The sequence below is a fragment of the Colwellia sp. NW0002-52-1 genome (genome assembly GCF_057550865.1).
The window spans coordinates 173015-225994 of the sequence record NZ_BAAJLU010000005.1 but is presented as its reverse complement, the minus strand read 5'-3'; the positions used below and the strand labels follow the sequence as shown (position 1 = coordinate 225994).

Below are 52980 nucleotides of genomic sequence, written 5' to 3'. Positions count from 1 at the left end.
GTATAAATATACACAGATGGTCTTATATGAACTATACTTACTCTCTAGGAGCTTTTCCAACTCCATCAGAACAATTTAATAGGAGGCAACTTGCCTCTTTTACAGAGGAAAAGTTTCCACCTTATTTATTTTATATATTAATAACAAATCTTTGCAGCCAACACCACTACTTACCTACAGATAAAAACAAAAATTTCGCTAATAGACGAAATGAGGCAAGTTGCCTCATTTCCTGACTTGGGTGGAAACAAGTTACAACTGCATTTAAATACTCAGTTATTAAACTAAATTACGAATAGGAAGATGCAGCCTCAATGTCGGCTTTAGGCCCTAAGTTACTATTTAGGTGTAAAATATCAATGTATGCAAAGAGCTTTATCCTGCCACAAAAGTCAGTAGATAATTTTGGCTGATATTGCCCTAAGTATTATCACTCCTTCAAAAAGTCTTAATGGCTCAGGCTTATATTTGCATATTAATACTTAAGTTTTTTAATGCCGCCAATTTACATGTAGTTGGCTAGGTGCTCTAGATGCAATTGCTGTTAATAATAGGTTGCTTTTATTAAATTTATAAGTATGAGTTTTTGAGCAGTTTAGCTTTATAATCAGGCGAAGCATCAGCTAAAAATACAATTGTCATGCCGCGCAAAACTTGTTTTTTATAAGTCGTTAAATCGATATAACCTTGCACCCAGTCATGTCTTGCTAAACGTTGGCATCCAAATAACTCTTGGGCTAAGTATTCGGTAGCAATATTGCCTTCTAGGTATCCTTTTTCTTTGGCGTATAAGCAAACGTCAATAGATACTTGCAGCGCTTGGGTAAATATTCCATTAGGTAAGTGGTGGTCAAACAGTTTTGTTTGTTCGCCGGTAATAAAAGCGGCTTTGTATAAATCTTCATTACTTGAAAAAAGCTCTATTAACTTATTAATAAAGGCTTCTGCTGCTTGTATGGGCTCACTAATTTCAGGGTGTGTAAGTGCCTGTTCAGTTTTGGTGATCAACTCTTTTACTAGTTTTTCAAATATATCGGCTTTCTTGCCTAATAAGTTATGAATAGTTGGAATAGTAACGTCGGCAGCCTGAGCGAGCTTAGGTAAGGTAAGTGCCTCTAATCCTTCATTGGCAATAATGTGTCCAGCACAACTAAGAATGTAGTCGCGTCGTTTATTCATATTAGCTGTACGAGTTACGCTGCCACGTGGAATTGCTTTATTGCTCATTAAATTACCTTAAAAATAACTTGACCACAGTTTTTATTGATCATAAAGTTTTATTGATAATAAAAATTGTGAGGGGTTTATCATGAAAGCTAATGTTAGCAAATCAATTGACGCTTGTGCAGCGCATTATGGCGAACAAGCTGATGCAATGCGTACTTATTTACTTGAAGGTGAGCAACAAGCACTAGCGCTTAATAATCGCGGCCCACTAATGTTTGATGAAAATGGCAAGCTGGCGAAAAATATTTTAGCGGCATATAAAGAATATGGATTTTATATATTTGAAGGCGTATTAAAATCTGATGAGTTAGACGATATTAAAGCCGACTTAGATGCTATGCGTAAAGACTTTCCTGACGGTAGTGGCTCTAAAGTGACTAAAGATGGTCGAAAAGCATTAGGAACTGATTGTAACGCACCTAATTTAATTTGGTCAAAACCTCTTGGCGATCCCTTAGGAGGCACGCCCATTGCCAATGGCCGTCATCAAGTAAAATTGTTTGAGCCTGAAGCCGCGGCAGATGCACCCAAAGAATCTGTGTTTGTTATGTTAGGTTCACTGCAGTTTTCTGATGCATGTTTACGTGTTTATGGTCACCCTGAGCTACTTAAAGTCGCTGCAGAGGTAAATGGTGAAGATTTTGCGCCATTTCATGAATGCTTATTTATTAAAGATGCAGGCTTAGGTGCCGCGGTTTCTTGGCACCAAGATGGTGACACTCATTGGGACAGTTCATCTTTTGATGAAGGGATCCACGGTTTTAATTTTATGGCGCAAGTTTATGGCAGTACAGCGGTAAATGGTGTTTGGGTTGTGCCAGGAACACATAAACAAGGTCGATTAAATATCAAACAATTGGTTGAGGAAGCTGGAAGTGAACGTATTAAGCATGCGGTACCTATTATTACTGAACCAGGCGATGTGGTTATTTGTAATAGACAAATAGTACATGGCTCGTTTGCCAACACAGGTTTTGAACCGCGCGTTACAGTTAACTTTGGCTTTCATCGTCGCTCGTCTGTGCTTGGCGTGCAAGGAGCAGGTATACATTGTGCTGCGTTAACCTTTGATGAAGATCTTATTCGCAAACGTTCACGGATGATTGCCTATGGCATTGATGCTCGTCGTCAACGTTTTCCAAATGAAACTCCTTATGAGTATCAACCACTTGCAGGTTTACAAGATAACTATAAGTGGGATCAAGCAGCAAAAGCTGATGTGAAAGATTATAACTTATTGGATTTAAGTATTTAATTTGGTAACGAGTAAAGTTGCTTGGTATTGAAACTAAATGCTGAGACTCAATGCTCAGTCAATAGAATAAGTAATATGCCTTGTGGTTTTTAGGTATATTACTTAATAACTAAACACAAGAAAGGATATATATGGCTAGCGTAGGTAAATTATTAAATATTGCTATTGTTGGGGCAGGTAGTATTGGTTGTTACTTGGGCGGTTGTTTGCTCAGTGCTGGTTATAACGTCACCTTAATTGGTCGCCCTCGTATTCAAGAGCAAATTAATGCTTATGGCTTAACGTTAACAGATTGGCGCGAAAGAAATGAGCATATAGCCACAGAGAATATTAATTTTTCCTTGTCATTAAGTGATATACAAAATGCTGACTATATTCTAGTGACCGTTAAAAGTGGTAATACTGAAGAAGTCGCACAAGCAATTGCACAATATGCGAAACCTAAGGCGGTAGTGGTTAGTTTTCAAAATGGAATACGCAACGCGAACATATTAAAGCAGTTTTTATCTCAGCATCAGGTGTTAAAAGGTATGGTGCCTTTTAATGTTTTAAGTAAGGGCAAAGCGCATTTCCATTGTGGTACAGAAGGGGATTTAGCTATTGCAGACAAAGATAATGTTGCTGAACCACTTATTCATGCTTTTAGAAACAGCGAGCTACCGGTTGATATATATAATGATTTAAGTCAACTTCAGTGGAGTAAGTTACTCATGAATTTAAATAATTCAATTAACGCACTTTCTGGTTTGCCACTTCGAGAACAATTGCACGATAGACATTACCGAAAAATTCTTGCGCTAACAATTAAAGAAGCTTTGCAGGTTTTAAAGCATGCGGGAATTAAGCCGGTAAAAAATGGCAAAGTTATTCCGAGCTTATTACCGTTTATTTTATCAATGCCCGACTTTTTATATAAAATTGTTGCCGGTTCAATGTTGAAAATTGATCCCGATGCACGCTCATCAATGTATGAAGACTTAGCGCTCGGGCGTCCAACAGAAATAGACTTTATTAACGGTGAAGTGGTTAGTTTAGCCGAACAATGTGGTGTTAAGTCACCCATAAATACCGCTATTACGCTGCGGGTTAAAGAGGCTGAAAGTGCACAAAAGGGCTCGCCCAACATTTCTGCCAACGCGCTATATTCACTGATTATGATCAATGCTTAGTCTAGCTTTAGCCTAACTTTAGCCTAGCTTTAGTCGAGAATTAGTTTGGATTTAGCTCGGCATTCATCAGCGATTAATTCTTCTTAACTCAAGTGGCTTAATAAAGTCGATAATAATAATTATATTAGGTATCATTCAAGAAAAATTAGAATAGAAAATCATGCAAACTAAACAACTTACAAAAGCTATTGGCCCATTATGGGAAAGTGCTATGGTGTTATATTGCGAAATATTTCCTGAGTGGGAAAGAGAAGCAATAGTTAACATTGAAGCGGCGGTAAATAGTGGTAGTTCGCGTTGCATATTGGTACATGAAGGCGATAAAACTATAGGCATGTCTTTAACGGAAGTTTATCGGTCTAAACATTTTGCTATGTTAGGTTACTTGTTTGTTTCTCCTAGTCACCAAGGGCAAGGATTAGGCAAGTTATTGTGCCAAGAGTTATTTGATTTTTTTAACCAAAGTAGTGATTTTAAATGGTTGTTGGTTGAAGCAGAAGCAGGACCAGAACGTTTCTATAAACAATTAGGCTTTTCTACATTAGGTATTAAATACCTGTCTCCGCATTATGATGATATGCAATCAACTGAAATGGCATTAATGCTTTATGCTAAAGCAGAGCAAAGCGCGCCTACCAAAGCGCAATTGTGGCACATTGTTCATCATATATTCTCTGAGAGTTATTACTTATCTTCTGATGATCCAAGGCTAGAGCAACAGCGAAAATATATAATTTAAAAGGCAGTTCTATGAGTTTTGAGCAAAATACCGCGCAGCAATCTATCTTAACATCGTTTTTTGAATTTATTCGTTCAGAAGATTTTGAAGCATGCTTTCATTGGGCAAAAAAACAATTACAAGGCCATAACTCTGCTGCGTTTAACATTATTAACCAGTTAGAAGCTCAGCCGAAAATATCAAAAGCACAGCTTATAAACGTTGAAAATAACGAACTTTTATTAATGTTTTGTACCTGCTATGGCTTTGCTCGCCATGAGGTTGAAGAAACCAACAGATACTGCCATGCAGAAACGCTGATCCGCTCAGGCATTACGGCACTTGAATTGTTACCAAGTTCAGAGATTATTAATGCACTGAAAATGTTTGCTGGCATTCAAATTGAAATCTGTTGTATTGACCGAGGTATATACACTAGCCAAGAATTTTTAATGGCTCAAGCAACAAAAAATATTGCAAACACGTTAAGCGAAATAACAGCGTTAAAGGCCGAGCTTAGCCCTGCTGATTGTCAATTATATGCCGAGCATTTTGCTTTAGAATTTAGTTCATACCAATATTACAGTGAAGGTGTGGCGATAATTGCCCAGTTGTTAGAAATACGTTGGGGTGAGCCCGAAACCTTAGCGTTAAATATGAGAAAATTAAGGCCTAAATTTCTTGCTGCGGTTCAAGCGCTGGGCTCGAACGGCAAATATATTATGTCGACCGATTTAGAAGCTTTATGGCCACCATTAACGTTTTTTAGCGAAAATAGAGCACCAGGCACGGGTAAGTTAATTGTTGAACGCGGCGCAATCACTATTTCATATTTTGCCAGCGTTAATCATATTGTTATTAATGAACTATTACAGTCGTTATCTAATATTATTACCGACGCGCCAAAGTCGCATTTACTGTACCTTGAGCAATGGGGTGCAGAAACGCCCGTGCGTAATATGCTCAACGATACTTGGGCAGGTATTGCCCGCGAATTTGAAAATATATATTCGTGGCAGTTACCCAGTTTAAGTACGCCATTTCGAAATAGAAACGGCAATGATAAAGCGCTATGTTTTGCCGTAGAATTGATTTATTACCCAATGGGCATTTTTGCGTTAACCCTAAAAGCTGATCTCGACGGTGTAAGTGGCAGTGGTGTTCGACATGCTATGTCTCTTGGTACGCCTTTTGCGATGGATCAACAAATGCATTGGCACAATGAAGATATAGGTTTACTGGAAGATTTTGCCGAAAATAGATTTACCGAATTGGCAGCAGTGCTCAATGGCACTTTTAAGCACGGCGAGCAGCCTATTAACGATATTCTGACTTTTAATAAAACGGATAATCGTTTTGTCTCAACGTTGATTGATCGTGTTGTTGAGTGTGTTGATGATAAGTATATTGCGGTTACTGCAAAGTCGCTAAAATCTCATTTTGCTTACCCACTATTTATACTACCGCAACGAGAGCTGCGCAGTGCTGTTGATGACTGGTGTCTTAGAACCCCGCCGTTAGCCAGTAACAATTTAAATCAAGATTGCTTTAACCATGACGAATTTTTTTACATTAATCAGCACGAATGTGTTTTAGGGTTATTGCAACAACCTAATTGGGTATTAGATCAATCAGCTGAAATGATAGATGTGGCCGCTGCTATTAATAATTTATTCCATCTAACCAATAAGTTACTCGATAAACAACTCAGTGTTAGCCAAGTTAATTCTGTGCAGAAACTGAACGATAAAAAGCTGTCTGCTAAAGTACTTAGGGAGCAAGTTAAAAAGCTTACTATTGAAGATAATTGCTTGAAACAGTTTACTCGTGATGCCCATTGGTTATTAGAGTTGATCAGCGCAGGCAGTATGATGACTTTTCCGGATCATACACGTCTTATTCAAAAAGTGTTTGATCGTATGGGCTTTGAGAAGCTACACATTCGTACACAAGAAACATTAGATAAAATTCAATTTAGACAAGATGAAATTATCGCTGAAAACGCTAAACTTTATGAAAAATTGCGCACACGAAACAGCAAACGGTTAACTCGCATAATATCAGGCTCAATGGGGTTAATATCGGTAGGCGCGTTAAAAGATATTTTTGATATTATAAACAGCAGTAACTTGGGGATTAAAATTAGCGGCCCCTTGCAAGTGAGTATTGTTACGCTATTTGCGATGATGTTAATTATATTGCTGCTTAATAAAAGCGGCAGTGATAAGTAAGGACAAACCGCTTGTGGTTATAACTTATTTCCTAGTATAAAAAGGTGAAGCAATAAGTAACCTGAACACTGAAATAAACAGCACATGCTAAATGCTCCCTTTTTAACTCATTATCTGCGTTAAAACGTCGCTAAATAGTTCGCTATTCAAAAACGTTTTGCCTTGGAAATGGCATAAAATGAAGCATTGAGGGGGTAAATTCGTGATGTTCAGCTTGCTATAGCATTTACTTTACCAGCTAAGCTTTGATTCACTTGTGTATCAAACTCAATATCCAGAGTTCAAGTTAAGTATTAAAAAGCGGCTTAATTGCCGCTTAGTTTTAATTAAGTGTTTGTAATACCAATTGATTTAATGAATCGATCAATTTTAAACGAGGATAAATTTTCAGTAGCAAGGCGCTTGATTGAGCAATAGCAGGCTATTGGGATTGAAAGCAACGTAGATACTGGATATTTAAACCGCTTTAGAATTATCGATTGTTTATATCAATTGGTATCACCACCATTTATCAAGTATTGGCGCATCATTTATGGTAAATAGTTGCCCAAACTGCGGTGTACTTAACATGACATTATTAGCGCTACTTGCGGCTGTTACGCGCTCAAGTGGGTCTGTCCAACTATGAAAAGCTAAATCAAAGGTACTGTTGTGAATGGGCACCATGACTTTACCTTGTAAATCTATGTGTGCCTGCACAGACTGCTCAGGTGTCATGTGAATATCGGCCCAATCTTTGTCATAAGCACCGGTTTCTATTAGGGTTAAATCAAAAGGCCCGTATTTATTACCTATTTTTTTAAAGCCAGCAAAGTATCCAGAGTCGCCACTAAAATAAATGCTGTTTTCTTGAGTTTTAATTACCCAAGATCCCCAAAGTGTGTTGTTAGCATCGCTTAAGCCTCGGCCTGAAAAATGCTGAGTAGGAGTAAAAGCAATTAACGCATTTGCGGTTTGCTGTTCTTGCCACCAATTAAATGCTGATATTTTCTCTTCACTAATTCCCCAGTTTTTTAGATCATTTTCAACCCCTAATGGAACATAAAAGTGTTTAGTTTTAGCGGCTAACTGTTTTACCGCTGCTTTATCAAGGTGGTCATAATGATTATGCGAGATAAGTATTTTATCAATAACAGGTAAGTCAGCAATACTAATAGGCATAGGAGAAAAACGTTTTGGCCCTAAAAATGAAAACGGTGATGCACGTTCGCTAAATACAGGGTCGAGTAGCCAATATTCGCCATACACTTTCAACAACATACTAGAGTGGCCAAGTTTAACAATATGAACTGTATTGCTGCTTAGGTTATTCAGTATTTCTTTGGTTAACACTTGCATAGGTAATGGCTTTGCAGGCTCAATGTTAATGCGTTTTTCTTTAAAGTATCGAGCGACTATCCCCAAGGTTTTTTTTAAGTTAGTAGGCTCTACTTTTGCATCATTATAAAATTTGCCTTCTGCGTAATGTGCAACGCCTGTTGTATTTACTATGTTGCTGGCCACTAAACTTTTATCCACGCTATACACTCCAAAAATAATGAGGGCGATGATCACAAGGAACCATTTTAAAAATCTCATTGTAAAACCTATTTAAATACGTAAAGTAAACTGTTGAGTGTAGTTTTTCATTGTTTTATCAAAAAGTAAACTACTTAGTGCATTTTTTTATTATTCCGATAAACTATTAGCGATAACTAACGGAAGATAGATTTATGAAGCTCTCAGAAAAAAAACGTTTAGCTATTTTAGATGCAGCAGAAGCATTGTTTTATAAAAGTGGCGTTGAGCATACCAGCATGGACCAAATTGCAGCACAAGCAGGAGCTTCTAAACGTACTGTTTATAATCATTTTGCGACTAAAGATGAACTATTTCATGCCATTTTAGCCCGTATGTTAGCGAACATTAATAATGACGAGGTTATTTCTTTTGATCAAAATACAGCGATAGAACATCAGTTAACCGCTATTGCACAACAGGAAGTTAGGTTACTTACTTCTGCTAATTTTTTACGCATTGCTAAAATTGCTTTTATGCAAATGTTATTACAACCTGAGCTAGCTCAATCGTTAGCTAATAATTCAATGGGTTGTATGCGTTATTTAGAGCCGTTTTTACAAGATGCAAACAGTGCGGGAGTTTTAGATATTGACGAAGTTGATGTAGCGGCAAAACAATTTGTATATCAATTAAAGTCATTCGTATTTTACCCATTATTATATGGGTTTGAATCAGCAAAGCAGCAACAACCAGAGTTAGTTATTAAGCAAACCGTCGCACTATTTTTAGCACGCTATAAAGCTGCTTGATTGAAAAGGTAGTCTAGGTTTAATGCCAAGCTCATCAATCCCAGAACAGTATTTCTAGTGAGGCTTATCTTTATACCTATCTCTATACCTATCTTTATATTAATACGTTTTATTTCAGTTACTTCAAAGACATACTTTAGATAAAACCACCAATAATGGCCGCGTTATATTAACTACTGCCACTATTGGTGAATTATGTCTGAATCAAGTCCAGTATTCATTGCGCACACAAATTATTGCCTGCTTAATGAATTAACGATTAAAACGAGTATTTCACGCTTGCTTTAATTGAGCGTGGTGCACCAGGCATAGTCCAAGCTTCAAAATAAGAGTTAGCGTAGTATTCTTCGTCGAGTAAGTTGTCGATATTAACGTTTAACGCTAGCTTCTCGGTTAAGGCTACGTTGGCAAATAGGTTAACTAAGGTGTAGTTTGGTAATTCAAAGTCTTGCTCTAAGAAATCTCCAAGTTGAGTGCCAACATATTGCACAACAAAACCTGCACTACCTTCATAACCTGCAAACTCAGTAAACTGGCGTAGCATTAAGCTACCGCTGTGCTCAGGTACATTACCTAAACGTGCTCCATCTTCAATAACATAATAATCCCACAGTTTTATTTCTTTAGCGTTTTTAGCATCGATATACGCGTACGACATTGACAATATAGTATCGTCTGCCAATGTATAAGAAATATCAAATTCAATACCTGAACTTTCTGCTTCACCTAATGCTTCAGTTGTACCGTCACCGTTCGGGCTACTGGCAAGTATGTTCGTTTTTTCTGTGCTAAATATTGCCGCTGTACCTTTAAAACCATGCTCACCAAGATCCCACTTTAAGCCTATTTCATAAGATTTACTTTCTTCTGGATCATGACCGTTGCCACTGGCGTTTGTGCCTGAATTCGGGCGCGCACCTTCTGAGTAACTGGTGTAAATACGAGCTTCATCAGATAGGGCATAAACCAAACCAAAGCGGGGATTAAAGTATGACTTAGAGGTACTGGTTTTACGGTCGTTGTCTAAACGGTACGTAATGTCTTGATCAAAGCTGTCGTAGCGCATACCAAACATAGCTTTTAAGTTATCAGATAAGTCGATTTGATCTTGAAAATATATTCCTTGACCACTTTGCTCTTCTAAATCTGAGGTATTAGGCCCCATTTCAGGTAAATTATTACGATAAACCGGGTTATCGTAATCAATCGCGAAAGCGTCAGCGCCGTCACCTTCAGCACCACTATGGCGATAACGTAAAATAAGACGGTCTAATTCATATTGATAAGCGTCGCCGCCAATAAGTAGGTTATGTTGTAAACCAAATAACTTGGTTGAACCACTGAACTCGAAACGTGCTGATAAATCTTCAGCATCGAATTCACGGTAACGACGTTGGCGCACAACGCTATCGTTTTGAGCATCGTACCAACGCGGCTCTGACACACTACCTTCAAAAGAAGATGTGCGATAGCTTAGGCCTGCGGTTAACAACCAGTCGTTTGAAAGCTCGTGCTGAAGTTGTAGCTGATGCCCAATAGCTTCTATTTCAACAGGGCCATCTGCTGGTTCGCCATAAAAATTTGAATCAGAGAACTTTTTACCTTCAACAAAAACCACACCACGATCCATATCAGCTTCTTGATCTAAGTATTCAAGCTCATAACTGATAAGCGTGTCATCATTAAGTTTGTATAAAAATGATGGGGTAAGAATGGTTTTCTTCTTCTCAACCGTGTCACGATAGCTTTCTGCGTCTTCATAGGCACCATTAATACGAAATGCTAAGTCGTCTGATAAGGCATTGGTATAATCAGCTTCTGCACGATAGGTATTAAAACTGCCACCGGTGAGTTTAAAATAACCTTCTTCAGTAAATTGTGGTTTTTTAGTGGTAATGTTAACGGTACCACCGGGTTCGCCACGGCCATACAATGCTGAACTTGGACCTTTAAGCACCTCCATACGCTCAACGTTTGACATATCACGGTTGCCACTGAAGCCACGCCCTGCGCTAAAGCCATTAATTAAATAAGCAGAAGGTAGGTTTTCATCACCTGCAAAGCCGCGAATAGCAAACATATCCCAAAGGCCGCCAAAATCGTTTTGTCGGGTAACACCACTGACTAACTCTAACGAGTCTTGTAGGTCGGTAATACCGGTTAACTCTAATGTTTCAAACGATATCGTTGCGATAGCCTGAGGAAGATCTTTTTCTTGAACATTACCGCGATATGCTTGGCGTAATGACTTTACTTCGATTACTTCAACGTCATCTTTAGCTGTTGGCGCTGTGTCAGCAGCGTGAGTTACAGCTGGTAATGCTAGAGCGGTCGATATAATAAGACTTAATGGCTTTAGTCGGTTTTTGTAAGCAGAACGTTTCATGCTAAATATTTTCCTTAGAACTATCTATAGTATTTTTAAAAGTTGTAAATTTCGGTAATTTCGACAGGGCTTTAAGATCAAACGCTGCTTTATTACCTTTTGTTTTATTGTTGATTGTTTTATTACTTTGCGTTTCCGTTCGTTTAGCGTCACCAAACAACAGCGGATAATAAAATTGGCGTAAGGCCTGATGATAATCTCGCACTTCTTGCTCGTATTTCATCGCAGCAAGCGTGTCTGTTTCTGCGATTGACGATAAAAGTTTTTGGGCTAACATCGGCGGAGAAAGAAAGGCAAAGCGGCCCGCTAAAGTATTTTTCTCTAAAGTTGCCTCGCGATATGCGGTTGAAATCGCTGCCGCTTTTTGATCACCAACCTGTTGAAAAGCGTAATACCACTTCCATTCAAATTGTGAATTCATTTCAGTGTAGTTTTTCCATTGTGGATGTGTCGCTATAAAGGGTTCCCAAGTTTCAGCAAATGGCAGGTCCCAAGCATCGTTAACCGCCTCACGTTGAGTTAATACAATTTCACCACCATTAGGGCTTTGTACCATTTCGTCAATAGCAATATCGCTTGCAACCGGCACCAATACGGTTACGCCAAGCCAAACAGCCAGTAAAACCGAGGCAATTTGTGCTGAGCTTTGTTTGGCGGTTACTTTGCTTGATGTAAACCAAAGCGTTAGCAGCATCCAAAATAAAATATGGCCGAGTACAACCGCAATAACCTGTAGGGTAGACACAAGCGGGGCTTGCATAATTAATGCGCCGATAACAAAGGGCAAGAGCAAGGCAATGGCTAAGGCGGTGCATAACACGCTGGCTCGTGAAAGCCAAAGGCGCTGTTGTTTGCTGGCGGTGGCAATGAGTAAGTCATAACGACCAGCTTCACGCTCTGCAGAGCGAAGATCATGTAGCAGCAAAATAACAAACAATGGCAATAACACACTGCTCAGAAAGGCAAAGTCAAAGCGTCCTAAAAACGACAATTCTGGATTGTCGGAATCGGTTTCATATATTTGTCCTTCCAAAGCCAACATGCGAATACGATGTTTCCATGGATAAATATCGCGTTGCCCCATAGCAGCGAAAGCCATTGCTGAAGGAGCTGAATGTGTTAAATGAAAAGTGTAATAAGCTGCGCTACCGTAATCTGATTGTTTCGCCAGTACATTTGCTCTGTCGACGTCATCTTTTTCTTGCAGTCTTTCAATGGTGCTTAATTGTGTCTTGGTTTCACTAATACCTGACCACACTGAAAATACGGATAATAACAATACGATACTTAATAGCGCCAAAAAGTAGCGCTGTTTAACGAGAAAACGAGCTTCTCTGCTAATATTTGCAAATGCTGACATTAGCTTATTCTCCTAACGGCAAACCTTAATAAAAGCACAATCAAACCGAACCAAAAAAATAATTGAACCGCGTAAATAGCGCTTCGAAACAGTCTTGTTTGTGCAGTATCAGGCTTAAATGAAAACTCAGACAATACTTGCCAATTAGCCGCATCAACGCGCGCTGCCTTGGTTGCATCAGCATTTTTGTTGCGATTAGCGTCTGCTTCATAACTGAGGTTGTCTTGATGTACTTTGTTAAGTGATTGCACAAAGTCGAAGCGTAGTTTCTCAGCTTCACGCAAAAATCTATGGTGAGTTTCAAGGCTTGTACCGGCAACTAGCATTGAGAAAGAACGAATAGCCGTTGTTGGTGTTACCCAACCAAATTGTCGAGCAATATGGGCTTGTTCAAGCTCTTCTTGCATGCGTTTTTCTGCAAATTGGTTCAGTATTTCAGTGAGTTTCCTCTCTGAGTATTGAGCGACAGTACCACGAAAGTTAATCGGCAAGTCTTCAACTTTATCGACATTATATTTTGTTAATAGGTTTTTCTTCAGCTGTTCAAATGCAGGATCAGCAGCATCGTGTCCGTCGCCAAGCTTACGCAGTTCTTCTTTTACGGCAAAATCTGCTTCTAGTTTACTGGGTGAAGGGGCAATAGCTGCAGCGCTAGAGCTGCCAATACGAGGAAGTAAAATACATAATACAATCCATAAACTGACTAATATGGCAAAGCTAGCACTGTTCTTTTTGTTTATTGCTGAAACCGCTAATACAATGCCGCTCCATACTAAAATATACAGAATATATCCAGCCACAAAACTGCTAGTGATCAATGCAGATTCACCCTTTATGCTCGCCCAAATAGCTGCAACAATAAGCGGTAGAAGCATTAATAAGCCGCTACTGACTAAAGCAAAGTATTTACCTAACAATAAGTGCCAAACATTAATCCCTTGGGTGATCATGATATTAAGAGTGCCGGCCTCTTTTTCTCGCGTTACGCTCGCGTAGCCAATTAAAATAATAAATAGCGGCACAAGGACTTGTAGTAAAAAGCTAGGCGTTAAGCTACTAAACCGGGTCATGCCTGACGCTTGGCGCTGATCAGAAAACATCGCAGTATTTTGCTTATGGCCTTCAAGAAAGATTGACGTGCCGGTAAATGCATCTACGCCAGGTTCAATAATACTGAGCGCTGAAGGTGTACGAAAAACATAATGACCATAATGCACCATACGATGTGGATGACGGTCTGGTTGCTCTAAAAACTGCGCTTGTGCACTTTGCTGTAAATGTTCACGCTCGTGACTTGCATGCTGCATTTCAAGGGTATTAACAACAGCAGAAACAAGCGTTAATAACGTACCAATAATAATAATGGTGGCGGCAAGCTTAGTGCGATGCCAAAAGCGCCACTCGTATCGAGTTACTTGTTTAATAACGCTCATTGTTGGCTTCTCGCAGAGAAAGCCGCGTGTACTTCTTCGGTGTCAATATGGGCTTGGTCTTTACGCTCAAACATACCAACAATTTTGCCATTATCGAGTAAGCCAATTCGGTGTGCTACTTGGCAGGCACCGTATACGTCATGCGTAACCATAAACACGGTTGCTCCGTCAGCGGCTAACGTTTTAATGAGGCGGTTAAACTCGTCTATGGCGTTTGGATCTAAACCTGAGGTTGGCTCATCAAGAAATAAAACCGGTGCTTCACGTAGTAATGCCAAGGCAATTGCGGTTTTTTGACGCATGCCTTTTGAATAGTTCGACATAGGTCTATGCCACGCACTTTTTTGTAGCGCCACACGCATTAAGGCTTGTTCGATATCAGGCGCTGACTTTTCGATATCAGCAAGTGATAAAAAGTATTTTATGTTTTCAACGCCAGTTAAATGCCCGTACAACATCACTGACTCAGGTAAATAAGCTACTTTTTGGCGAATGGAGTCAATGTCTTTTGTTACCGACATACCCATAACCGTTGCCGTGCCGGATTGTGGCGCTATGGTACCTAGAAATGTTTTTAAGGTTGTTGATTTTCCTGCACCATTGCCGCCTAAAAGTGCAAAAACTTCACCTTGTCCGACCTTAAAATTTACTTCATCTAGTACAGTTTGTTTAGCAAAGCGCACACACAGTGATGACGCTACAATCATTTCTTTTTGCATTAACTTCTCTATTATTTTGTTGAAGGTGTTACTGCTTTTGAGCGAGTATCTAAAAATTATCAGTAAACTTTTCGCTAACTATGAGCAAGCTGCCAGTAAATTTAAGTTTATTGATTTAGGTGAATGTTATAACATAACATAAATCAAGTAAAACTTAATCTAAACAAAAGTGAGAATGAGAATTGTTTTGTAAAAAAGTAAATGGTAATTCGGGTTTTGTTAAACCGTTATTGCTGATCATAAGTGTATTATTTACCAATGTAAGTTTCGCCTATACTAATGTGAATGGCTCTGTGAATGAGTCTGTAAATGGCTCTGCCAATACAAGTCAGGCATTTAATTTTTTCAATACTGCTGTTTTACCAGGCACGAAAGAAAATTTTCGTATTGATATACCCAAAGGCGCTCAAGATCCAGCAACATTTATTCCGGTTACTGTTGTGCATGGCGCTAAAAAAGGACCTGTGCTAGCGATTGTTGCCGGTGTACATGGTTACGAATACACTTCTATTATTGCGGTAAATAAATGGATTGCTGCGCTTGAACCCGCCCAAATGAACGGTAGTATTATCATCGTTAGGGTGGCGCATGTTTCTGCTTTTGAAGAGCGATCTGTTTATGTTAATCCTTACGATCGTAAAAACCTTAACCGTAGCTTTCCAGGCAAAGAGCAGGGTACCCAAACCGAGCGAATTGCTTGGGCCATTTCTGAAAATGTAGTCGCAAAAGCAGACTTTCTAATTGATTTACATAGCGGTGATGGTGGTGAGTGGTTAGCACCATTTGTTGGCGTTTATGGTGGCCCATTAGCGAGTAATTTTCCTTTGGCTTTGTCAGTGGCAGAAGCTTTTAATTTCTCGAATATTGTTAGATATAAAATGAATACACAGCAACAAATCGACACTAGACGTTCACTGAATAGACAAGGAGTTGCAGAAAAAATACCAACAATTTTAGTGGAAATTGGCGAAAATGGTTCGAAAGACAAACGCCAGGTTAACGCTATGGTTAATGGGCTTGATAATAGCCTTGTTGTTTTAGGTATAACTAACTTGGATGAAGGTAAACTAGCTAAAACATCTAAGCGCCAAAAAACACAGTATTTTGACGGTACGCGCTCTGTGCCTGTTGAGCATTCAGGCTTATGGTTTCCTAAAGATATGAGCGGAAAACACTTTAAAAAAGGCGACTTGCTAGGAGAGTTAAAAGATTATTTTGGTAATACGCTTGAATTAATTTTAGCCCCTTCCGATGGTTTTGCATTATATGGCCTTGATGGTCCAGCGATAAAAAAAGGCCAAAGTATTATGACCATAGCAACACCAGTGGCAAAATTTTAACAATAGCGTAAGCCTGCGAAACAGCAGATATAAAATAAACTTATACTGCTAAGTTTCTTAGGTGAGTTTAGCTGCTGGTATTATTAAAAATCTAACTTACGCATATCTTTAGTAAAATTTATATGCGTATGAGAGGTTTAAAAAATCGACACCCGGATTACGACTATTTAAACCGCCATTACTATAATGCATATAACGTAAAGCGATTGATTGCTGTAAGTCTTCGCCTACATCTACAGCTATGCCAAGTCTGTCTTCAAATTGGTAATGAGACCCTATATCTTTACCAGCAAACCTCGTGTCGTTTACCAGTGATACGCCAATTCCAAACTCCCATTTTAGTGGGTATTTTTCATTAATATGATAAAAGGTTTTACTAACAACGGGTGAAAGAGCAACTGCTAAGTTGGTTGTATGGTGATTTTTGTCACCATACTCCCAAAAGTTTGCACTTACTTCCCAATAAATATCAAGCGTATCAAATAACGGTACATTACTTAGCGTGTATACATAAGGCCTATAAGCTAAGCGCACACCGGTAATGTCGTCATCACCTATCAACCAATCAACAGCAACAGCTTGAGATACTGTGTTGCTAGAGTTTGATGACTTTAATTGGCTAGTATTGCTTGCATATGCTGAAGCGGCCAAAAAGAGGGTAATAAAAATCAACCCAGATAATTGCGTAAACCTACGACTAAGTAAATGTTTGTTATTCATTGCTATATTCGATATTTATGTTTGTTAAAGAGAAAGTTCGCCAGTAATAATTTGGTCTGAGTAGCTTTGGTACGCTGTTTCAAGCTGTTTCGCGACTGGATCAGGGAAAGCGTGAAAATCGCCATTGTTTAATGCTGTTATAATCGCGTTAGAAACCACTGTTGCATCCGGCGCACCGGCAAAGCCAGCCTCATCACCCATTTCTGTGCCAATAGGGCCTGGGTGTACACTTAATACACTAATACCTTTGTCAGCCCATTTTTCTTTTAGCCCTTGTGTAATTGAATATGCAGCTGCTTTAGAAGCGCAATAGGTTGCTATATCGCCAAAAGTTTTTATTGATGCAATAGAGTTCAATTGAACAAGCGTGCCCTTGTTGTTTTCTAAAGTTTCAGCGAAGGCATTGGCTACACGCATTAAGCCAAAAACATTGATATTAAATTGTTGCATCAATGATGCTTCAGCATCTTCACTCAGTGGCGAAGTTAGGTGCATAATACCAGCATTATTAACCAGTATTTCTACATCAGTAGCTTGATTTGCTAGTTGCTCTATTGATTCTGCATCGCCAACATCTGCGGTTAATGTAACCACTTTATCTTCGTACTTTGCTTCTATTTCTTTAGTTGAAGCTGGGTTGCGCACCGCTAAGTAAACTTTTTTCGCACCGTTAGCTATAAGTGAATCTACAATCGCTTTACCAATGCCGCGATTTGCGCCTGTTACTAGTGCAACTTTATTCTCAATTAAATTTGTCATCATTACGCCTTAATTATTAGTTTATTTTGTACCGATTGGTATTTGTGCGCATGTTATGCCGATCAGAATTGTTTTTCAAGTGGAAAAAATGAGTTTTTTATATTTTGAGCATGACTAGGTTCTTAATAAGAAATAATTTAAAATCACTATGTGATTATTTGTTAACAATCAATGGTTTATGTGGCTTGTTTGAACTTGTTTTTACGAGGTGATTGATTGTAAAAAAGCGTAATTTAATGTGAGATCTGTACGATGTGATGACCAAGCATGCATTTATTATCTCATGTCATGCTTAGTCATTTTTATAGTATAAATTGAATGCGTTTTTTTAAATTAAAAAACAATCTAACCAAAGCTTATGCTGTTGAGCTTTTTACTTAACTTGGTATGGGCTATTTGTACGAATATAAATTGTCGCTTCAACATTTGTTTTATTAGTAATGTTATGAGTAAAGCTACCGTTTGACTCGACATAGCTACCAGGGCTTAAGTGCTGTGATTTTTTTTGATCTACTGAGTTGTACTCAATATCGCCAGCAATAACAACGGCTTTAAACTCGCCTGCCTTAGTGGTTATTTCACCTGTAAAACCTGCAGGTAATTTGATTAGTGAACCGTTCATCTTGGCATTACTTTCCCATACATAGGTAAATTTTACGCCTTCAGCGGTAATATTATTTAGCTCGCTACTGTTGAGCCATACCATGTTATCGCGGTGCAAGTTCAAAGGTCGCTCGCCGTTATCAAACTCTTCTGTTGAAGGTTTAACAAGATATGGCCCTGAGTCAATTTCAAGATAAATTAAGTTAGTCGGGTTATTGGCTGCAGTAGTGTGATCTTCACCTGCAGGCTGGGTCCAAAAAGAACCCGCTGGCAGCCACATTTTTGCTGCGTTAGGATCATCATTATGCATTTGACCTTCAATCACAATGCCACGGTAAGTAATGTTGTGAATATGAGGCGGAGATTCAAAGCCTTTTTTAAAGCGCACTAACATACCTGTTGCTGTATCTTTGGTGCGATCGCCCCATAAATCAGCAGCGCCTGGGCTCTTATCGCCACGAAGCGGGTTTAAATAGCCCCAGGTAATATTACTTGCTGCTACAACTTTTGAAGACGAGGTGTTTTTTAAGGCTGTATCGGCAAAACTGCTAGGTGCTAGTAGCACGGTTAATAAGGCAATACTTGGTATAGTGAATAAACGTGTCATTTTTATAGGCTCTGTTGAATGAGTATGTGGTAATTTTAAAAGATAAAATTAATTCGATAAATAGGGTAATCTTTAATACACTTTCGCGAATACGTGGATAATGACTTGTTAACAGGTCTGACATTTCTTACGCAGATCTTCGAGGTTCAAATGAAAATTACTGATTTACAGGTATTGCTCACCATTGCTGAGCTTAGATCTATTACAGCAGCAGCGCATAAGTTAGATATGAGCTCTTCAGCTACAAGTGTGGCTTTAAAACGTATTGAAAGTACCTTAGGTGCACAAATATTTGTTCGAACGACAAGGCAATTACGCCTGACCCCTGAAGGTGAACGCTATTTGCCGCTTTGCCAACAAGCCTTAAATTTATTACAGCAGGGACAAGTATTAATTCATGAGGAACAGAAATCAATCAGTGGTGAAGTTCGTATAGCTGTGTCGTCTGAAATGGGTCGTAATTTAATGCGCGTTTTACTTAACAATGTGATGAATAATTATAGTGAAGTTACCTTGCGTCTACATGCTAGTGATAGCCGAGTCGACTTTTATCGAGATGGGGTTGATGTTGCTTTGCGTGCAATTACTAAAGATGCAGCAAAAGATCTGAATTTATACGGTTTTAAAATTTGCAATATTCCTCATGTATTATGTGCTGCGCCAGAGTATATTGCCAAGCATGGTGAACCGTTGACCCCAGATGATCTGCCTCAACACAATGCATTGCTTTATAAATTATACGAAGTGGTTCACGACGGTTGGGAGTTAATTAACGATAATAAAAAATATAAGATAAAAATGAATAGTGACCGAGCCGTAAACGACGGTGATATTGTTAGGCGATGGTGTATTGATGGTGAAGGCCTGGCTAAAAAATCGGCTATTGATGTTGCACAAGACTTACTCTCTGGCAGGCTTAAACGATTAATGCCAGATTACAAAGTGCCACTAACTGAAATGTGGTTAGTGCTGCCAAGCCGACAGCTGATCTCACCCGCTATAAGGCTTATTCGTGACGAGTTAAAAGAAACTATTAGCGGACTTAGAATGCAATTAATCGCGAAAAAAATACTGACAGAAACAGAGTGGCCAACAGAAAATTAATTACCACTTATGTTGTGTCTTTATCGTTCATGGTTAAGTTTGAAAAGCCCAAGGCTTTAGAGCCATTAATATTTTTTGATTGAAAAAAATAACGCGAGCAACCTTGAAAGCACAATAAAATACAGCTAATAAAAACTATGTTTTAAAGTGCTTTTATCAAGCAAACTGCATCAACTTTCTAGTATCAATGCGCTTTTTATAATTAATTTAAACAGAGTTGATTTTATGTAAACACATCAAGCAATCAGCGTTATCGTTAATTAGGCAATTCAATATACTGGGTAAATTAACCTTTAGTGTAATCCGCTTTCTTGAATTTCTTTACACGCTTCGCCATCACCATTTTTGCAGGCATTTAATTTCTCTTGTTCTTTTTTATCATTGTGCAGCACTTGTTTTAAATCTTCGGTGCGCTGTTTCGAGGCAATACCATAACTATGGTCGTCGCCCCATAATTCAGCTAACTCAAGTAGAGAGTCATTATCATGTACAGCAAATAGTTTTCCTGCGCGTATAGAAATTTCTTCATCGTTTCCGAGTAAAGTAAGTGCGTCAACACCTAGGTTTAGTGCAGAGTCGAATGTTTCTCGTTTAAATGTATTAATACCTAATTTCATTAATTGATAAGCATGGCGGCGGTCAATTGCACGAGCAGCTATTTTTAAATGCGGATAGTGCTTTTGGGCCAGCGAGGCTATTTCAAGTATTTTGTCAGCATCGTCGATAGCAATAACCAGTAATTGGGCGTCATTGGCTCCTGAAGCATCTAAAAGATCTTTGCGAGCAGCATCGCCGTAGAAAACCTTATTGCCAAATCGTCTTAATAACTCTATTTGGCCAGAGCTATGGTCAAGTATTGATAAGTGATAACCCTGTGCGGTAAGTAAGCGGCCAATTATTTGTCCAAAGCGACCGTAACCAGCAATAATTACATTTTTAGTTGCTTCAATTTCGTTTAGGCTATCAAAGTTTGGTTGTGAGGTGGTTTCACGGTTGATCACTTGATCGTAGAACATGAGTAATAGCGGAGCCATTAGCATAGAAATAGCAACAACTAACGTGGTGATTTTGGTTTGATCAGGCGTAAGAATATTTAACGAAGTTGTTACTGACAATAGCACAAAAGCAAATTCACCCCCTTGTGCTAGTGCTAAAGTAAATAAGAATTTTTGCTTGCTTTTAATGTTAAATGCTATGGCTAAAACATATAAAACAACGGCTTTAATAATAATAAGACCGCATACTAATAGCACGACTAGGCTAAATTCTGTCATCAATAATGGAAAGTCGATTGATGCACCAACGGTGATAAAAAATAACCCAAGTAGCAGGCCTTTAAAAGGTTCGATATCTGCTTCTAATTCATGTCTAAATTCATTTTCAGCCAAAACAACGCCTGCTAAAAATGTACCTAAAGCAGGGGATAAACCTATGTTTTTCATAATCACCGAGATAACAATCACTAAGAATAGTGCAAACAGTGTGAACAATTCGCGTAATCGGGTTTCTGCAATATAGCGAAATAACGGTGCTGAAATGTATTTACCCGCCAATATTATTGCGGCAATAACCAATAAAGCAATTAGCACTTGTCCGTATGCAGGGTAGTGTTCAATTAGGCTACTGTGGGTCGATGCAGTGTTGGCGATGTCTGAAAATGCTAGTAGTGGTAGCAGGGCTAAAATGGGAATAATGGCAATGTCTTGAAATAACAAAACAGAAAAGGCGTTTTGTCCTGCTTCTTGTTTTATCCAGCCTTTTTCCGTTAAGGTTTGTATTACAATTGCGGTTGAGGATAGCGCGAGCATTAAGCCAATGGCTAAGGCAGTTTCCCATCGCAAGCCAAGTAATGAGTAGCACACTATAAATAATAGCGCGCTAGTGACTAAAACTTGTAAACCACCTAAACCAAGTATTGATTTTCTTAGCTTCCATAATCTAGCAGGGTGTAATTCTAATCCAACTAAAAATAGCATCATAACCACACCAAACTCAGCAAAATGCATCACATCTGTTTGGTCGCCAACCAGTCCTAACGCAAAAGGCCCAATAACAATACCGGCAATTAAGTACCCCAGTACAGAGCCCAAACCTAAACGCTTTGCTATTGGTACTGCAATTATTGCAGCGGCTAAATAAATTACTGCCATTTCTAGCATATTATTCCTCGCTTAATGTCGTAAAACGGCTTGTTTTGATGAACACTCGTTTTATAAGTATATGTTATACAGTATGAAAACTGTCTAAAAAAGTGACAGTTGTCTAAACAGTAATAGTTTAATCTTAAGTTTATCTCTTAAATATTTCACGTTAATTTCGCTGTAGCTATAAACTCGATGCACACGTTTAAACATTTATACCAATTGGTATTACATCATAATAAATTAAATACGAGGGTAAATTTTCGGTCAAACAGGTTAATTGAATAACTGAGGGTTACTTCAAAAGTTATTGTGCTTTACCTGATTAAATTTTTATTCTAAATCAGCTAAGTAAAGTAAAAATACAGTTCAGTAATTAATGCTTTAAGCAATTTTTCGAGTAGTTATGATGAATAAAAACCGAAAAGCCTGTTTGGCTTGGTTTTTCGGTTTTCGTTATTGTAAGCGCTTGCATTTTTGAAATTTACAAAAAAACATTATTACCCAATGTAAAGGCGAAATAAAACGTAAATTACCTTTAAGTATTAATGGGTTATTAAACGGAAGTAGGTTTTCTTTTTGTAAGTTCGCCTGATGGTTTTTTTGCCGATTCAGATGAGTTTACTGGCGATTTACTTTTGGCTTTTTTCTTCTTTTTGGCATTTTTATTCGCCGAAATAACGGTGTTAATGAACTCAGCTGACTTTTGATCAGGGTTTAAAGCGATTTTAATCACTCTAGCGTTAAGTTCAACAATATCGCCATGGCGAATTTTTTTACGCTTTTGCACTGTTACTTCGTTATTTACTTTAACATTACCTTCAGTGATCTCGGCTTTAGCTTCGCCGCCACCGCCAACCATATCGGCAATTTTAAGTAACTTACAAAGCTCTATTGGTTCAACACAAATTTCGAAAATTGGATGTTCAGACATGAAATACGCCTAATAATTTTTAAATAATAATATGGCTAGATTCTAGCATATATAACCGTTATTGAATAAAGCCAAATAATAAAATTTACATAACCTGAACTCTGGATAATGAGTGCTTGAAACTCAAGTGAACCAAAAGCTTAGGTAATAAAGTAAATGCTATAGCCAGGTGAACATCACAAATAGATATCATCAATGCTTCATTTTATGCCATTTCCAAGGCAAAACGTTTATGAATAGCGGGCTATTTATCGACGTTTTAACGCAGAAAAAGGATTAAAAGGGAACATTGAGCAAGTGCTGCTTATCCAGAGTTCAGGTTACATATTCTCACAATTAATAATTCGCGAATTAACAGTATTTTAAAAAACATACATGTAGATATTACTGAACAGGAGTAATGGGCTTGCTGTTAAATTAATGTAAGCTTGAATCAATTACATTTTTTATCAAATGTCGCGTAGGTAATCTAGTATTATAATGATGAACAATTAGGTTTCATTGGTGTTTTGTTTATCGTATTTGTTACTACATTTTACTATTAAAAGAGAGAGTTCGTGATTCATATTCCCCAGCAAACACTAGAGTTTTTAGGCTCATCAGCTCCTTTTGATTTACTTACAGAAGATCAATTAAACCATTTGGCTTCAACAATTACCGTTTGTTACATCAGCAAAGGTGATGCTGAACAAATACTCGAACAGCAACGTGGTTCGCTATTTTTAATAAATAGTGGCCAATTTTCAGTGAAAGACTCTCCTGAAAAGACCAGACATTTAAGCGAAGAAGATTATTTTGGCTGTGGCAATGTGCTACATAAAGAAGATCATTTAATCACGATGACAGTAGACAGCCCAGGCTTAGTTTATTGTATTCCGGCTCAAACTTTTGAGTGGTGTGTATCGGTTCAACCGGGCATTGGTAGTTTTTTTCGAAATTATAGCGCAGAAAAAATTCATAGTGAGCAGCTTGATGATTCAACATCTATATGGATGTATAAACCGGTTCATGAAGCTTTAGCTCAAGAGATGATCAGTGCCGATTTAAATAGCAGTATTTTAACGGGCGTTCGGTTAATGGCAAAACATTGTGTTTCGTCTTTGGTGATAACCGATAATCAGCGTTTGGCCGGCATTATTACTGACCGAGATATACGTAACAGGGTGGTGGCTGAGCAAGTTGATGTACAGCAGCCCTTAAGTAGCATTATGACCACTGAACCTGCAAAAATAACACATCAACGTACCTTGTTTGATGCCTTATGCATGATGACAGAGCATAACGTCAACCATTTGCCGATTATAGACAAAGACAGTGAAATGCCTTTAGGAATTTTAACGGCCACCGATATGATCCGACATCAACGCAGTAATGTGTTGTTACTGGTAAAAGCGTTATCAAAAGCAACCTCTATGCACGAGTTGTCTCGGTTATCGTGGCAGTTACCTCAATACTTTTCTAAACACGCAAAGCGTTTAGGGGATTTTGATATAGCAGGTAAAGTACTTTCTCAAGCTACTGATATTATGACCCGAAAATTAATCACCTTCTTTGTGAAAGAGCATGGTGCTGCGCCAATGGATTATTGCTGGCTAGTTTATGGCTCGCAAGCAAGAGAAGACCAAACTATGGGGTCGGATCAAGATAACGGTTTACTACTAGCTACTGAGCCTGACGAACAAGCAGCTCAATACTTTGCCGATTTAGCTGAATATGTATGTAGAGGGCTAGATAAATGCGGTATTAGATTGTGTACAGGCAATATTATGGCGAGCAACCCCTTGTTACGATTGTCAGTAAACCAAGCAATAAAAGAAGCTGAAAATTGGGTACAATCGCCAACACCAGAAGCTATTCTAAACTGTAATATATTCCTCGATGTACGAGGTGTTGCGGGTAATATTCATTTACTTACTCAGTTACATCAGGCGCGTGCCCCGTTATTTAAACAAACTCGCTTTCTGGCTGCATTAACCAGGCATGCTTGTAAATCAATGGTGCCATTATCGGTATTTCAAAAGTTTAGCTACAAGAAAGGCTTGCCTAAAAAAGATTGTATTGATTTAAAGCACAGTGGTGTTGCCATAATTAATGATTTGGTGAGGGTTTATTCATTAGCTAATGGACTAACGATGCCTGCAATTCCTTTACGCCTTGAAAGCTTAATGAACCAACCTGAACTTTCAAGCCAAAATGTAAAAAACTTGCGTGACGTATGGCTTTTACTTAATCGATTGCGCTGGCGTCATCAAACTCAAAATAATGCTAAAGACAATTATTTATCAATGAGTGATTTGTCGTCGATAGAAAAATATCAACTTAAAGAAGCATTCCGCGTTATTCGCCGAACACAACAAGCTGCATTATTTAAGTTTGCTGGTGGCAGTGCATAAATGATCAAAGGTAGCGCGTTTATGTGGCAAAAATTTAATCGCTGGTTACGGCCTCAACATTCAATACCTCCGCAGTGGCGAGATAAGCGTTTATCGGAAATACCTTTTTTGAGTATCGATCTAGAGCTGACATCGATGAATTTAGCCGATGCTAAAATTTTATCTATTGGCTGGGTTGAAGGCAAAGGGAATCAAATAAAACTACAAAGCTGTTTTTATCAGCTTGTGTCTACCAGAGCTCCTTTGCATCAAAGCCCTGTTATTCATGGCTTAACGGCTGATGATATTGCGCAGGGCGAACCGGTACGTGAAGTTTTAGAAAAGCTTATGGGCTATGCACAAAGCCATATTTGGGTATTTCATTGTACCAATCTTGATATGAACATTTTACAAAGAGTTTTTCGCGAACTAGGTATACCGTTACCTACTATCGTAACATTAGACACGTTAACATTTGGTTTGTACCAATTAACTCGACATTTACGCCCGCCACCACCTAACTCAGTGGTATTGCCGGTATGCCGTGCAAGATATGGTTTGCCTGCTGTACCAGCTCATAATGCACTTGATGATGCTATGGCTACTTTGGAACTTCTTTTTGCTCAAATTCAGAAGTTTTCGCCTGACGAAGCAGAAACTTTAGCGAGCTTGAGAATAACCAAAGCGGTGAATGTTTTTCATAGCGAATGATTAATTCGCTTGCTCAGTGTTACTTATGTACGTGTTGTTATTTCAACAATTTAATGGTGCAATTCCAATATCTTCAGTATATATGAACTCAATTGGCGATAACTTTATCTCCTTCCCATTAACAAAAATAGCGGGAAGCTTTATGCTAAAGTGCTCAAGGAAACTAGGTATTTCATTACTCGATATACTAAAAGAAAAACCAGAATTAAAGAAACGTTTTCTGCCACCTAAAACTTCGTAGAAATTTGTTTGCCCGTGAACTTTTGTTAATGGTGGCAGACTCTGATATTCACCATCTATAGCTACTTGAATATCATTTAGTTTTAATGACCATGAATTATTTGACTCAATATCTTTGATAATTATATTGTCACTGGCAAGTTGAAGCGAGATCCCTCCTGGAGCTTGAACCGTCGAAAATACATAAATTTGTCCTATATAATTTTCTGAATTTGAGCTAATAGCTTGTATTGTTAAAAGGGTGTCATAAGACAGTTCAATTTCAATTTTTTCTTTTTGCCCTGCACTACAATTACTGCCAACTAATGTACCACCATCATAAAAGGGTTTGTGATATGAACGGGGAATAGGCACACATGCTGTTATTAGTGTAATTGTAAGTATAAGAAAAAAACACAGCTTCATAATAGACCTTTGAAAACCTTGAAATGACACTTATCATAAAGATGGAACTATTTAGGATGCATTTCTAGTTAATTTCGGCTTGAACAACTTAGATTTCGCTGCCACACATGTTCAATTTTTTGTTTTGATTTATAAACAAAATCGCCCGCTGAGAACTCATTTTTTGGTTGATTTATATACTGTTAATAAGTTTTCATACTTAAATAGCATATAAATCTTATTTCAACGTAAAATATAGGAGAAAAGTAAGTCAATTTATTCTATATTACATTTTGTTACTTTTAATTTGTGGTAATTTAACAAGTTCAGTTTTCACAGTAACATATAAGAAAAAGTTAAATTTAATTTGTAGATAAAGCATTTAGTTTTTTGTTTACGTTATAAATAATCCAGGGAAAAATTATGAATACAGATGAAATGCTAGAAAAAATTACGGAGATGGGCTTACTTTATGGCCCGAAATTGATTGGTGCCATTCTGGTATGGATCGTCGGTGGTTGGATAATCAAAATTATTGGTAGTGTGTTTAAAAGTGCGCTAACTAAAGCAGGTACTGATCCATCATTAATGCCATTTTTAACCGGCATTGTTAATGGCTTACTAAAGGTAATGCTTGTTATAACGGTACTGGGCATGCTTGGTATTGAAATGACCTCGTTCATTGCAATTCTTGGTGCTGCTGGCTTAGCTGTAGGTTTAGCTATGTCGGGCACACTACAAAACTTTGCTGGCGGTGTGATGATCTTAATCTTCAAACCTTTCAAAGTTGGTGATGTAATCGACGCACAAGGTTATGTTGGTAGTGTTTCTCAAATTCAAATATTCAACACCATTTTAAAAACCCCTGATAATAAAACTATTATTATTCCTAACGGTGGTTTGTCTACATCTTCAATGACTAACTACTCAACAGAGCCAAAACGTCGTGTTGATTGGACTATTGGTGTGGCTTACGGTGATGACTTAGATAAAGCGCGTGAAGTGATTCAACGTTTATGTGATGCAGACGACCGTATATTAAAAGATCCAGCAGTATTTATCGCTGTTTCAGCACTAGCTGATAGCTCAGTTAACTTTACGGTACGTGCTTGGGTTAATGCTCCAGATTACTGGGCTGTTTTCTTTGAAATGAACGAGAAAGTATACAAAACTTTTGGTAACGAAGGCTTGAATATTCCTTTCCCACAAATGGATGTTCATCTTCATAAAGACGCTTAATACTTTATATAACTAAGCGCAAAGCTAAACTAAACGTTAAGCTGATAGTTAATGGGGATATCATTTGATATCCCCATTTTTTATATAATGAGTTAGAATTAAATCAATAGTACTTATTCTTCTTCATCTAAAATAACGACTCTAATAATGGTTATCATTTTTTTAGGAACTGTGGTGTAGCCTAGTTCTTCACTGTAACCTACTTCTACTTGTGCCATCGCTTCTAGTACATCATAGCCTTCAACAACTTGACCAAATACAGCATAACCCCATGAACTACCTGGGTCTAAATTTGTATTGTCGTTCAGATTAATAAAAAATTGATTCGTCGCCGAATGGGCATCGTTTAGCTGCTTAGCCATGGCGATAGTACCTTCTGCGTTTTTTAAGCCGTTACCTGACTCGTTAAAAATAGGCGTGTCTGGTTCAACATCGGTGTAGTTTGTCATAAAGCCTCCACCTTGAATAAGATAGCCTTCTTCTACGCGATGGATCATGGTTTTATCGTATTGTCCTCGCGATATGTAGCCTAAAAAGTTATCTACGGTAATCTTCGCTCTGTAGCGATCTAGTTCAATAATCACATTGCCCATTGTGGTTTCTATACGTACTTTAGGGGACAAATTATTCGGTTGAATATATTGGCCTTTACTGGGCGCGGCTAGGAGTGATGATGGGCTTAATATTATTAAAAATGTGGTTATTATCAGCAGAAAAACTTTATTCACGTTAGTACCTTTTATTGATATGAGATAAGCGAAAATATTTATATCTTAACAGTTATTATCTTAATAAAACGTAAAAGCTTACTTAACCTGAACTCTGGTTAATGGGTTAATGGGTTAATGAGTTAATGAGTTAATGGGTTAATGGGTTAATGGATTAATGGGTTAAAAGTAAGCATTAAGCAAGTGCTGCTTATCCAGGGTTCAGGTTACTTAATAAAAGTTAAGTTTAGCGAGGACAAAGCTAAGGGTTAAGCTGAACATAATAAGTTAGCCACTACGGTTTATCTTGAGTAAAACTTAGCGTCTACGTTGTTATTCATTTTATCTGTCGCTTCTCGTCAATGCTCAACAGAGATTGATTAATCAATAATAATTGTCATTTATTATTATTTTTTTTGTTGGACTTTACATCATGCTTAATTTCTAATTCGCGCCAATCACTAATGATAATCTGCCTCTGTATTTTTAAATAAAAAGGCTAAAGGGAAACTAATGAATAAAGATAATCTTGATCAAGCGCGTGCAAACTACAACGTACGTCATTGGAGTCAGGGCTATTTCGGGATCAACGATAGCGGTAACGTATATGTTGCGCCTAAGTTCGAAAATCAAAACCACACGGTAGATTTAACGACTATTGCAAAAATGATTGAAGATAAAGGCTTAACATTGCCTGCTTTAGTGCGCTTTCCGCAAATAATTCATCACCGTATTCACAGTTTATGTGAAGCCTTTAATCAAGCGATTGAGGCTTATGATTATCAACAAAAATATTTATTGGTTTACCCTATTAAGGTAAATCAGCAGCGTGAAGTTGTTGATGAAATTTTAGCTAGCCAACATAACAAAGAATACACCCAACTTGGGCTTGAAGCCGGCAGTAAAGCTGAGTTATTGGCTGTGTTAGCTATGGCGCAAAAAGCTTCATCGGTTATTGTTTGTAACGGCTACAAAGATCGTGAATATGTTCGTTTAGCGTTAATCGGCGAGAAGCTTGGCCATAAAGTACATATCGTATTAGAAAAAATGTCTGAATTGGCGATGATTTTATCTGAAGCGAAAAAATTAAACGTAGAGCCGCGTTTAGGCATTCGTGTACGTTTGGCTTCTCAAGGTAAAGGTAAGTGGCAAGCTAGCGGGGGTGAAAAATCTAAATTTGGTTTGTCAGCCTCACAAGTGTTGAGTGTTGTAAATACACTTAAGCAAGAAGACATGCTTGATACTTTAAAGCTAGTGCATTTCCACTTAGGCTCACAAATAGCCAATATAAGAGATGTAAGATTAGGGGTAAGTGAAGCCGCACGTTTTTACTGTGAGCTTAGACGCCTAGGTGCTGGCATTTTATGCATGGATGTTGGTGGCGGATTAGCGATTGATTATGACGGAACACGCAGTCAATCACATAACTCTATGAATTACAGTCTTGCTGAGTACGCAAATAATATTGTTAATACAATTGGTGATATTTGTAAGAGTTACGAACAACCTATGCCGATGATTATTTCAGAGTCGGGCAGAGCACTTACAGCTCATCATGCGGTATTAATATCGAATGTTATTGGCGCTGAATCTTATGAGCCAGAGAACATAGCTGCGCCTTTAGATGATGAATCTGTGCTGCTAAACAATATGTGGCGTTCATTAGAGCAGTTAAAAGAAAATCAAGACGACCGTGCCTTGATCGAAATTTATCATGATACACAAAGTGATTTGGCTGAAGTACATAGTCAATTCTCTATGGGGTTATTAGATTTAACGCAACGCGCTTGGTCTGAGCAAGTTAACTTGCGTATTTGTTATGAATTAAATTTATTAATGGACAGTAAAAACCGCTTTCATCGACCAATAATTGATGATTTAGCTGAAAAGCTAGCCGATAAATTTTTCGTGAATTTTTCATTGTTTCAATCTTTACCTGATTCATGGGGTATAGATCAGGTTTTTCCGGTGTTACCGTTAAATAACTTAGAAAAATCACATGAAAAAAGAGCTGTGTTATTAGACATTACCTGTGATTCTGACGGTGTTATTGACCAATATGTTGATGGACAAGGTATAGAAAGCACTTTACCTGTACCAGCATGGACAGAAGACGAGCCATACTTATTAGGGTTTTTCTTAGTCGGCGCTTACCAAGAAATTTTAGGCGATATGCATAACTTGTTTGGCGATACTCACAGTGCAGTAGTGTTTTTAAATGATGATGGTGAAGCTGAAATTACAGAAATTAATGAAGGCGATACCGTTGAAGATATGTTGAATTACGTGCACTTAGACGCGAAATTATTTCAACGAACTTATGCTGAACTTATCGACGCTAGATTATCGAAAAGTGAAGGTGATGAAATTTTCAAAGAATTGGTTGATGGTCTTAAAGGCTACACCTACCTTGAAGATCTTTAGAGATTAATGTAATGAAAAATATTTTCAATCAAGTTGATGATTCAATTTACTCTAATGCGATGACTTTCTTACGGCAGCCGTTAGATCAAAACCCAACAGCGTCATCAGCTGATATTGTGGTATTAGGTTTACCGTTTGATATGGCAACAACTGGGCGCTCTGGCGCCCGAATGGGTCCAACAGCCATTAGACAAGCAACTGTGAATTTAGCTTGGGAAGGTAAGCGTTTCCCATGGCCTTTTAGCTTATTAAAAAATTGCAAAATAATTGATGCAGGCGACTTGGTGTTTGCCCCCGGTGATGCGGCGCATTTTTGCACACAAGTTGAAACGGCTGTAGGGCAGTTGCTCGACTCAGGCAAAACTGTTTTATCTTTAGGTGGAGATCACTTTGTTACCTTGCCTATTTTACGCGCTCATGCGAAAAAATTTGGCAAAATGGCATTGATCCACTTTGATGCGCATACCGACACCTATAACAATGGTAGTCGTTATGATCACGGCACCATGTTTTATCATGCGCCGAAAGAAAACCTTATAGACCGTGATAAGTCTGTTCAGGTTGGTATACGCACTAATTATAAAGAGGAAAACCATGGTTTTTCTGTAATTAATGCCATGCAAGCCAATGATATGAGTGTTGATGAAATAGCGGCACAAATTAAAAGTCGTGTTGGCGATATGCCGGTTTATCTTACGTTTGATATTGATTGCCTAGACCCAGCATTTGCGCCAGGTACAGGCACGCCGGTTTGTGGTGGTTTAACGACAGATAAAACCTTAAAAATATTGCGCGCGTTGGCGGGTATTAATATTATTGGTATGGATGTAGTTGAAGTGGCTCCCGCCTATGATAATAGCGATGTAACCGCCTTAGCAGCAGCGACTATTGCTGTTGAATTGGCTCATCTTTGGACCGTAAAGCATAAGTTAGTTTAAGGCAGCAAAACCGCATTAGCGTTCGTAAGTTGTGCTGCATAACTTACGAACTAACTCATATATTCCTTTAAGTTAGAGTTTTTTAACTAACCATCTCATAGTTATCTGTTATTCCATAAGCCTGAGCTTTAACCTTAGTTTTAATTTTAGTCATGCTAATAGCTTCTAATGGTTATGTTTTCAACGTTAGCGACTAAAAATAAACTTTAAGTGTTAAGTCTTTACAACGTTGCATGCAAAAGGTGCTAGGTTTATGCTGTTTACATTAATACCTGATGAATATAAATCATAAATATTGAGAAAATATAACGCTTATTAAGGAATAAATATTAGCAATGTCAGTAAAAAATCAACACCAAAATACGAATGTTTTTACACGCATTGCCAACATGCTGGGTGATAAATTAGCAACGTTTTTGAATAAACCCCGTGACTCTTACACAACATTTAGTACGCTTACTACTGAACAATTAAAAGCAACGCTTTTACCCGGTGACTTACTATTAATAGAAGGTGATAGTCGCATTAGTACCGCGATTAAATATTTAACTCAATCTACTTGGTCTCATGTGTGCATTTATATTGGCGATAAACCTGATTTACAGCCTTTATTAGAAGCTGATTTGGTTGAAGGTGTTACTACCGTGCCTTTAGATAAATATGCGGGATTTAATATGCGTATTTGTCGCCCGGTTAGTCTAACCGAAGCAGATAATAAAGCCTTAATCGCATTTGTTACTGATCGCCTTGGTGTGCAATACGACACAAAAAACATAATTGATTTAATGCGTTACTTATTGCCAACGCCACCTGTACCGCTTCGTTTTCGTCGAAGGTTACTTGAATTTGGTAGTGGGGATCCAACTAAAGCTATTTGTTCTACGTTAGTTGCGCAGGCTTTTCAGTCAATTCGTTATCCTATTTTGCCTTTAAATGTGCCTGATAGTCATGAGTCAAAAAAACAAGTAATACCTGTAAAAGGCTTTTCACGACTAAAAACCCGACTATTTAATAAAAACCGTTTAAAGAAAAGACATTACAGCCACTTTATTCCAAGGGATTTTGACTTGTCACCGTATTTTGAAATTGTAAAGCCCACGCTTAAAAAGGGCTTTAACTATAAGGAAATTCAGTGGGTAGACCAAAGAAAAGATATGGCTCAGAAACCAAGCTCAAAATAGAAGTTGATTAGGGTCAGCATCTACATGCTTTAAACTGTATTCTTTTAAACTACATTGTTTAAAAAACGCTGACCCTAAAAATTTAATTTAACTGAATCTAATTGCCTTTATTTTATATCACTTACTACGTCACTTTTTATATCAATGACCTTTGAAACACCTCTGTCGCGTGAGTCAGACGCTGGAATAAGATTATCTCCATCTTTATAAATAACCTGTATATCACCAAATTCCCAGCTGTGAGGCTCAACGCGATAGCCGCGCTTGGTTAACGCCTTAATGGTGCTTTGAGGCAGCGGAAGCGAAGGGCTTTGGGTGATTAAATCAGGCGGAAGTAATTGATGATGAAAACGACTAGCGCTAGCAGCTTCAAGTGGTGTCATTTTAAAATCAAGTATATTAACCACGGCTTGGAATACTGAGGTGAATATGGTCGAGCCACCTGGTGTGCCAATCACCATAACAGGTTTGTTGTTTTGTAAAAGAATGGTCGGCGACATTGAAGAAAGCATGCGCTTGCCTGGCTGTATTTCATTAGCGGTATTACCGACTACGCCGAATATATTAGCGACACCTGGTTTAACACTAAAGTCATCCATTTCATTGTTTAATAAAAAGCCTGCGCCTTCAACCACGACACCCGAGCCATATGCCCAGTTAATGGTATAGGTATTTGAAACCGCATTGCCATCAGCATCAACAATTGAGTAATGCGTAGTATTGGGTGACTGTAGGCCCGGATTAACCGACTCTAAACGCGATATGGCATGTGGTTTTACTTCCATAGCACGTCGTTTGATATACTCGTCGCTAATTAAGTGTGTCATGTCAATATCTACAAATGCGGGATCGCCAAGGTACTCAGCGCGATCAGCAAATACGCGTTTTTCCATTTCAGCAACTAAATGCACATATTGTTCAGAGTTATGGCCAACGCCTGCAAATTCTTCGCTTAAATAGTCTTTCATTTTTAATAATTGGATAACACCAAAACCACCAGAGCTTGGCGGTGGCGAAGACAAAATTTGATAGTCGCGCCAGTTAGCTTTTAAAGGCTCGCGCCAAACCGCTTTATATTGGGCAAGATCTTCTGCGCTGATAATACCACCGCTTTTCTGCATTTGTTTAACTAGCAGTTTTGCAGTTTCACCATGATAAAACTCTTTGCGGCCATTTTTGGCTATGCGTTTTAAGGTTGCTGCAAGCTCAGGTTGTTTAAATACTTTGCCGTGTTCAACATGTCCAAAATACTGTTGAAAATTAGTCAGGCCATTAAAGCGCTGGTAATTACCTTGTATATCATCAACCAGTATTTTGGCTGGAATAAACCCTTGCTCTGCTAATTTAATTGCCGGCTCTACTAACTTACTCCATGGCAATTTACCAAAGCGTTGATGCGCTTCCCAAAAGCCCGCAACCGTTCCTGGCACGCCAGGCGCTTTAGCACCAATTAAACTTAAGTTTTGAATAACGGCTTTTTCGTCATTCAAATACATATCGCGATGCGCGGTTAAAGGGGCTGTTTCCCGGTAATCTAAAAACAAGGCTTCGCCATCGATATAAATAAGCATAAAGCCACCGCCGCCAATATTCCCTGCATCAATATAGGTAACGGCTAATGCGAAACCTGTGGCTATAGCCGCGTCAACAGCGTTACCTCCGGCAAGAAGAATGTCTTCAGCTACTTTTGCAGCATATTTATCGGGTATCGCAACTGCTGCTTGAGAAATTTTTGCAACAGCTTTATTTTCTGCATTAGCATGAGAAATAAAAACTGAAAAAAACAAAATAGAAATAAGAGTATAAATACGAGCGCCATAGGTCATGGGGTATTCCTTGATGGTTATTCTACTGGTTGCATTGTGCTTTTTTTACTAGCAGCACAGAACATTAAGCTAGATTAATGTTATATATTATCAACAGTGAACAAAGCAATTAATAAATAATATTATGGCAATTAAAATAATTAACGTATTTGAGCTATATAAAATAAATTAAAGCTTATGTCTAATTTGGTTCGCACATTCAGCCAATACAATCGCGCCTGCGGTTGAAACATTTAATGAGTTACCCATGCCAAACATTGGAATATGTATGTGCTGATCACTTAATGCTAATGCAGCTTCACTTACGCCTTTTCGCTCGTTACCCAACACTAATACGGTTTTTTCAGGATAGGCAATCGTTGCATAATCGACCGACTCGTGACATAGCTCTACGCTATAAATAGCATAGTTATCAGTAAGCAACTGGTTTAAGGTGTCAACCGTGCTTTCTTTATATTCAACCGTTACCCACTTAGCTTCATTTCTTGAGGCTTTTTTCATTTTTTTATCTGAAATACTCAAAGCCCCAGTACCACAAACAATGACTTTTTCAATTGCAAAAGCATCTGCCAAACGAATAAATGCACCTATGTTGTAGCTGTTGGTTACATTGTCTAGTACAACAATTAAAGGAATCTTGGGTTTTGTTAAATATTCATCGCGAGATAACTTGGTTTCTCTAAGCTCTACTTTGCTTAGCTGCATATTTGACGGCATTATTTCTACTCTTTTTACTTTGGTGATCAAACTGCTAGCGTTAAGGCTAGTTTGTAAGAGGGTTGCACTGTGGTTTTCATCGCGAAGGATTGTGCGGTTTTATCAATGGAAGATCAAATAATTATTTATCGATATCTGCTTAAGTTTTCTGCCATTAAAATAAGTTCATGCAAAGTACTTTAGTTGAAAACGTGAGACGCTAGAAATATGCTCAGATTGAAATGAAAAATTGATAGTAACTAGTTCAACTAGTTGAAAAAAATAAGCATTTAGTACAAAGTAAACTATCATGGCTTAAATTTATTTTTAAAGAAGAGATCTTCATGAAGGCAGTGTATAACGTTTTTACAACCAGTATTGTTTTGTTAATCTTTGTCGCCTTAACGGGGTGTTCATCAAACGCACCTTCGCTAGGCATTGAAAATGGTCAGTTAATGCCGTGCCCTAATAAGCCCAATTGCGTTAATAGTTTCTCACAAGATAAAGCTCAATATATTAAACCGATTGTTATTGTAGGTTCAAACAAGGAAGTTGAAAACGCCATTTTACAGGTTGTAAATACATTAGATAACTCGAAGGTAACTGTGACTGAAAATAGCTATATTCGTGCTGAGTTTAGCTCAAAAATTTTTGGTTTTGTTGACGATGTAGAGTTTTATTTTCCTGCTAAAACAAGTGAAAAAACTGTTTATATTCGCTCTGCGGCTAGGATTGGTTACTCTGATTTTAATGTTAATAGGGAGCGGGTTGAATTAATACGCTTGAGCCTTGAGGCACGTGAAAAGTAAATGCATTAGCTAGGTATTAGGCTTGTTTGAGTGCTTTACTTTTTTTAAATTAAGTTACGCTCAATTTCTGGTGCTATATTTGTGAAATTTAGCCAAATATCTTCATCAATAGCCTTTTTAGTTATCATTTTTTTGCATTCAGCGTTAGAAATAACACCTTTATTCACCATTAAATACAGCTCACCTAATTGATTTGCATTATATAACAGTACAGCCAAAGTTGAGGTGGGCTTGGTTTGTTGTTGCTCTAATGCTTCACAATAAATTTTTGGTAGCTTCCACTCTATTGAGATTAAATAGCTTATATTGAGAGACATTTTGGTCATTAATTTTTTAAAGATAGTGGTGCCTGGCAGGCTTGATATCTCTTCAGCTAATGCTTTTGATAGACAATCAAATATAATGACCTTTCCTAAATCATGAATTAACCCTAAAAAATATGCGTCGAATGCGTTTTCGTCTTGCTTCGAGGCTAAAAGTTCACAAAGCGTTGCACATTGCACACTATGAAGCCAAATTTGTTTACCGAACATGGCGTAATAAATAGGTTTACTGGGTATAACTTTTGCCATTAAAAGCGTTGTGGCAATTTGCAACAACCCTGTTAAACCTAAAAAAGTAATCGCTCGGTTTAACGATACAATTTCTTTTTCGCCGCGATGATAAAGAGCAGAGTTAGCTGTTTTTAAAACAGCCAAGGCAAATGCAGGGTCTTGTTCAATAATTTCAACGAAGCTTTGTACGCTCGAGTCTGGATTATCAATGGCATTTAAAAGACGAACTAGCATCGCGGGTAGTGTAGGAATATGTGTGCTAAGACTCGTAGGATTATTTAATATAGCACTAACTTTTTCTAATACTTTAGTTTCGAGCTTGCTCATGGGGATATTAGCGTTTATATCGCCAAACATAATGTCATAAAAAATGGTCGATATATTTTTGAGCACTTGAATATCTCCTTATATTCTTTAGGTTTACATTGTTATGCAGCTTAACTTAATACTATAACGTTAAAATAATATTACGGATAAAATAACTATTCATTAAAGTAACTATATCACTCAACTGTTTATTGTCGATAATTTATCAAAGCCATTTTTTAGTTATACCTGACTATTCTGAACTGCTGAAGCCAAAATATCGACACCATTCTCTACCATGAATGTATGAAAAGCATTTGCAAGTATAGTAGGTTGTCGAGATGCATTTTGCACTAAACGCCATTTACTGCGAATAGGGAAGTGCTCAGCATTAATAATTTTTATACCGGGCATTATGCCAAAGTCTAAACTGTGTTTACTTAGTACCGATATCCCTAAACCTGCTGCAACAGCCTGTTTTATTGCCTCACTGCTCGCTATGGTCATTTTTTCGTTCAAACTAAAGCCGTGTTGTTTAAATAACTCGACAGTATATTCGCGCGTACCCGAACCTGACTCTCGCAGAATAAATGGATAGTGACTTAAGCGCGCCAAACTCACTTTTGGAAATTGTGCCAATTCATGGTTTTCTGGCACCACTACCACCACTTCATTATCTAAAAAAGGGGTTTCAAGCACGGGTACATTTTGCGGAATATTACTGAAAATATAAAAGTCGTCGCTATTGTCATGCAATCGGCTTTGTATTTTTTCTCGATTACCTATTTCTAATTTTATTTCTACTTTTGGGTGTTGTTTAGCAAAGGCGGCAAGTAGTAATGGTAAAAAATACTGTGCGGTGGTTACCACTGAAATTGATAATGTACCTGTTATCACGCCTTGCAAATTATCTATATCAGTTTTGAGGTTATCCAAGGTCTGAAAAATAGTATTTGCACTGCGAAGCACTGCTTTACCTGCATCGGTAAGGGTAAGTTTTCTACCTTGCATTTGATAAACCGGTAAACCGATTAATTCGCTGAGATTTTTCAGCTGGATAGAGACCGAAGGCTGAGAAATATGTAAATTTTCAGCAACTACTGACAAACTTTGATCTCTAGCCAACGCTTGAACAAGCTGTAATTGCCTCATGGTGGGCTGTCGATTTGACTGTAAATTTAATGGCATATAGAATTTTATCTATGATGTTAATTAATTTTATATATTAGACTCTATTTTAAAATAATTCTACGCTTATGTTAATTCGCTTAAAAAGAGAACAAAGCATGTTAGAAACTATATCTCAAAATATTCGCTCACTTGGCTCTGTATTGGGTAAAACCATTGCCAACGACAAAGGGCAACGTTGGTTAGAAAATGTTGAACGTGTGCGCGTACTCGCTAAAGACGGCGTAGCGCAAGATGCTTTAGCTATTAATGAGCTACAAACTTTATTTGAATCTTGTGATGAGCAAGACCTGTTAATTTATGGTCGTGCTTTTAGCCAATTTTTGAATTTGGCAAATATTGCCGAACAACAACATACCACGAGTGAACAAGGCTTGGCAGAGCTTGATTTACCGCACCCGTTAGCTTCTTTAAAAGAGCAGGTTAGTGGTTGTACGCCTGAGGCATTTTTATCAGCGATTAACAAACTTCATATTGAACTTGTATTAACCGCGCATCCAACAGAAGTAAATCGTCGTACTTTTATACATAAATATCACGAAGTTGCTGAAGAGCTCGCGCAATCAGGTGCAGCGCTAAATGGCCGAATTGAAGAGCTAATTGAACAAGCATGGCACACAAGCGAAATACGCTCGCAACGTCCAACTCCATTGGATGAGTCGCGCTGGGGCTTAGATGCTATTCGCGATAGCTTATGGTTTGCTGTTCCGACTTTTGTGCGTGAACTTGACGAACTTTGCCAAGCGGTTACGGGCCAAGCTCTACCGTTAGATGCTACACCAATTACTATGGCAAGTTGGATGGCAGGGGATCGCGACGGTAATCCCTTTGTAACAGCGAAACTCAGTAAACAAGCTATTATCAATGCAAGGCTATTAGCAGCAGAGCTGTATTTAATTGATTTTCAAAACCTCTACCTTGAACTATCGATGAACAAAGCCAGTGACGAGTTAATCGCAGCTGATACTGATAATATTGGTCCTTATCGCCATATTTTAAAGCAAACTATTGCTCAATTAGAAGCTAGTGTTACAACCTTGAAAAATAATGAAACCCAAGGTGTTATTGCTAGCCCAGAAGACTTACTTAAACCTTTAGTTATTTGTCGAGAAAGTTTACTGGCTGCAGGGTTAGAACGAGCCGCCAACTCAATGTTGTTAGATGTTATTCGAAAAGTACATTGTTTTGGTATTTCGTTGGTTAAACTCGATGTTCGCCAACACAGTGAGTTTCATGATCAAGCTATCTCAGAAATTACTCAAAGCTTAGGGTTAGGAGATTACTTGACGTGGAATGAACAAAAACGTTGTGAATTTCTTCAGCAAGAGCTTAATAATCCAAGACCATTATTGCCAAATGTAGCATGGAGTGAACAAACGCAAGAAGTGCTAGATACTTTTGCTTTTATTGCTGAGCAACCCAAAGAAGTTTTAGGTATTTATATTATTTCAATGGCCAGTGAGCAAAGTGATGTGCTAACGGTTAATTTGTTAATGAAGGCCACAGGAATAACTTGGCAAATGCCGATTGCACCTTTGTTTGAAACCTTGGATGATTTAAACCGTGCCGCTGGCGTTATTGATAAATTATTAAGCGATAAGGTTTATACGAAACGCACACATGGCGCGCAACACGTTATGATAGGCTACAGTGATTCAGCAAAAGATGCCGGTGTGCTAGCTGCTGCTTGGGCACAATATCAAGCGCAAGAAGCCTTGGTGGCTGCTGCGAAAAGCCATAATATAACCCTAAAACTATTCCATGGCCGTGGCGGTACTATCGGTCGTGGCGGCGGGCCAGCGCATGCAGCTATAGCGTCTCAGCCTCCAGGCACATTAGAAGGTGGCTTAAGAGTTACAGAGCAGGGCGAAACTATACGTTTTAAGTTCGGTTTACCTAACTTGGCCGTTCGTAGTTTACATTTATATGCCAGTGCCATATTAGCAAGCTTAGTTAAGCCACAACCATCGCCTAAAGATACATGGCGTAATGCCATGGAAGATATGGCAAAAAGTAGCTGTGAAATATATCGTAACTACGTTTGTGAGCAAGACGACTTTGTTACCTATTTTAGACAAGCCACACCAGAGCAAGAGTTGTCATCTTTACCTTTAGGCTCTCGACCGAGCAAACGAAAATCTGACGGTGGCATTGAATCGCTACGCGCAATTCCTTGGATATTTGCTTGGAGCCAAAATAGATTAGTTGTGCCAAGCTGGCTAGGTTTTGGTGAAGCGCTTGCAAATGCTGATGCCGAGCACCAAAACACCATTAAAGATATGCTTGAAAACTGGCCTTATTTTAGAGCGCGTATATCCTTGACTGAAATGGTGTATTTAAAGTCAGATATTAATATCTCTAAACTTTATGACCAGAGCTTAGTTGAGAGTGAATTAATGCCAATGGGAGAAGGGCTTAGAACACAATTAACCGCTGATAGAAAAACGGTACTCGAGCTGCTAGGCCAAACAGAGTCTCTTGAAAGCGACCCGTGGAATTTAGCCTCTTTTAACTTACGCCGACCGTACCTTTTACCACTACATTTATTGCAAATAGAAGCGTTAAAACGCTTACGTAAACAGCCTGAACATCCTGTTTGTGAGCAACTATTAATGGTAAGTATGACAGGAATCGCAACCGGAATGCGTACCACCGGTTAACAGTTGGCTTTATAAAACAACGGTTTTCCTAGCAATATTAAGAAAGCAATGAAGAAATGAGATGAGAAGCAGCCTAAGTTTGGCTGCTTTTTTTTGTTAAAAACCTCTAAAGCTAATGGGGATTTTGCTTGAGCTTAGCCGTTATAAGGTTACTCGTTTGTTCCGTTTGAAGTGCTTGCTAGCCTTTGATACAACCACTCGCCATTTGATTGGCATGTGCCTGCTCAATTAATTCAGCAAATATTTCTTTATTTTCCCCATCATATAATATTGTAAAACCATCATCAGAAACTGTGTTTTCAGGCGACTGAATAAACGCGAGTTTTTTATTACAATCAAGTGAACTAACATCACTTTTTAAAGAGGGTGATGTAGCCGCACATCCAACAGTTATTGAAACCACCAAAAACAAAAAAATGCTTTTTATAAACACTAAATTCAATTTAAATATCCTTACTTTAACTAAAAGAACAACATCTTTCTAAGAGATAAAAACCAACTGTTTATTGTCCTTTAAAATGCCTTATATTTAAGGTGAAACAACAACAACTTCCACTTCTAATAAGTGTGACTTACTCCAAAGCCTTTTAACTTCTACCCAACTTGAAGAAGGATATTTACCATTAAAATGAGCTTTACGTGTTGGAATAGCTAACTTCAGTGCTTCAATATCCGTTGTGAATATAACTTCCTTTACAATAGCATCGGTTCCAACATCATAATCAGCTAATATTTTTTTTATGATCGTGTAAATATCGTCTACTTGCTCGACAAAAGTTTCTTTTTCGCTGGTAATGCCTGAAATATATAAAGTTTTATTACTTTTCACTACTTGAGAATAGCCAGTGTCATTCTCTCAAGGAAAATAATTCTTTCTTTCAATAACTTGGTTCCCTGTGGTACAACCGAACAAAAACAGGGCACAAAATAAAGGTAATGATTTTTTTATGAAATTTAGCAATTTAAGCTCCAATAATGAAAAGTAAATACCAGCGTCGTTCTCTGTTAGGTTTTATTGCCACACTTTATTTGCTTTTCCCCAAAATGATAAACATTATTAACCGCTACGTATACGCTTGAGACAACTGCTGATGATGGCATAGTAATAATGGATAAAAATTCATCATTCCATTTATAAAAGCTAGTGTCACCTTTCATTAAATTAACCACTTTCAGAGTTTTCTTATCTGTAGATAAGCCACATTGATATTGTTGAGAATTATCCACTTCTGGAACAACAACACAGCCTGTAACTAACATTGAGCATGTGAGAACGATTATTTTATTTAACATCAAACTATCCTTTTCGATAAATGTAGAGATTAAAATCTCTAAGAAAACTAACCAGGCTGTAGAGTTTCTCTTTTAGAAAAAACAGCCTTAAAATTTAAGGTGATTGCACTGATTAATTACTTTTAACACCAAGCTTGCCAATTTCTATTTTAGATCTTTCTTCGATGTAATCATCAAGTTCTAATTTAAGGTTAATTGAATGAATTTGCCATTCATCTTTAGCCTTATAAAATTCCAAGTATATTAATGCTGGCTGGCGGTCGTACTTTAATACATACCAACGTGATATGAATGTACCTTCTATGCCTTGTTCGTATATTAACTCCTGAGAGTGGAACTTGCCCAGAACGTTTAAATAACCAAAAAATTGACTGTCTGATTGAGCTAGGTCAGCTTTACTTATGTAATCACTGATAGAGCTATTTTCTAGCGCTTTGCTAGCCACACTATTGATTTTGTTTTCTTCAAATAAAGCCAAAACAGGTTTAGCTAAGTTGTCTATTTCTTTTTTGTCATTCGCATTACACACGAATGACATAATTAAAGTTAACGATATTAGTAGATATTTCAATGTTCTCTCCTTGAAAGCTAAGGCACAAATAACAGACTAAGTAATGGTTGGCTAAAGTTGTGTAGCGTAGCGAAACGTAGCTAACAGTTACGTGTCCTTGTTTATTTTTTTTATATGTAAACTACACTGTAGTTTACATATAAAAATTTGAAACCATATCACTTTTTAATTTTAAAATCATAATATAAACAAGATTAAGCCGCGGTGTCATTCACTTACTGTACCTATTAAAGTCGCATTGGCAATTTAAGATGAGTGTTATGATTAATTGGCTGTAGGTGCAACCTAGATTTACTTGTCAGGTAAACTTTTCAATTAGCTCGCCTAATACAGGTAAAACCGAAATAATTAGTAGGCTTGCCATCGTTAAATTAAATACTTTCTGATTAGCTTTGGTATTTAAATACTTTTTTAGCCATGAGCCAAAAATTAGCCAAATACCTACACTAGGAAATGATAAAACTAAAAAAGTGCTAGCAACCAAAGCCACTTGAACTAAGTGCTCATCGCCTGAAGTCGTAAATGCAGCAACTGCACCAGTTGCAACAATCCAAGCTTTTGCGTTAACCCATTGAAACAACGCACCGTTAAGAAAAGTTAGCGGCTTTTGTTGCTCTTTTGATTTGAAGCTATTGCTTGAACCCGCAATAATCCAAGCTAAATAAAGTAAGTAACCAACGCCAATGATTTTAATCATTGTGTTAAGGTTTGGAAAAACCTCAAATATTTGCCCAAAACCGATACCAACTAATAACAGCATTAAAGCAAACCCAACGCATATGCCACAAAAAACAGGTAAGCTTTTTTTAACACCAAAGTTAACCCCTGATGTCATTACTAATATGTTATTTGGACCCGGCGTCGCAGAAGATGCGATTGTAAATAATACGAGTGAGTATATGTATTCCATCACTTCCTCTATGTTTGAGAATTAGCCTGTTTGCCCACAGACTCTTTAAGGTTTTTCGCTTTTTATGTAATCCAAGTACTCTAACTGGATCATTTTACTTTAACAATCATAAACGTTTTGGTATTTATTTTGGGCCGAGGCGTATTATGAACAACAAAAAAGTAAAGGAAAGCCACATAACACTATCATAAGAGCACTGGCTTTTAAGTGGATAAGAATATTATTTCGGTGTTGGAAAACAAAGACAGCGTATGATGAATCAACGTACTTATCGGCCTTAAAAAGCAAAGGCTCGCCGCTATTAAAATATGCGGTGGAAAACAAGTCTTAATGCTTGCGGTCCACCTCAGGGCGTGCTGCTACGTGAATTTTGAGGCAATACTCCACTAAAAAGTGAACTTTAAAGGCTGTATGAACACAAAAACCATCCTTCATTTTATACTTTGGGGTAATTCTACAGCCTCTACGCCTCGTTAACAGACAATAAATAGTTGTCTATAATGTGTGAGGCACTATCGCAGCCAACGGTTTTATGTCCTGTAGAATTTCTTGTATGCTCTTTACAATACGCATCGGAATGCGCATACTAAATTTAATGATTACTTGGAGACATATTATGCAAGAATTATACGATTTTAACGCCCCAAAAAAAGCAACAAATCTTAGCCTAAATAGCGACTTACTAAAGAAAACCAGAGCTCTTAACATTAATTTATCTGCAACTTTAGAGCAAGCATTAAAAGATAAATTAAAAAATATTGAAGCTAACAAGTGGGTAAAAGAAAATAAAAATGCCATACAGGCCTACAATGACTTTGTAGATGATAATGGGTGTTTTGGTGATGAATTTAGAGAATTTTAATGTCGCAATTTGATGTATATATAAATCCAAGTAAAAAAAGCCGTGACGCATACCCTTATATTATTGATATACAAAATGCATTAATTAGCAATATTATAACAAGAATTGTGATCCCTTTAGGAAAACTCTCTCATTTTAGAAATGAGCAAATGGATGGATTAACTCCTTTGATTGAGTATGAAAAGGAACAATATATTTTACTCACACCTCAGATTGCTTCAATGCCAGCCAAATTACTCAAAGATCCTGTTGGCTCAGTTGAATCATTAAGAGACGAAATTATTGCAGCAATCGACCTTGCCATTACGGGCATATAGCAACCATTTAACAGGAAAAAATGTTGGTTAAAATAAGTGAACGTAGTGAACAAAAAGCCAAATGTTTATTTCTTGTTTAATTTCTTAGATGTTTATACACCAACCATCTGAATTCTTGAAATAAATAACAAACACCAAGCAATATATATAATGATATTTCTCAGGCCTTTTTGCACTAGCACATAACGAGGCTGTAGAATTTCTCTTTTAGAAAAATCAGCCTCAAAATTTATTAAAAGTTAGGCCTCAAATTGCGTTGCTAGGTGAATTCTGAGGTAATATTCCACTATAAAGTGAAACTTTAAAGGCTGTATGAAAACAAAAGTCGTACGTCATTTTTTACTTTGGAATAATCCTAAAGTCTCAACGCCTCTTAGTGACTTGTTATAACGATTTTACCCGAAGCTTTTCTATAATTTGGGATGAGTGTCTGTTAATTTGTTTCAAATAAGGCCAAAACAGGCTTAGCTAAGTTGTCTATTTCTTTTTTGTCATTCGCATTACACACGAATGACATAATTAAAGTTAACGATATTAGTAGATATTTCAATGTTCTCTCCTTGAAAGCTAACGCACAAATAACAGACTAAGTAATGGTTGGCTAAAGTTGTGTAGCGTAGCAAAACGTAGCTAACTGTTACGTGTCTTTATTGATTTTCTTAGCTATACATTCACTCCATCTTGAAATCTAGCCGAACCGTTAAGTCCTGTTGAACAACAGCCTTACCATTTTCTACTTTAGGTGTGTACTTCCAATTTGAGAGAGCTTTAATTGCTGCTTTAACAAAAATACGTTCAGGAGCTGATTTTAAAACTTTAATATTTATTGGCTCACCACTTTCGCTGATATCGAAGCTCATTTTGACAAAGCCTCCGATTTTATTGCGAGCCGCATGAATTGGGTAGGTTGGATTTTCCGTTTCTAACAATGACGCATTAGATCTATCAGGCAAGGGAGTTGAAGAACAACTAGAAATTAAAATTAGTGATATGAATACCAAAGTAGCGTGAGTCATGAAAATCCTTTTTGTATAGCTAACGAGGCTTTAGAATTTCTCTTTTAGAAAAAAACACCCTCAAAATTTATTAAAATTAAGCCTCAAATTGCATTGCTACGTGAATTCTGAGGCAATACTCCACTAGAAAGTGAAACTTTAAAGGCTGTACGAACATAAAAATCATACGGAATTTTTCAGTTTGGAGAAATTCTACAGCCTCAACGCCTCGTTAAGAGGCATATAATATGTTGGTTAAAATAAGCGACACAGGAGCAAAAACCAACTGTTTTTTGACCTTTTGAGTGACTTATTATGTACCAGTGCGCTATACTGTACCAATTAACGTACATGAACGCTTTGGAGTTACCAATGGATGCAATAAGTTATACAGCCGCTAGAGCAAATTTAGCAAATACAATGGCGAATGTCTGTAATGATCACGCACCAATTATTATTACACGTAAAAGTGAAGCTCCCGTTGTTATGATGTCGTTAGAAGATTATAACGCCATGCAAGAAACTACATATTTACTAAGATCCCCAGCAAATGCTAAAAGCCTTTTAGATTCCATTGCCGAGCTTGAAGCTGGTAATGGAACTGAAAGAGAGCTTATTGAATGAAACTAACATTCTCAACAAAAGCTTGGGAACAATACCTTTATTGGCAAACTACCGATAAAAAAATACTTAAACGTATTAATTTACTCATTAAAGATATTCAAAGAACTCCTCAAGAAGGTATTGGCAAACCAGAGCCTTTAAAGCATGGGTTATCTGGGTATTGGTCACGACGCATAAACGATGAGCATAGGATCGTTTATAAACATCAAGGTGACGCTATTCTAATTGCGCAACTGCGATACCATTACGGCACATAACGAGGCTGTAGAATTTCTCTTTTAGAAACTCAGCCTCAAAATTTATCAAAAGTTAAGCCTCAAATTGCGTTGCTACGTGAATTCTGAGTCAATATTCCACTAGAAAGTGAACTTTAAAGGCTGTAAGAACATCAATATTATCCGCCATTTTTTACTTTGGAGTAATTCTACAGCCTCAACGCCTAAATAACAGGCTAAGTAATGGTTGGCTAAAATGGTGTAGCGAAGCGAAACGTAGCCAACTGTTACGTGTCCTTGTTGATTTTCTTGGTACGCCCAGCATGGGCATGAACTAATGAGGTGAAAGTCCTCTGTAGGAAGATCACCGTTTAAGTAACTTATTGTTATTAAACGCTAACTACTAGCGAATGGCAAGGGCTTTTCCCTGAGGAATGGTCTGAAGGAAGCCGCTAGCAAACTTGCGAGCTGATGAACAAGAACATCATATGAGGCGTAGACTAGAGGTGAGTTAGCCAAGCATAACGAAACCACGTGATCTAATGGTCACCGTAAATGATGCAGCAGTGCAAAGAAAGTGCATGCTCTTATCTGGGGAGATCTGCTTAACACGCGATCGGTAAATCACCAGTAAGGCGCTGGTATATAAGTGCCTTGGCTTCGTCGAGGGTATCGATGGCGAAGAGCGAACTAGATACAAACCGATAGCGCATGTCTAGGTAACTAGGCATGTGATTAAGTAGAAGTCAGCAAACGGCATAGTAGCCAAACGGCCATCGTAATGGTTGGGACACGGTGAAGGCCTGAACATTAACTAAAGGAGGAACATTTATGCATTTGAATACATCGACATTGCCGTCAGGCAATGATGTTATTGAGCATGGCATATTAACACCAGCCTTACATGAAAATCTCATCGATAAACTGTTAACACCTGCCAATTTAGCTAGCGCTTGGAAACGAGTCAAAGCCAATAAAGGCAGTGCCGGTATTGACGGAATGACGATAGATGATTTTCCCGCTTTTGCTAACGCAAACTGGGAGAACATCAAAACACAAATTACTCAAGGAACTTACCGCCCTGGCCCAGTGCTACGGGTCAACATCCCCAAGCCTGATGGTGGCTCGCGAGGTTTAGGTATTCCTACCGTACTCGATAGGTTTATCCAACAAGCGATCCACCAAGTGCTCAACCCAATATTCGACCCGCATTTTTCACCTTATAGTTTTGGTTTTCGCCCAAACTGCAATGCAGCGAAAGCGGTAAAACACCTGCAAACGGGCGTTAAATCTGGTCGTAAAATAGCCGTTGATATCGATTTATCAAAATTTTTTTGATCGTGTTAATCATGACTTACTCATGCATAAAATAGGGTTAAAAGTAAAAGATAAGGTATTAATGACATTGATTGGACGGTACTTACGGGCAAGGATCGTTGAACACGGTAAACGAGTAAAGCCAACTCAAGGCGTGCCACAAGGTGGGCCATTGTCACCGTTACTTTCTAATATCATGCTCGATGAGCTTGATGAAACGTTAGTCAAACGGGGACATCATTTCGCCCGATATGCGGACGATTTCACCATTTTGGTGAAAAGTAAGCGTGCTGGTGAACGCGTTTAGCGAGCATGAGCTTGTTTATACAGCAAACACTCAAACTAGTTGTTAACGAGAAGAAAAGTCGTGTAGGCGCGGTAAAAGAAACCAAGTTTTTAGGTTTTGGTTTCAAATACGGGCGCATCAACATACATGACAATTCATTGCAGCGATTTAAACACCGCGTGCGCACTTTAACAAATAGAAATTGGGGCATTGCGATGAATAAGCAAATAGCTAGCCTTAGCCGATACCTGCGAGGATGGGGTAATTACTTCCTCATTGCCAATGGTTATCAGTTATGTGTGGATTTAGATCAATGGCTCCGCCGAAGAATACGCATGTGTTATTGGCGACAATGGCGAAAGCCAAGAACCAAAGTGAATAATCTATTAAAACGCGGTGTTCCACTCGCATTAGCGGTGAGCTGTGGAGCGACAAGAAAAGGTGTTTGGCGTAGTGCGAAAACCAAAGGAATAAACTTAGCATTAAGCAACGAATATTTAGCTAAGGCAGGTTTAGTGTCAATAAGGGATATCTGGATTAAAATCCATCATGGTTAATGAACCGCCCTGTGCGGAGCCGCATGCAGGGTGGTGTGGGGGCTGGAGGAGAGAAACCTCCGGCTACCCGATTTATGTATCAATTACTCATAAACTCAATTGCTAGCTGAAAAGACCGTTTGAATAGATCGAATAAATGCTTTCCTTTCGCAGTGTCTAGACTTAGAGCTATTGATATACTCATAATTGTAGATATAGCAACACCTTGCCAATCAACTTTATTCAAACGCTCAGTAGAATCAGATAAATATTTTAAACGATCTTCAATAGAATTTAATTGTTCCTCTGTTGGCTTATATTCTTCGATTAACATTGATTTAAACTGCAATAATGCACGTTCAATCTTATCTTTTTCTATTCGATTAAATTGATCAGCATTTCTATCAACTAAAGGATCAGTTTCAAACAGTGGTTTACCCTGTAGTTCACTCCATAAATCAGGAACTTCCATCTCAACTTGGTATTCTTTAACATGATTATTTAGCCACCAAATGAATTTATCATAACAAAATTCAAAATCTCCCCAATCTCTGTCAGGTTCATACTCAGAACGACTGAAGTCAGGAGAGAAGTTAATATAACGACAATCATAAGAGTGATAATCATCTGGATTTGTTCTTATCATAAAAAATAATGGTGAATTAACAAGTTGAAATATTGCGGCTTGAGAGCCATCAACATTCTTTTCATGTTTTTTAAATTGCTCAACATCAAAGCCTTCTTCATGAATTACTTCGAGTATTTTATTCTTATACTTTTTAAGCACGAACCTCACCTTTGATATATAACGAGCCTGTAGAATTTCTCTTTTTGAGAAAACAGCCTCAAAATTTATTAAAAATTAAGCCTCAAATTACGTTGCTACGTGAAACCTGAGGCAATATCCAACTAGAAAATGACTTTTAACGGCTGTATGAACACAAAAATGGCCCTCCATTTTCTACTTTGGAGTAATTCTACACCCTCAACGCACTAATAATAGGCAAAAAACTGTTGGCTAAAATGTTGAGGAACGAAAACAGCCAACTGTTTTTTGTCCTTATTAATTAGCTTGTTAGGTGCGAAATGGCAGAGGATATTTTAGTGTAATTTTCTCTGTACTTATTTCTCGTGAACCAAACCTTGGATCGAAGAAATACCAAATATTAAATTTCCTCTCACTATTCCAAGTGTCGTGCTTAAGGTTATCCCACCCCAAATACGAAGCAATATTATTTGCTACTGCCAATTTAGCAGGTGAAGATGCTTTACCTTGAAATGCACTCATTACAGCACCCAATAAAAAATCTGCTATTTGGATATGCTCAGAATCCTTAGAGTCTTTTGTAACTACACTTTTAATTAGTGCTTCGCCGCCAAGTTCCTTTTTTAACATGCTATTTGCTATTTTATGAAAAGCTTCATCTGCTTTTTTATATCTTGATGGTAGAGGATCGACTTCAATTCTAAATTCACATTCACGATTAGGGTGAGCTTTTAACACGGCTTTAATTTTCGCAGAAATCAGCTGTGTGAAGTGTTTTCTCATTGCTAAATCGTAATCACCATCATGAAAAGATTTGTCGACCATACCCTTTCTAATAACAATACAATGGAATGCTAACCAAGAATTTTTAAAGAACATATCAATTAGTTCGGAATAAAACTCTGCATACCTTTTACTGTGCGCTTTTTGCCACTTGATTTCATCATGCATGCGATGCTTTTCACGAAGTTCACGGATTATTCGAGTGAAATCCCCTCGTCTTTGGTATTTCATCCACAGAGAGCCAAACCCATAATAGACTTGCCCATCAATACCTGATTCATCGCATCCAACATGCCAGATTAATTTACCAAGACTCATCCGTGACTCCTATAGCACCTAACGGGGCTGTAGAATTTCTATTTTAGAAAAAGCAGCCTCAAAATTTATTAAAAATTAAGCCTCAAATTGCGTTGCTACGTGTATTCTGAGGCAATACTCCACTAATAAGTGAACTTTAAAGGCTGTACTAAAACAAAAATCATACGCCATTTTTCAGTTTGGAGAAATTCTACAGCCTCAACGCCCTAATAATGGGCAAAAAATTGTTGGCTAAAATGTTGAGGAACGAAAACAGCCAACTGTTTTTTGTCCTTATTTATTAGCTTGTTATATAACGATTGCACTATAGCCTACTAAATTTTTTAGCTCTTTTCTTTACTATTTTCGCTAGCTTGGGAAAAGACGAGTGATCTCCTAGTAAAACTTGTTCAGCACACTCTTTTAGCAAGTTTGCCATTAGTGACAATTGCTCAATTTGATTCTTTTCAAAGTCCGAATCAGTTAAAGAACGCTCGGGACAGAAAACAGTGAGTACATCACCTAGGTCGAAGTTCTCAAACTTTCCAGTTGAACTACCGACCGCAATCCTAGAATTTAGTCCCCGATTAATTCCTTCAACTATTACTTTAGTTTTTGAGGTAATAAAATTAACAGAGTAATTATTATCAAATTTACCTAAAGCTTGCTCTTGGAACCCGTATGAATCTATTAAAAAGGAGAATGATTTTCTTGCGTGGTCTTTGAAAATGCTTGGACTACTCATAACTCTCCTTAGTTATATAACAGCGTATTAGACAGATCAAATCCGCCTTTCCACAAGCGAAAAACCCATCTAATGAATATTTATTCAAATCAATATACATAACTTAATTTTTACATTCAATTACTTATTATCAACCATTGAATACACCGGTGTAGAAAGGCAGATTAAATCTGCCTTTCTACAATAAAGCGGGAAATACACAGGTTACTGGGTGTGAATACAGCGGCTAGGTGAAATAAAAAGTATTAATTTTATCTAACCTTGATAATCTACTTTCGTCGTTTTTTCTTCACTTTTATCTAGCACTAATTTAATTTTTGAAAATAGGGCTTTATTTGGGTAACCATCGGCAATAAGTTGATGTGCTAGCTGGAACGAGCGAATTGCGTCGCGACTTTTCGGTCCCCAAATGCCATCGGGTTTGCCGGTTTCAAAGCCTAATGTATTGAGTTGGTTTTGTAGGTTTTTCATCTCTTTGTAGCTAAATCTATTTTTTAGCGCTTGCTCGCCTTTTAAAAACTCAAGCCCATTCGAACCGACTAATTTATTTGCTAATAAGCCGACTGAAAGTGCATAACTTTTAGATAAGTTCCAGGTCATAATGACATTGAAATTTGGGTAGAGTAGGTAAGCAGGGCCTTTGTATCCTGAAGGAAGATAAAGCTCGGCTTGAATATCGTATGTTGATAATGCTTGATTATTCGTTGTTGTTATACCTAATTGGCTTAAATAACTCAGTGAGTAGTATTGGTCGAAGCTCACTTTTTCGAAGGCAAAGTTTTCAGGTAACTTTACTTCTCTGCCCCAGCGTTCTTCTGGTTGCCAACCAATTTGATTTAAGTAATTTGCCGCGGTGGTAAGTGCGTCGGCTTCGCTTTGCCATATATCAACTTTGCCGTCGTTGTCGCCGTCAACGGCATATTTTAAGAAGGCTGTTGGCATAAATTGCATATGCCCCATAGCGCCAGCCCAAGAACCTTGTAGCTGATCAACGGTTACTTTTTCTGTTTCAATTAAAGTGAAAAGGTTTAGTAGCTCTAGAGTAAAAAACTCGCTGCGACGTTGATCGCATGCCAATGTTGCCAACGAGTTAAGCACCGACATTTTACCTTTGTGTTTGCCAAAAACAGTTTCTAAGCCCCAAAACGAGACTAAATATTGTCGGGGAATACCGTATTCTTTTTCTAAACTATCAAATAATGCTTTGTTTTGT

General features: G+C 37.9%; 48 protein-coding genes and 2 pseudogenes (1 of these 50 running past the window's edge). 23 read left to right on the top strand and 27 right to left on the bottom strand.

Annotation, left to right across the window (positions count from 1 at the left end; translation table 11 throughout):
- Positions 1-570 precede the first annotated feature (570 nt).
- A complete protein-coding gene (locus AC27H3_RS07710) occupies positions 571-1227 on the bottom strand; it encodes a TetR/AcrR family transcriptional regulator (RefSeq protein WP_487105058.1) in 657 nt (218 codons plus the stop codon).
- A gap of 82 nt (positions 1228-1309) precedes the next feature.
- Between AC27H3_RS07710 and AC27H3_RS07705 the strand changes: the two genes are divergently transcribed.
- From AC27H3_RS07705 to AC27H3_RS07690, 4 genes are all read left to right on the top strand, one after another.
- Positions 1310-2482 carry a phytanoyl-CoA dioxygenase family protein gene (locus tag AC27H3_RS07705; RefSeq protein WP_487105056.1) on the top strand — a complete coding sequence of 391 codons (1173 nt, stop codon included), beginning with the start codon at positions 1310-1312 and terminating at the stop codon, positions 2480-2482.
- A gap of 131 nt (positions 2483-2613) precedes the next feature.
- Positions 2614-3651 carry a 2-dehydropantoate 2-reductase gene (locus AC27H3_RS07700; protein ID WP_487105054.1) on the top strand — a complete coding sequence of 346 codons (1038 nt, stop codon included), beginning with the start codon at positions 2614-2616 and terminating at the stop codon, positions 3649-3651.
- A 160-nt stretch (positions 3652-3811) separates the two neighbouring features.
- Positions 3812-4390: a GNAT family N-acetyltransferase gene (locus AC27H3_RS07695; RefSeq protein ID WP_085304668.1), complete on the top strand. Its 579-nt coding sequence runs from the start codon at positions 3812-3814 to the stop codon at positions 4388-4390.
- Between the two features lie 11 nt (positions 4391-4401).
- A complete protein-coding gene (locus AC27H3_RS07690) occupies positions 4402-6600 on the top strand; it encodes a hypothetical protein (RefSeq protein ID WP_487105051.1) in 2199 nt (732 codons plus the stop codon).
- Positions 6601-7098: 498 nt separating this feature from the next.
- On the opposite strand, the gene AC27H3_RS07685 is transcribed toward AC27H3_RS07690, so the two are convergent.
- Positions 7099-8178, bottom strand: coding sequence for an MBL fold metallo-hydrolase (locus AC27H3_RS07685; RefSeq protein WP_487105049.1), 1080 nt, complete (start codon positions 8176-8178; stop codon positions 7099-7101).
- A 134-nt stretch (positions 8179-8312) separates the two neighbouring features.
- Here AC27H3_RS07685 and AC27H3_RS07680 point away from each other — a divergent pair, with 134 nt between their 5' ends.
- A complete protein-coding gene (locus AC27H3_RS07680; protein WP_487105047.1) occupies positions 8313-8909 on the top strand; it encodes a TetR/AcrR family transcriptional regulator in 597 nt (198 codons plus the stop codon).
- 259 nt (positions 8910-9168) lie between these two features.
- Here AC27H3_RS07680 and AC27H3_RS07675 read toward each other — a convergent pair whose 3' ends face one another.
- From AC27H3_RS07675 to AC27H3_RS07660, 4 genes are read right to left on the bottom strand one after another with little or no spacing between them, the layout of a single operon-like run.
- Positions 9169-11295 carry a TonB-dependent siderophore receptor gene (locus AC27H3_RS07675; RefSeq protein ID WP_487105045.1) on the bottom strand — a complete coding sequence of 709 codons (2127 nt, stop codon included), beginning with the start codon at positions 11293-11295 and terminating at the stop codon, positions 9169-9171.
- A gap of 1 nt (position 11296) precedes the next feature.
- Positions 11297-12655, bottom strand: coding sequence for a DUF3526 domain-containing protein (locus tag AC27H3_RS07670; protein ID WP_487105044.1), 1359 nt, complete (start codon positions 12653-12655; stop codon positions 11297-11299).
- Positions 12655-14088, bottom strand: a complete 1434-nt coding sequence (locus tag AC27H3_RS07665) for an ABC transporter permease (protein ID WP_487105042.1) — start codon at positions 14086-14088, stop codon at positions 12655-12657. The genes AC27H3_RS07670 and AC27H3_RS07665 overlap by 1 nt, the downstream gene beginning before the upstream one ends.
- Complete coding sequence (locus tag AC27H3_RS07660) at positions 14085-14807, bottom strand: ABC transporter ATP-binding protein (protein ID WP_101685958.1); 723 nt, start codon at positions 14805-14807, stop codon at positions 14085-14087. The genes AC27H3_RS07665 and AC27H3_RS07660 overlap by 4 nt, the downstream gene beginning before the upstream one ends.
- A 182-nt stretch (positions 14808-14989) precedes the next feature.
- Between AC27H3_RS07660 and AC27H3_RS07655 the strand changes: the two genes are divergently transcribed.
- A complete protein-coding gene (locus AC27H3_RS07655) occupies positions 14990-16147 on the top strand; it encodes a M14 family metallopeptidase (RefSeq protein WP_487105040.1) in 1158 nt (385 codons plus the stop codon).
- A gap of 108 nt (positions 16148-16255) precedes the next feature.
- On the opposite strand, the gene AC27H3_RS07650 is transcribed toward AC27H3_RS07655, so the two are convergent.
- The 3 genes from AC27H3_RS07650 to AC27H3_RS07640 all read right to left on the bottom strand — a co-directional run bounded on the left by AC27H3_RS07650 (position 16256) and on the right by AC27H3_RS07640 (position 18836).
- Entirely contained in the window at positions 16256-16867 is a 612-nt protein-coding gene (locus tag AC27H3_RS07650) for an acyloxyacyl hydrolase (RefSeq protein ID WP_487105038.1), read from the bottom strand.
- 24 nt (positions 16868-16891) lie between these two features.
- Positions 16892-17626, bottom strand: coding sequence for an SDR family oxidoreductase (locus tag AC27H3_RS07645; RefSeq protein ID WP_487105036.1), 735 nt, complete (start codon positions 17624-17626; stop codon positions 16892-16894).
- 373 nt (positions 17627-17999) lie between these two features.
- Positions 18000-18836: a DUF4437 domain-containing protein gene (locus AC27H3_RS07640; protein WP_487105034.1), complete on the bottom strand. Its 837-nt coding sequence runs from the start codon at positions 18834-18836 to the stop codon at positions 18000-18002.
- A gap of 150 nt (positions 18837-18986) precedes the next feature.
- Between AC27H3_RS07640 and AC27H3_RS07635 the strand changes: the two genes are divergently transcribed.
- The gene (locus AC27H3_RS07635; protein ID WP_487105032.1) at positions 18987-19940 is read left to right on the top strand and encodes a LysR family transcriptional regulator; all 954 of its coding nucleotides are present in this window, start codon (positions 18987-18989) and stop codon (positions 19938-19940) included.
- 293 nt (positions 19941-20233) lie between these two features.
- Here the strand turns inward: AC27H3_RS07635 and AC27H3_RS07630 are convergent, their stop codons facing one another.
- Positions 20234-22099, bottom strand: coding sequence for a monovalent cation:proton antiporter-2 (CPA2) family protein (locus tag AC27H3_RS07630; protein WP_487105030.1), 1866 nt, complete (start codon positions 22097-22099; stop codon positions 20234-20236).
- Between the two features lie 538 nt (positions 22100-22637).
- Positions 22638-23015 (bottom strand): RNA-binding S4 domain-containing protein, encoded by a 378-nt coding sequence (locus AC27H3_RS07625; RefSeq protein WP_487105028.1) that lies wholly within the window; start codon positions 23013-23015, stop codon positions 22638-22640.
- A gap of 557 nt (positions 23016-23572) precedes the next feature.
- On the opposite strand from AC27H3_RS07625, the gene AC27H3_RS07620 reads away from it, so the two are divergent.
- On the top strand, positions 23573-25408 hold the full coding sequence (locus AC27H3_RS07620; RefSeq protein WP_487105026.1) for a DUF294 nucleotidyltransferase-like domain-containing protein: 1836 nt from the start codon (positions 23573-23575) through the stop codon (positions 25406-25408).
- Positions 25409-26098, top strand: a complete 690-nt coding sequence (locus AC27H3_RS07615) for a 3'-5' exonuclease (RefSeq protein WP_487105025.1) — start codon at positions 25409-25411, stop codon at positions 26096-26098.
- Positions 26099-26140: 42 nt separating this feature from the next.
- Here the strand turns inward: AC27H3_RS07615 and AC27H3_RS07610 are convergent, their stop codons facing one another.
- Positions 26141-26692, bottom strand: a complete 552-nt coding sequence (locus AC27H3_RS07610; protein ID WP_487105023.1) for a hypothetical protein — start codon at positions 26690-26692, stop codon at positions 26141-26143.
- A gap of 453 nt (positions 26693-27145) precedes the next feature.
- Here AC27H3_RS07610 and AC27H3_RS07605 point away from each other — a divergent pair, with 453 nt between their 5' ends.
- A complete protein-coding gene (locus AC27H3_RS07605) occupies positions 27146-27961 on the top strand; it encodes a mechanosensitive ion channel family protein (protein ID WP_487105022.1) in 816 nt (271 codons plus the stop codon).
- 113 nt (positions 27962-28074) lie between these two features.
- On the opposite strand, the gene AC27H3_RS07600 is transcribed toward AC27H3_RS07605, so the two are convergent.
- Entirely contained in the window at positions 28075-28689 is a 615-nt protein-coding gene (locus tag AC27H3_RS07600) for a peptidylprolyl isomerase (protein ID WP_233131414.1), read from the bottom strand.
- Positions 28690-29181: 492 nt separating this feature from the next.
- Here AC27H3_RS07600 and speA point away from each other — a divergent pair, with 492 nt between their 5' ends.
- The 3 genes from speA to AC27H3_RS07585 all read left to right on the top strand — a co-directional run bounded on the left by speA (position 29182) and on the right by AC27H3_RS07585 (position 33211).
- Positions 29182-31092 (top strand): biosynthetic arginine decarboxylase, encoded by a 1911-nt coding sequence (gene speA, locus AC27H3_RS07595; RefSeq protein WP_085304647.1) that lies wholly within the window; start codon positions 29182-29184, stop codon positions 31090-31092.
- Positions 31093-31103: 11 nt separating this feature from the next.
- Entirely contained in the window at positions 31104-32030 is a 927-nt protein-coding gene (speB, locus tag AC27H3_RS07590; protein ID WP_487105019.1) for an agmatinase, read from the top strand.
- Positions 32031-32365: 335 nt separating this feature from the next.
- Positions 32366-33211 (top strand): YiiX/YebB-like N1pC/P60 family cysteine hydrolase, encoded by an 846-nt coding sequence (locus AC27H3_RS07585; protein ID WP_487105017.1) that lies wholly within the window; start codon positions 32366-32368, stop codon positions 33209-33211.
- A gap of 107 nt (positions 33212-33318) precedes the next feature.
- Here AC27H3_RS07585 and ggt read toward each other — a convergent pair whose 3' ends face one another.
- Together ggt and AC27H3_RS07575 are read right to left on the bottom strand one after the other, a co-directional pair.
- Positions 33319-35037, bottom strand: a complete 1719-nt coding sequence (ggt, locus tag AC27H3_RS07580; RefSeq protein ID WP_487105015.1) for a gamma-glutamyltransferase — start codon at positions 35035-35037, stop codon at positions 33319-33321.
- Between the two features lie 168 nt (positions 35038-35205).
- Complete coding sequence (locus AC27H3_RS07575; protein WP_487105013.1) at positions 35206-35754, bottom strand: TrmH family RNA methyltransferase; 549 nt, start codon at positions 35752-35754, stop codon at positions 35206-35208.
- 323 nt (positions 35755-36077) lie between these two features.
- Between AC27H3_RS07575 and AC27H3_RS07570 the strand changes: the two genes are divergently transcribed.
- Entirely contained in the window at positions 36078-36542 is a 465-nt protein-coding gene (locus AC27H3_RS07570; protein WP_487105011.1) for a DUF1499 domain-containing protein, read from the top strand.
- A gap of 44 nt (positions 36543-36586) precedes the next feature.
- On the opposite strand, the gene AC27H3_RS07565 is transcribed toward AC27H3_RS07570, so the two are convergent.
- Together AC27H3_RS07565 and AC27H3_RS07560 are read right to left on the bottom strand one after the other, a co-directional pair.
- The gene (locus AC27H3_RS07565) at positions 36587-37489 is read right to left on the bottom strand and encodes an HDOD domain-containing protein (protein WP_487105009.1); all 903 of its coding nucleotides are present in this window, start codon (positions 37487-37489) and stop codon (positions 36587-36589) included.
- Between the two features lie 156 nt (positions 37490-37645).
- Positions 37646-38590, bottom strand: coding sequence for a LysR family transcriptional regulator (locus tag AC27H3_RS07560; RefSeq protein ID WP_487105007.1), 945 nt, complete (start codon positions 38588-38590; stop codon positions 37646-37648).
- A 98-nt stretch (positions 38591-38688) separates the two neighbouring features.
- Here AC27H3_RS07560 and ppc point away from each other — a divergent pair, with 98 nt between their 5' ends.
- Positions 38689-41250 (top strand): phosphoenolpyruvate carboxylase, encoded by a 2562-nt coding sequence (gene ppc / locus AC27H3_RS07555; protein ID WP_487105005.1) that lies wholly within the window; start codon positions 38689-38691, stop codon positions 41248-41250.
- A gap of 178 nt (positions 41251-41428) precedes the next feature.
- Here ppc and AC27H3_RS07550 read toward each other — a convergent pair whose 3' ends face one another.
- From AC27H3_RS07550 to AC27H3_RS07530, 5 genes and pseudogenes are all read right to left on the bottom strand, one after another.
- Entirely contained in the window at positions 41429-41692 is a 264-nt protein-coding gene (locus tag AC27H3_RS07550; protein ID WP_085304637.1) for a hypothetical protein, read from the bottom strand.
- A gap of 87 nt (positions 41693-41779) precedes the next feature.
- A pseudogene (locus AC27H3_RS07545) lies at positions 41780-42085 on the bottom strand (RidA family protein); the annotation flags it as partial.
- Between the two features lie 170 nt (positions 42086-42255).
- Positions 42256-42543, bottom strand: coding sequence for a hypothetical protein (locus tag AC27H3_RS07540; protein WP_487105003.1), 288 nt, complete (start codon positions 42541-42543; stop codon positions 42256-42258).
- Between the two features lie 112 nt (positions 42544-42655).
- Positions 42656-43114, bottom strand: a complete 459-nt coding sequence (locus AC27H3_RS07535; protein WP_487105001.1) for a hypothetical protein — start codon at positions 43112-43114, stop codon at positions 42656-42658.
- A gap of 298 nt (positions 43115-43412) precedes the next feature.
- Positions 43413-44024, bottom strand: a complete 612-nt coding sequence (locus AC27H3_RS07530) for a LysE family translocator (protein ID WP_487104999.1) — start codon at positions 44022-44024, stop codon at positions 43413-43415.
- A 127-nt stretch (positions 44025-44151) separates the two neighbouring features.
- On the opposite strand from AC27H3_RS07530, the pseudogene AC27H3_RS07525 reads away from it, so the two are divergent.
- The 3 genes and pseudogenes from AC27H3_RS07525 to AC27H3_RS07515 form a co-directional block, all read left to right on the top strand.
- Positions 44152-44355 (top strand): annotated as a pseudogene (locus AC27H3_RS07525) (IS110 family transposase); the annotation flags it as partial.
- A 285-nt stretch (positions 44356-44640) separates the two neighbouring features.
- Complete coding sequence (locus AC27H3_RS07520) at positions 44641-44886, top strand: type II toxin-antitoxin system CcdA family antitoxin (protein WP_487104997.1); 246 nt, start codon at positions 44641-44643, stop codon at positions 44884-44886.
- Positions 44886-45203: a CcdB family protein gene (locus AC27H3_RS07515; protein ID WP_487104995.1), complete on the top strand. Its 318-nt coding sequence runs from the start codon at positions 44886-44888 to the stop codon at positions 45201-45203. The genes AC27H3_RS07520 and AC27H3_RS07515 overlap by 1 nt, the downstream gene beginning before the upstream one ends.
- A gap of 671 nt (positions 45204-45874) precedes the next feature.
- On the opposite strand, the gene AC27H3_RS07510 is transcribed toward AC27H3_RS07515, so the two are convergent.
- On the bottom strand, positions 45875-46219 hold the full coding sequence (locus AC27H3_RS07510; RefSeq protein WP_487104993.1) for an energy transducer TonB: 345 nt from the start codon (positions 46217-46219) through the stop codon (positions 45875-45877).
- 351 nt (positions 46220-46570) lie between these two features.
- Between AC27H3_RS07510 and AC27H3_RS07505 the strand changes: the two genes are divergently transcribed.
- The 5 genes from AC27H3_RS07505 (at position 46571) to AC27H3_RS07485 (ending at position 49197) form a co-directional block, all read left to right on the top strand.
- A complete protein-coding gene (locus AC27H3_RS07505; RefSeq protein WP_085304622.1) occupies positions 46571-46822 on the top strand; it encodes a type II toxin-antitoxin system Phd/YefM family antitoxin in 252 nt (83 codons plus the stop codon).
- Positions 46819-47079, top strand: coding sequence for a Txe/YoeB family addiction module toxin (locus AC27H3_RS07500; RefSeq protein WP_487104990.1), 261 nt, complete (start codon positions 46819-46821; stop codon positions 47077-47079). The genes AC27H3_RS07505 and AC27H3_RS07500 overlap by 4 nt, the downstream gene beginning before the upstream one ends.
- Positions 47080-47868: 789 nt before the next feature.
- Entirely contained in the window at positions 47869-48375 is a 507-nt protein-coding gene (locus AC27H3_RS07495; RefSeq protein ID WP_487104988.1) for a reverse transcriptase domain-containing protein, read from the top strand.
- 22 nt (positions 48376-48397) lie between these two features.
- Positions 48398-48661 (top strand): reverse transcriptase domain-containing protein, encoded by a 264-nt coding sequence (locus AC27H3_RS07490; RefSeq protein WP_487104986.1) that lies wholly within the window; start codon positions 48398-48400, stop codon positions 48659-48661.
- A gap of 5 nt (positions 48662-48666) precedes the next feature.
- A complete protein-coding gene (locus tag AC27H3_RS07485; protein WP_487104984.1) occupies positions 48667-49197 on the top strand; it encodes a group II intron maturase-specific domain-containing protein in 531 nt (176 codons plus the stop codon).
- A 79-nt stretch (positions 49198-49276) separates the two neighbouring features.
- On the opposite strand, the gene AC27H3_RS07480 is transcribed toward AC27H3_RS07485, so the two are convergent.
- The 4 genes from AC27H3_RS07480 to AC27H3_RS07465 all read right to left on the bottom strand — a co-directional run.
- The gene (locus tag AC27H3_RS07480) at positions 49277-49963 is read right to left on the bottom strand and encodes a hypothetical protein (protein ID WP_487104982.1); all 687 of its coding nucleotides are present in this window, start codon (positions 49961-49963) and stop codon (positions 49277-49279) included.
- 288 nt (positions 49964-50251) lie between these two features.
- Complete coding sequence (locus tag AC27H3_RS07475) at positions 50252-51043, bottom strand: DUF3800 domain-containing protein (protein ID WP_077343698.1); 792 nt, start codon at positions 51041-51043, stop codon at positions 50252-50254.
- A 304-nt stretch (positions 51044-51347) separates the two neighbouring features.
- Positions 51348-51767, bottom strand: a complete 420-nt coding sequence (locus AC27H3_RS07470) for a hypothetical protein (protein WP_487104980.1) — start codon at positions 51765-51767, stop codon at positions 51348-51350.
- A gap of 255 nt (positions 51768-52022) precedes the next feature.
- Positions 52023-52980 carry the 3' portion of a lytic murein transglycosylase gene (locus tag AC27H3_RS07465; protein WP_487104978.1) on the bottom strand. It continues 326 nt past the right edge of the window, so only the last 958 of its 1284 coding nucleotides appear in the window; its start codon lies beyond the right edge, outside the window; it ends in the stop codon at positions 52023-52025.

What these genes read in the sequence shown, in the direction of transcription:
- AC27H3_RS07710 (WP_487105058.1), bottom strand. Translation starts at nt 1,227, where the DNA reads ATGAGCAATAAAGCAATTCCACGTGGCAGCGTAACTCGTACAGCTAAT.
- AC27H3_RS07705 (WP_487105056.1), top strand. Translation starts at nt 1,310, where the DNA reads ATGAAAGCTAATGTTAGCAAATCAATTGACGCTTGTGCAGCGCATTAT.
- AC27H3_RS07700 (WP_487105054.1), top strand. Translation starts at nt 2,614, where the DNA reads ATGGCTAGCGTAGGTAAATTATTAAATATTGCTATTGTTGGGGCAGGT.
- AC27H3_RS07695 (WP_085304668.1), top strand. Translation starts at nt 3,812, where the DNA reads ATGCAAACTAAACAACTTACAAAAGCTATTGGCCCATTATGGGAAAGT.
- AC27H3_RS07690 (WP_487105051.1), top strand. Translation starts at nt 4,402, where the DNA reads ATGAGTTTTGAGCAAAATACCGCGCAGCAATCTATCTTAACATCGTTT.
- AC27H3_RS07685 (WP_487105049.1), bottom strand. Translation starts at nt 8,178, where the DNA reads ATGAGATTTTTAAAATGGTTCCTTGTGATCATCGCCCTCATTATTTTT.
- AC27H3_RS07680 (WP_487105047.1), top strand. Translation starts at nt 8,313, where the DNA reads ATGAAGCTCTCAGAAAAAAAACGTTTAGCTATTTTAGATGCAGCAGAA.
- AC27H3_RS07675 (WP_487105045.1), bottom strand. Translation starts at nt 11,295, where the DNA reads ATGAAACGTTCTGCTTACAAAAACCGACTAAAGCCATTAAGTCTTATT.
- AC27H3_RS07670 (WP_487105044.1), bottom strand. Translation starts at nt 12,655, where the DNA reads ATGTCAGCATTTGCAAATATTAGCAGAGAAGCTCGTTTTCTCGTTAAA.
- AC27H3_RS07665 (WP_487105042.1), bottom strand. Translation starts at nt 14,088, where the DNA reads ATGAGCGTTATTAAACAAGTAACTCGATACGAGTGGCGCTTTTGGCAT.
- AC27H3_RS07660 (WP_101685958.1), bottom strand. Translation starts at nt 14,807, where the DNA reads ATGCAAAAAGAAATGATTGTAGCGTCATCACTGTGTGTGCGCTTTGCT.
- AC27H3_RS07650 (WP_487105038.1), bottom strand. Translation starts at nt 16,867, where the DNA reads ATGAATAACAAACATTTACTTAGTCGTAGGTTTACGCAATTATCTGGG.
- AC27H3_RS07645 (WP_487105036.1), bottom strand. Translation starts at nt 17,626, where the DNA reads ATGACAAATTTAATTGAGAATAAAGTTGCACTAGTAACAGGCGCAAAT.
- AC27H3_RS07640 (WP_487105034.1), bottom strand. Translation starts at nt 18,836, where the DNA reads ATGACACGTTTATTCACTATACCAAGTATTGCCTTATTAACCGTGCTA.
- AC27H3_RS07635 (WP_487105032.1), top strand. Translation starts at nt 18,987, where the DNA reads ATGAAAATTACTGATTTACAGGTATTGCTCACCATTGCTGAGCTTAGA.
- AC27H3_RS07630 (WP_487105030.1), bottom strand. Translation starts at nt 22,099, where the DNA reads ATGCTAGAAATGGCAGTAATTTATTTAGCCGCTGCAATAATTGCAGTA.
- AC27H3_RS07625 (WP_487105028.1), bottom strand. Translation starts at nt 23,015, where the DNA reads ATGTCTGAACATCCAATTTTCGAAATTTGTGTTGAACCAATAGAGCTT.
- AC27H3_RS07615 (WP_487105025.1), top strand. Translation starts at nt 25,409, where the DNA reads ATGATCAAAGGTAGCGCGTTTATGTGGCAAAAATTTAATCGCTGGTTA.
- AC27H3_RS07605 (WP_487105022.1), top strand. Translation starts at nt 27,146, where the DNA reads ATGAATACAGATGAAATGCTAGAAAAAATTACGGAGATGGGCTTACTT.
- speA (WP_085304647.1), top strand. Translation starts at nt 29,182, where the DNA reads ATGAATAAAGATAATCTTGATCAAGCGCGTGCAAACTACAACGTACGT.
- speB (WP_487105019.1), top strand. Translation starts at nt 31,104, where the DNA reads ATGAAAAATATTTTCAATCAAGTTGATGATTCAATTTACTCTAATGCG.
- AC27H3_RS07585 (WP_487105017.1), top strand. Translation starts at nt 32,366, where the DNA reads ATGTCAGTAAAAAATCAACACCAAAATACGAATGTTTTTACACGCATT.
- ggt (WP_487105015.1), bottom strand. Translation starts at nt 35,037, where the DNA reads ATGACCTATGGCGCTCGTATTTATACTCTTATTTCTATTTTGTTTTTT.
- AC27H3_RS07575 (WP_487105013.1), bottom strand. Translation starts at nt 35,754, where the DNA reads ATGCCGTCAAATATGCAGCTAAGCAAAGTAGAGCTTAGAGAAACCAAG.
- AC27H3_RS07570 (WP_487105011.1), top strand. Translation starts at nt 36,078, where the DNA reads ATGAAGGCAGTGTATAACGTTTTTACAACCAGTATTGTTTTGTTAATC.
- AC27H3_RS07560 (WP_487105007.1), bottom strand. Translation starts at nt 38,590, where the DNA reads ATGCCATTAAATTTACAGTCAAATCGACAGCCCACCATGAGGCAATTA.
- ppc (WP_487105005.1), top strand. Translation starts at nt 38,689, where the DNA reads ATGTTAGAAACTATATCTCAAAATATTCGCTCACTTGGCTCTGTATTG.
- AC27H3_RS07540 (WP_487105003.1), bottom strand. Translation starts at nt 42,543, where the DNA reads ATGTTAAATAAAATAATCGTTCTCACATGCTCAATGTTAGTTACAGGC.
- AC27H3_RS07530 (WP_487104999.1), bottom strand. Translation starts at nt 44,024, where the DNA reads ATGGAATACATATACTCACTCGTATTATTTACAATCGCATCTTCTGCG.
- AC27H3_RS07520 (WP_487104997.1), top strand. Translation starts at nt 44,641, where the DNA reads ATGCAAGAATTATACGATTTTAACGCCCCAAAAAAAGCAACAAATCTT.
- AC27H3_RS07515 (WP_487104995.1), top strand. Translation starts at nt 44,886, where the DNA reads ATGTCGCAATTTGATGTATATATAAATCCAAGTAAAAAAAGCCGTGAC.
- AC27H3_RS07510 (WP_487104993.1), bottom strand. Translation starts at nt 46,219, where the DNA reads ATGACTCACGCTACTTTGGTATTCATATCACTAATTTTAATTTCTAGT.
- AC27H3_RS07505 (WP_085304622.1), top strand. Translation starts at nt 46,571, where the DNA reads ATGGATGCAATAAGTTATACAGCCGCTAGAGCAAATTTAGCAAATACA.
- AC27H3_RS07500 (WP_487104990.1), top strand. Translation starts at nt 46,819, where the DNA reads ATGAAACTAACATTCTCAACAAAAGCTTGGGAACAATACCTTTATTGG.
- AC27H3_RS07495 (WP_487104988.1), top strand. Translation starts at nt 47,869, where the DNA reads ATGCATTTGAATACATCGACATTGCCGTCAGGCAATGATGTTATTGAG.
- AC27H3_RS07490 (WP_487104986.1), top strand. Translation starts at nt 48,398, where the DNA reads ATGCATAAAATAGGGTTAAAAGTAAAAGATAAGGTATTAATGACATTG.
- AC27H3_RS07485 (WP_487104984.1), top strand. Translation starts at nt 48,667, where the DNA reads ATGAGCTTGTTTATACAGCAAACACTCAAACTAGTTGTTAACGAGAAG.
- AC27H3_RS07475 (WP_077343698.1), bottom strand. Translation starts at nt 51,043, where the DNA reads ATGAGTCTTGGTAAATTAATCTGGCATGTTGGATGCGATGAATCAGGT.
- AC27H3_RS07470 (WP_487104980.1), bottom strand. Translation starts at nt 51,767, where the DNA reads ATGAGTAGTCCAAGCATTTTCAAAGACCACGCAAGAAAATCATTCTCC.